The sequence below is a fragment of the bacterium genome (genome assembly GCA_040755755.1).
In the GTDB taxonomy this organism is placed as follows: domain Bacteria; phylum SZUA-182; class SZUA-182; order DTGQ01; family DTGQ01; genus DTGQ01.
On record JBFLZW010000024.1, the window covers coordinates 1 to 57,671 of the forward strand.

The 57,671-nt window shown below is 50.5% G+C and carries 50 protein-coding genes, 3 tRNA genes and 1 pseudogene (1 of these 54 running past the window's edge); 14 read left to right on the plus strand and 40 right to left on the minus strand.

Annotated elements, in window-relative coordinates:
• Positions 1-109 precede the first annotated feature (109 nt).
• The 3 genes from AB1611_08805 to AB1611_08815 form a co-directional block, all read right to left on the minus strand.
• Positions 110-892 (minus strand): hypothetical protein, encoded by a 783-nt coding sequence (locus AB1611_08805; GenBank protein MEW6379696.1) that lies wholly within the window; start codon positions 890-892, stop codon positions 110-112.
• Positions 893-1,425: 533 nt separating this feature from the next.
• Positions 1,426-1,680 carry a hypothetical protein gene (locus AB1611_08810; protein ID MEW6379697.1) on the minus strand — a complete coding sequence of 85 codons (255 nt, stop codon included), beginning with the start codon at positions 1,678-1,680 and terminating at the stop codon, positions 1,426-1,428.
• Positions 1,681-1,936: 256 nt separating this feature from the next.
• A complete protein-coding gene (locus tag AB1611_08815) occupies positions 1,937-2,179 on the minus strand; it encodes a hypothetical protein (protein ID MEW6379698.1) in 243 nt (80 codons plus the stop codon).
• Positions 2,180-2,598: 419 nt separating this feature from the next.
• Here AB1611_08815 and AB1611_08820 point away from each other — a divergent pair, with 419 nt between their 5' ends.
• The 5 genes from AB1611_08820 (at position 2,599) to AB1611_08840 (ending at position 7,765) form a co-directional block, all read left to right on the plus strand.
• Entirely contained in the window at positions 2,599-2,904 is a 306-nt protein-coding gene (locus tag AB1611_08820) for a phosphopantetheine-binding protein (GenBank protein ID MEW6379699.1), read from the plus strand.
• A 7-nt stretch (positions 2,905-2,911) separates the two neighbouring features.
• Entirely contained in the window at positions 2,912-4,126 is a 1,215-nt protein-coding gene (locus AB1611_08825) for a beta-ketoacyl-[acyl-carrier-protein] synthase family protein (GenBank protein MEW6379700.1), read from the plus strand.
• Entirely contained in the window at positions 4,123-5,196 is a 1,074-nt protein-coding gene (locus AB1611_08830) for a beta-ketoacyl synthase N-terminal-like domain-containing protein (protein ID MEW6379701.1), read from the plus strand. Before AB1611_08825 ends, AB1611_08830 begins: the two co-directional genes overlap by 4 nt.
• 116 nt (positions 5,197-5,312) lie before the next feature.
• The gene (locus AB1611_08835; protein ID MEW6379702.1) at positions 5,313-5,945 is read left to right on the plus strand and encodes a hypothetical protein; all 633 of its coding nucleotides are present in this window, start codon (positions 5,313-5,315) and stop codon (positions 5,943-5,945) included.
• 116 nt (positions 5,946-6,061) lie between these two features.
• Positions 6,062-7,765: a caspase family protein gene (locus tag AB1611_08840; protein MEW6379703.1), complete on the plus strand. Its 1,704-nt coding sequence runs from the start codon at positions 6,062-6,064 to the stop codon at positions 7,763-7,765.
• A gap of 76 nt (positions 7,766-7,841) precedes the next feature.
• Here the strand turns inward: AB1611_08840 and AB1611_08845 are convergent, their stop codons facing one another.
• The 5 genes from AB1611_08845 to AB1611_08865 all read right to left on the minus strand — a co-directional run bounded on the left by AB1611_08845 (position 7,842) and on the right by AB1611_08865 (position 15,428).
• Entirely contained in the window at positions 7,842-8,282 is a 441-nt protein-coding gene (locus AB1611_08845; protein ID MEW6379704.1) for a hypothetical protein, read from the minus strand.
• Positions 8,283-8,377: 95 nt separating this feature from the next.
• Positions 8,378-10,531, minus strand: a complete 2,154-nt coding sequence (locus tag AB1611_08850; protein ID MEW6379705.1) for a FlgO family outer membrane protein — start codon at positions 10,529-10,531, stop codon at positions 8,378-8,380.
• Between the two features lie 213 nt (positions 10,532-10,744).
• On the minus strand, positions 10,745-11,383 hold the full coding sequence (locus AB1611_08855; protein ID MEW6379706.1) for an LPP20 family lipoprotein: 639 nt from the start codon (positions 11,381-11,383) through the stop codon (positions 10,745-10,747).
• Between the two features lie 40 nt (positions 11,384-11,423).
• Positions 11,424-12,554, minus strand: a complete 1,131-nt coding sequence (locus AB1611_08860) for a carboxypeptidase M32 (GenBank protein ID MEW6379707.1) — start codon at positions 12,552-12,554, stop codon at positions 11,424-11,426.
• A 21-nt stretch (positions 12,555-12,575) separates the two neighbouring features.
• Positions 12,576-15,428 (minus strand): M1 family aminopeptidase, encoded by a 2,853-nt coding sequence (locus tag AB1611_08865; protein MEW6379708.1) that lies wholly within the window; start codon positions 15,426-15,428, stop codon positions 12,576-12,578.
• A 187-nt stretch (positions 15,429-15,615) separates the two neighbouring features.
• Here AB1611_08865 and AB1611_08870 point away from each other — a divergent pair, with 187 nt between their 5' ends.
• A complete protein-coding gene (locus AB1611_08870) occupies positions 15,616-16,218 on the plus strand; it encodes an acyloxyacyl hydrolase (protein ID MEW6379709.1) in 603 nt (200 codons plus the stop codon).
• Between the two features lie 52 nt (positions 16,219-16,270).
• On the opposite strand, the gene AB1611_08875 is transcribed toward AB1611_08870, so the two are convergent.
• The 3 genes from AB1611_08875 to AB1611_08885 form a co-directional block, all read right to left on the minus strand.
• Entirely contained in the window at positions 16,271-17,905 is a 1,635-nt protein-coding gene (locus tag AB1611_08875; GenBank protein ID MEW6379710.1) for a putative manganese-dependent inorganic diphosphatase, read from the minus strand.
• Positions 17,906-17,953: 48 nt separating this feature from the next.
• Positions 17,954-18,517: a TIGR04211 family SH3 domain-containing protein gene (locus AB1611_08880; GenBank protein ID MEW6379711.1), complete on the minus strand. Its 564-nt coding sequence runs from the start codon at positions 18,515-18,517 to the stop codon at positions 17,954-17,956.
• 270 nt (positions 18,518-18,787) lie between these two features.
• Positions 18,788-18,876 (minus strand) — tRNA-Leu (locus AB1611_08885).
• A gap of 273 nt (positions 18,877-19,149) precedes the next feature.
• Between AB1611_08885 and AB1611_08890 the strand changes: the two genes are divergently transcribed.
• On the plus strand, positions 19,150-19,677 hold the full coding sequence (locus AB1611_08890; protein ID MEW6379712.1) for a glycosyltransferase family 9 protein: 528 nt from the start codon (positions 19,150-19,152) through the stop codon (positions 19,675-19,677).
• Positions 19,678-19,681: 4 nt separating this feature from the next.
• Here the strand turns inward: AB1611_08890 and AB1611_08895 are convergent.
• Together AB1611_08895 and AB1611_08900 are read right to left on the minus strand one after the other, a co-directional pair.
• Positions 19,682-19,753 (minus strand) — tRNA-Cys (locus tag AB1611_08895).
• A gap of 16 nt (positions 19,754-19,769) precedes the next feature.
• Positions 19,770-19,841, minus strand: a tRNA-Gly gene (locus AB1611_08900).
• A gap of 154 nt (positions 19,842-19,995) precedes the next feature.
• Between AB1611_08900 and AB1611_08905 the strand changes: the two genes are divergently transcribed.
• Positions 19,996-20,499 carry a nitroreductase gene (locus tag AB1611_08905; protein ID MEW6379713.1) on the plus strand — a complete coding sequence of 168 codons (504 nt, stop codon included), beginning with the start codon at positions 19,996-19,998 and terminating at the stop codon, positions 20,497-20,499.
• Positions 20,500-20,642: 143 nt separating this feature from the next.
• Here AB1611_08905 and AB1611_08910 read toward each other — a convergent pair whose 3' ends face one another.
• The 3 genes from AB1611_08910 to bamA form a co-directional block, all read right to left on the minus strand.
• Entirely contained in the window at positions 20,643-21,059 is a 417-nt protein-coding gene (locus tag AB1611_08910; protein ID MEW6379714.1) for a TraR/DksA C4-type zinc finger protein, read from the minus strand.
• A gap of 243 nt (positions 21,060-21,302) precedes the next feature.
• Complete coding sequence (locus AB1611_08915; GenBank protein ID MEW6379715.1) at positions 21,303-25,175, minus strand: translocation/assembly module TamB domain-containing protein; 3,873 nt, start codon at positions 25,173-25,175, stop codon at positions 21,303-21,305.
• Positions 25,176-26,981 carry an outer membrane protein assembly factor BamA gene (bamA, locus tag AB1611_08920; GenBank protein ID MEW6379716.1) on the minus strand — a complete coding sequence of 602 codons (1,806 nt, stop codon included), beginning with the start codon at positions 26,979-26,981 and terminating at the stop codon, positions 25,176-25,178.
• 336 nt (positions 26,982-27,317) lie between these two features.
• Between bamA and AB1611_08925 the strand changes: the two genes are divergently transcribed.
• Complete coding sequence (locus AB1611_08925; GenBank protein ID MEW6379717.1) at positions 27,318-28,454, plus strand: GNAT family N-acetyltransferase; 1,137 nt, start codon at positions 27,318-27,320, stop codon at positions 28,452-28,454.
• A gap of 938 nt (positions 28,455-29,392) precedes the next feature.
• Positions 29,393-30,025, plus strand: a complete 633-nt coding sequence (locus AB1611_08930) for a hypothetical protein (protein MEW6379718.1) — start codon at positions 29,393-29,395, stop codon at positions 30,023-30,025.
• A gap of 146 nt (positions 30,026-30,171) precedes the next feature.
• Here AB1611_08930 and AB1611_08935 read toward each other — a convergent pair whose 3' ends face one another.
• The 14 genes from AB1611_08935 to AB1611_09000 form a co-directional block, all read right to left on the minus strand.
• The gene (locus AB1611_08935) at positions 30,172-31,371 is read right to left on the minus strand and encodes a glycosyltransferase family 2 protein (protein MEW6379719.1); all 1,200 of its coding nucleotides are present in this window, start codon (positions 31,369-31,371) and stop codon (positions 30,172-30,174) included.
• 27 nt (positions 31,372-31,398) lie between these two features.
• Positions 31,399-33,510 (minus strand): NAD-dependent epimerase/dehydratase family protein, encoded by a 2,112-nt coding sequence (locus AB1611_08940; protein MEW6379720.1) that lies wholly within the window; start codon positions 33,508-33,510, stop codon positions 31,399-31,401.
• Positions 33,511-33,725: 215 nt separating this feature from the next.
• The gene (locus AB1611_08945) at positions 33,726-35,123 is read right to left on the minus strand and encodes a hypothetical protein (GenBank protein MEW6379721.1); all 1,398 of its coding nucleotides are present in this window, start codon (positions 35,121-35,123) and stop codon (positions 33,726-33,728) included.
• Between the two features lie 159 nt (positions 35,124-35,282).
• Positions 35,283-36,476: a glycosyltransferase gene (locus AB1611_08950; protein MEW6379722.1), complete on the minus strand. Its 1,194-nt coding sequence runs from the start codon at positions 36,474-36,476 to the stop codon at positions 35,283-35,285.
• 106 nt (positions 36,477-36,582) lie between these two features.
• Positions 36,583-38,475 (minus strand): asparagine synthase (glutamine-hydrolyzing), encoded by a 1,893-nt coding sequence (gene asnB, locus AB1611_08955; protein MEW6379723.1) that lies wholly within the window; start codon positions 38,473-38,475, stop codon positions 36,583-36,585.
• A gap of 334 nt (positions 38,476-38,809) precedes the next feature.
• The gene (locus AB1611_08960; GenBank protein ID MEW6379724.1) at positions 38,810-38,956 is read right to left on the minus strand and encodes a hypothetical protein; all 147 of its coding nucleotides are present in this window, start codon (positions 38,954-38,956) and stop codon (positions 38,810-38,812) included.
• 54 nt (positions 38,957-39,010) lie between these two features.
• Complete coding sequence (locus tag AB1611_08965) at positions 39,011-40,204, minus strand: glycosyltransferase family 4 protein (GenBank protein ID MEW6379725.1); 1,194 nt, start codon at positions 40,202-40,204, stop codon at positions 39,011-39,013.
• Positions 40,180-40,929 (minus strand): SDR family oxidoreductase, encoded by a 750-nt coding sequence (locus tag AB1611_08970; protein ID MEW6379726.1) that lies wholly within the window; start codon positions 40,927-40,929, stop codon positions 40,180-40,182. The genes AB1611_08965 and AB1611_08970 overlap by 25 nt, the downstream gene beginning before the upstream one ends.
• A gap of 182 nt (positions 40,930-41,111) precedes the next feature.
• Positions 41,112-41,441 carry a nucleotidyltransferase domain-containing protein gene (locus tag AB1611_08975; GenBank protein ID MEW6379727.1) on the minus strand — a complete coding sequence of 110 codons (330 nt, stop codon included), beginning with the start codon at positions 41,439-41,441 and terminating at the stop codon, positions 41,112-41,114.
• Between the two features lie 138 nt (positions 41,442-41,579).
• Entirely contained in the window at positions 41,580-41,759 is a 180-nt protein-coding gene (locus AB1611_08980; GenBank protein ID MEW6379728.1) for a hypothetical protein, read from the minus strand.
• A complete protein-coding gene (locus tag AB1611_08985; protein ID MEW6379729.1) occupies positions 41,734-42,069 on the minus strand; it encodes an STAS-like domain-containing protein in 336 nt (111 codons plus the stop codon). Before AB1611_08985 ends, AB1611_08980 begins: the two co-directional genes overlap by 26 nt.
• Positions 42,070-42,080: 11 nt before the next feature.
• Positions 42,081-42,971 (minus strand): ATP-binding protein, encoded by an 891-nt coding sequence (locus tag AB1611_08990; GenBank protein MEW6379730.1) that lies wholly within the window; start codon positions 42,969-42,971, stop codon positions 42,081-42,083.
• Positions 42,972-43,214: 243 nt separating this feature from the next.
• A complete protein-coding gene (locus AB1611_08995) occupies positions 43,215-43,547 on the minus strand; it encodes a transglutaminase family protein (protein ID MEW6379731.1) in 333 nt (110 codons plus the stop codon).
• 151 nt (positions 43,548-43,698) lie between these two features.
• Positions 43,699-44,901 carry a glycosyltransferase gene (locus AB1611_09000; GenBank protein ID MEW6379732.1) on the minus strand — a complete coding sequence of 401 codons (1,203 nt, stop codon included), beginning with the start codon at positions 44,899-44,901 and terminating at the stop codon, positions 43,699-43,701.
• A gap of 228 nt (positions 44,902-45,129) precedes the next feature.
• Here AB1611_09000 and AB1611_09005 point away from each other — a divergent pair, with 228 nt between their 5' ends.
• Together AB1611_09005 and AB1611_09010 are read left to right on the plus strand one after the other, a co-directional pair.
• Positions 45,130-45,366, plus strand: a complete 237-nt coding sequence (locus tag AB1611_09005; GenBank protein MEW6379733.1) for a hypothetical protein — start codon at positions 45,130-45,132, stop codon at positions 45,364-45,366.
• Positions 45,367-45,371: 5 nt separating this feature from the next.
• A pseudogene (locus tag AB1611_09010) lies at positions 45,372-45,710 on the plus strand (type II toxin-antitoxin system PemK/MazF family toxin).
• Between the two features lie 367 nt (positions 45,711-46,077).
• Here AB1611_09010 and AB1611_09015 read toward each other — a convergent pair.
• The 3 genes from AB1611_09015 to AB1611_09025 form a co-directional block, all read right to left on the minus strand.
• Positions 46,078-47,643 carry a hypothetical protein gene (locus AB1611_09015; protein ID MEW6379734.1) on the minus strand — a complete coding sequence of 522 codons (1,566 nt, stop codon included), beginning with the start codon at positions 47,641-47,643 and terminating at the stop codon, positions 46,078-46,080.
• Between the two features lie 70 nt (positions 47,644-47,713).
• Positions 47,714-47,962 carry a type II toxin-antitoxin system RelE/ParE family toxin gene (locus tag AB1611_09020; protein ID MEW6379735.1) on the minus strand — a complete coding sequence of 83 codons (249 nt, stop codon included), beginning with the start codon at positions 47,960-47,962 and terminating at the stop codon, positions 47,714-47,716.
• Entirely contained in the window at positions 47,955-48,152 is a 198-nt protein-coding gene (locus AB1611_09025) for a hypothetical protein (protein MEW6379736.1), read from the minus strand. Before AB1611_09025 ends, AB1611_09020 begins: the two co-directional genes overlap by 8 nt.
• A 189-nt stretch (positions 48,153-48,341) precedes the next feature.
• Here AB1611_09025 and AB1611_09030 point away from each other — a divergent pair, with 189 nt between their 5' ends.
• Together AB1611_09030 and AB1611_09035 are read left to right on the plus strand one after the other, a co-directional pair.
• On the plus strand, positions 48,342-48,779 hold the full coding sequence (locus AB1611_09030; GenBank protein MEW6379737.1) for a nucleotidyltransferase domain-containing protein: 438 nt from the start codon (positions 48,342-48,344) through the stop codon (positions 48,777-48,779).
• The gene (locus AB1611_09035) at positions 48,712-48,909 is read left to right on the plus strand and encodes a hypothetical protein (GenBank protein MEW6379738.1); all 198 of its coding nucleotides are present in this window, start codon (positions 48,712-48,714) and stop codon (positions 48,907-48,909) included. Before AB1611_09030 ends, AB1611_09035 begins: the two co-directional genes overlap by 68 nt.
• 59 nt (positions 48,910-48,968) lie before the next feature.
• On the opposite strand, the gene AB1611_09040 is transcribed toward AB1611_09035, so the two are convergent.
• The 7 genes in view from AB1611_09040 to AB1611_09070 are tightly spaced (at most 58 nt apart) and all read right to left on the minus strand, a layout consistent with a single transcriptional unit that may run on beyond the window.
• The gene (locus AB1611_09040; protein MEW6379739.1) at positions 48,969-50,183 is read right to left on the minus strand and encodes a glycosyltransferase; all 1,215 of its coding nucleotides are present in this window, start codon (positions 50,181-50,183) and stop codon (positions 48,969-48,971) included.
• A gap of 22 nt (positions 50,184-50,205) precedes the next feature.
• Positions 50,206-51,402, minus strand: a complete 1,197-nt coding sequence (locus AB1611_09045) for an ATP-grasp domain-containing protein (GenBank protein ID MEW6379740.1) — start codon at positions 51,400-51,402, stop codon at positions 50,206-50,208.
• Between the two features lie 58 nt (positions 51,403-51,460).
• Positions 51,461-52,816: an alanine racemase gene (locus AB1611_09050; protein ID MEW6379741.1), complete on the minus strand. Its 1,356-nt coding sequence runs from the start codon at positions 52,814-52,816 to the stop codon at positions 51,461-51,463.
• Entirely contained in the window at positions 52,788-54,032 is a 1,245-nt protein-coding gene (locus tag AB1611_09055) for an O-antigen ligase family protein (GenBank protein ID MEW6379742.1), read from the minus strand. The genes AB1611_09050 and AB1611_09055 overlap by 29 nt, the downstream gene beginning before the upstream one ends.
• Entirely contained in the window at positions 54,032-55,183 is a 1,152-nt protein-coding gene (locus AB1611_09060) for a CapA family protein (protein MEW6379743.1), read from the minus strand. The genes AB1611_09055 and AB1611_09060 overlap by 1 nt, the downstream gene beginning before the upstream one ends.
• 25 nt (positions 55,184-55,208) lie before the next feature.
• Positions 55,209-57,059 (minus strand): asparagine synthase-related protein, encoded by a 1,851-nt coding sequence (locus tag AB1611_09065; protein ID MEW6379744.1) that lies wholly within the window; start codon positions 57,057-57,059, stop codon positions 55,209-55,211.
• 4 nt (positions 57,060-57,063) lie between these two features.
• On the minus strand, positions 57,064-57,671 hold the final stretch of the coding sequence (locus AB1611_09070) for a lipopolysaccharide biosynthesis protein (GenBank protein ID MEW6379745.1). 868 nt of this gene lie beyond the right edge of the window; only the last 608 of its 1,476 coding nucleotides appear in the window; its start codon lies off the right edge, out of view; it ends in the stop codon at positions 57,064-57,066.

Genomic DNA, 57,671 nt, shown 5'->3' on the forward strand with positions numbered 1-57,671 from the left:
TGCCTCCGGTATCATGGTCTTTAGTTTTTTTCTGCCCATATAATACCGGAAACTTCAGTCAGGGGTGGGGGAATTTTGCGTTGTCACAAACCCCTAAAATGGGGGAATTTTAGATTATCACAATCACTTGGCGTAATGCAACTAATCCTTCCTCATTGACGCCTAATAGGGCGTGCTCCAAGGCATAAGTTCGCGTGTAATCATAGCGGTTACAATATGGAGGAGAGGTTATAACTGCTGTATAGGTCTCGCTTTTTATGTTAGGCAGCAAATTTAAACAAGAACCTTTTAAAAGATAGATTTCTCCAGGTTTGATATCCTGGTTCATGGAAGAAAATAAATCTATCTGTCGATAACGTTTTGTAATATCATTTAAAAACTCATTAAGCTTGCTCAATATAGCTTCGTCGAATGATAGTATTTTGCCCTTATGAAATGCGTTGTTACCATTTCTTCGGCCCGATCTGTAATCCCATCTGAGATATTGCCCATCCTTTCTTGTGTAGCTGATTGATTCAAGAACACATAAAAGGGCGAGTAGTAGTAGTTCCTTGATTTTTGGATTTTCATTATCTATTTCATAAAGATATCTCTTGATCTTATACTCAGTTTCTTTTGGATAGGCCCCATTTGTTATGCCAAGGACCTCAAAATCTTTAGCTTTCCCATCCTTATTCCAAACAGTATCGGAAATCCAATGATTCAACCTAGCTGCTATTTCTTGCTTGTTATGGCTTCTGGCAATAATATTTGCTTCGATTATTTTTTGACCTACGGGTAGAAGTTCAATACCATCTGCATCATACCCTAAAATCGAACCTGCAAATAGTGCCGTACCTGAGCCAGCAAATGGATCAAGGATTTTGCCTTTACTGACGTGATATTTGCTCAATAGATATTCAACTAAATCAGCAGAGAATGCTTCCTTGTATTTATACCATCTATAATGTGTACGTATCTTGTTACCGTGGAAATGCCACTTTTGATAAAAATTATACTTTACTCAATAACATTTCCATCTTTGGGGGTGGCCAATAAGTAACTGGCCATGAATGTTTAGCTTGAAAACTAACAAGTTTTCTTGTTAGAGCTTCATCTATAATAATCTTTTTTAAAAAATACCTAGTAAGGGAATCATCCAACTCTTTTATTTTAGCCAGATAACCATCGCCTATGCATAGACTGTTAACTATATTAGCGTTCTGAGCAGTATGCATTTAATTCAACCCCTATTCCGATGCTTGAGAATCTTACTAATCAGGGACATGTCTCGATTCACTAAACTATTTGATATATTCGTAATCCTACCACTCCTTAGATTATCCTTTTAGATGCGGAGAAATTTAAGATATTTTTGGAAAAGAAAAGGGGATAGATAATTTTCACTCATGCTGGAAAAACATGTCCATTTCCAGTCATCCATGACTATTTCCATAGCGTACGTATGGCAACAATCACTCCCGTGTAAGCAATCATAAGACCGGCAACCCGCTTAATCACACTTGATCTTACCTGCTCAATTTTCAACTCGATTTCCTTGATATCCGCTTTTGTTGCCACCTCCTGATTTTTAGAATCGATCATTGATTCGATATCTTTTACGATAACCTGAGCTTTTTCCTTACCGTAGGTTTCAGCAAAGATATTGAATAATTCTACTCCATGTGGAATAGTGCTCATCGTGTGGCCGCCTTTGGTTTATTCTTTGAATATTTCGACTTGAGTTCATTTTCAATAATTTTCAGCCAATTTTTGCTTTATGCTTTTTCTCTCTTTGGCCGCTAATACCTTGAGTTCATTCCAGAGGTCATCATCCATGATGATCTGATGACTTTTTTCCATTTATGTTTCTCTTTTTTGTATGCTGTTTTAGTAACCAGAGATAATATAGACCTGTATTATAGACTTGTCAAGTTAGCGCCTTTCGGCGGACTTTTTAGTCTGGCTCAACACACTTCATGATGTAGTTATTACACCCGGGGCATCCAACCTCCATTCCAATCTCAACGGTAGCCTCATTAACCAGCAGCTCCATTCCACACATCGAACAGCGGTAGTTGTACTCTTTCGGGGGCAGTCCGAATAGCTCCTCCCCCGCTATTTGGGGAGGCAGTGGCATCTTTGGCCTTTTTTTTTTCTTTTTTTTTCCATACTTACCTTTCCTTATCTCCTCAAGCACACTATGGACAATCCCATACTTTAGACTTATCCGCTTAACTTAATATACTATAAACGGCTTAGAACTGAACTTTTCCAGAGGAGCCAGGAGTCAGGAGTCAGAATTCAGAAGAAGGTATGGGCCATCTTAAATAAGGAGTTCTTTTACCTTCTTCTGGCTCCTGGCTCCTGACTTCTGACTCCTGAGCAAAAAGTTCAATATTCACCCGTTCGCAGTATAGCATTGCCCTCAAGGGGGAGGAGAATAGTGGATGCTCCTAATATAAGATGGGGAACATCTGAACAGTTACAATTATTCTTGAAAAATATCAGGAGAGGTTGTATGATGCTACAACACAAAGAGGTACGTAACCTGTTAAGAAACAATTTACTATTACAACTCACCATTACAATTTACTCGTGGATCGGGGATAGGAATAGATGGAAGGAGATCAGGAAAAGACTCTGGCGGAAATACGGGCCCGAGTCAAAGGCCTGCTGGTTGATAATCTTGCCCTGCAAGATATTCAGGCGGAAGATATTCGGGATGATGAAATTCTGTTCGGGGAGGAAGGGCTTGGCCTTGATTCTCTGGATGCCGTTGAAATAGTTGTCCTGCTGCAAAGAAACTTTGGATTGGAAATGAAGGATATCGATCAGGGGAAAAAAATATTTTACTCGGTTGACACGTTAGCCCGATATATTTACGAAAACAGGAAAAGCAATACCTCAAAAGAGCAATCTTGACCTCGGTATGAAAAAGGCGGTAGTAAGCGGAATAGGAGTGATTTCTGCTGCTGGCAAAGACCTTCCTGAAACTCTGGATACCTTCGCCCAGGGAAAAAGGAATGCGGGTCCGGTGTCCCTGTTTCCTACGCTCCTCACCTATCCGGTCTTTGAAGTACGGGATATTCCCCCGCAATGGCATAAAGAAGGGATGCGTACGTTAAGCCTTGCCCTGTGCGCTGTGGCCCAGGCACTCGGCGATGCAGGACTGCCGGACGATCTTTCCTCTCTGAAGGTGGGAGTATGTTTGGGAACCACGGTCGCCAGCCAACTGAATGACCTCGAATTTTACCGCTCGTTCCGAAATAGCGGGCAGGCCCCGATGGGAGCGGTTGACCGCTTTCTCCGAGGGAATCTTGCGCAGGCCGCTGCCCATACGTTCAAAGCAGAGGGACCGGCCCTTACGGTGGTCAATGCCTGCTCATCCGGAGCTGACGCCATTGGGATATCGCTATCCTGGCTGAAGCAGGGAATATGCGATCTGGCCATAGCCGGGGGCGCTGACGAGTTGAACCATGTCCCCCTGTGCGGCTTCGGGTCCCTGGGAATTGTCAGCGAATCGTTGTGCGCTCCTTTTGACCGTAACCGATCAGGTTTGAACCTTGGCGAAGGGGCAGGAGTCCTTATTATCGAAGCGGAAGACATCTGCCGACAGAGAGGAAAAGCCCCCCTGGCGTATCTTGCAGGATATGGAATAGCTGCCGATGCCTATCACCTGACAGCTCCTCACCCGGAAGGAAAAGGGCTGGAAGCGGCTGTGCGGCAGGCAATGGCTTCGGCCAATATTACTCCCGATGATGTCTCATTTGTCAATGCTCATGGTACAGCCACCCCGGATAACGATAAGGTCGAGGGAACCGTTCTGGCCAGGATTTTTGGCCCGGATGTTAAAGTTCTTTCCACCAAAGGGTACACCGGCCATACTCTGGGCGCAGCCGGTGGCCTGGAAGCTGCCTTTACCGTCGCAGCCCTGCGGGAAGGATGGATACCGGCCAGCATTGGCTTTGTTCACCAGGACACGGAAATACCGCTGGCCCCGGTTGCCGTGAAAACACCGATCGAGAAGGGGTATGGGGTTTCCACCTCTCTGGCCTTTGGCGGAAACAATACAGCCCTCATTTTTTCTGCCGCCGGTTGCAGTGTTCGTTCCTCCTCGTTTCGCAAATGCCGGGATACAGCATGAATATTGCCGGGATAGGGACCATTTGTACCCGTGGACGGGGAATTGAAAGCTTTGCTCATGCCTTGCAGCAAGGGTGGAAGGCCCCGCAATTCATTAGCCTACAATCCTTACCGGATAAGTCCTTTCCTGTATACCCGCTCAACCAGGAGTCGCTCATGGACAAAGCGGTTCTGGGGAAAATGCGCCGGGCGGACAGATTCAGCAGGATGGCTGCTCTGGCTGCCTGGGATGCAGTCCAGGACAGCGGCATGGCACTCGATGGGGAACATACCATGGGTATTATTGTCGCCTCGGCCTTCGGACCGCATACCACAACCTTCCGCTTTCTGGATGACATCCTCGATTACGGTGAAGCGAATGTTTCTCCGACAGCGTTTTCCCATTCGGTCCACAATACGGCTGCATCGTATATCGCCTCTCTGCTGGACATTCGAGGGCCAACCATAACCGTGAGCCAGTTTGCTTTCCCGTTTCATCAGGCCATTCTTCTGGCCCAGGCCTGGCTCGATGAAAAGCGGTGTGATTATGTCCTTGTCGGCAGCGCGGATGAATCCGGCAGGGTTATGGAATATATTTGCAGTCAAAAACTCCGGATTGCTGATGACGGTCAAATCCAGCCCTTCCATTTTTCAGCCGCACCAAAGGCTGTGCCGGGAGAGGGGAGCGTGTTTTTCCTGATGACCAGCCGGGAAGATGGCCGCAAATATGGTGAATTGTCCGAAGTCGCTCTCTCCAGTCACCGAAATGAAGAGGAGGATAAACCTGACATCTGCATCCTCGAAGCGGACGGCATGGCCGGTGACGAAACTGGCTACCGTGATGCCGTTGTGCCCGGTGCCTTTGCAGCCGGATACTCACCGCTGTTTGGCAGCATGCTGACCGGCAGCGGCTTCCAGTGCGCTGCCGCCGCTCTGATGCTGAAAGAGCAGATCCGATATGCCTGTCCGGTTCAGGACAATCCCGGCAGGGTGAATATCTGTACCGTGACTGAGACGGCTGAAATACACAGTATTCACTGTATCAGATATCATTGTGGACAGAAAAAGGCTGTTATTAAATTACGGCGATAGCGATAGCGTTAGGAAATTACGGCGATAACGTTAACCATGCACCTTTAGAAACGACAGCTTGAGTATACCAGTCCCATACTAAAACCTGTAACTTTATATTTCTCAAGGAGGTTGTAATGCACAAGGTAACAAAGTATCTATCCAACGCCCTGATCGTTTTTTGTATTTGCTGCCTGGGATTTTTTTCCGGTTGTGCCGGCACCTCGGCAGGGAAAGCGGACCTTACCGAAGGCTCCCAGGCTGTATCCGCCAGTCCCGAAGGGAAACCCTATTTTACCAAGGTCAATATCTGGTACGAGTACAAGAACGAAAAGCTGAACCCGATTCCCTCTACCAATTATCATCAAGGAGAAATGCTGCCGGTTGGTACGAAAGTAACCATCAAGGAATGCAGCGATAAAAAAATCCTGTTTGCCGATGATAGCACCAATACGGTCTACACCCTGGTGTATATAGCAAAGCATGGCCAGATGACGCCGGAGGAATTCTTCGGCCATTATTTCTCCGAAGGAAATGTCATGGCTGAGGGTGGTGAATTTTCGAAATTTACTCCGGAGGAGCAAAGCAATATTAAAAGCGGTACACTGGCCGAAGGGATGAGCAAGGAGGCAGTGCTCATGGCTTATGGGTATCCGCCTAAAATCAAAACACCCGATATATCGAACGATGTATGGACTTTTTGGAAAAACCGCTTCGATACCACCGTGGTGACATTCCAGGATAATAAAATCGCGAACATCAAAGATTAACGTACCCTGCACAGTAAATACGCGGCCAGATCGCAAAGGGCAGGCACCAGACAGGGTGCCTGCCCCTTGCCAGTTATGAGCATGAGAAATCCGGACAATAGAGAGGTGTCTGAGCGATGAGGAAAACGGAGTCACCTGTAAGCGCACTATACTATGCTGTCCTGATTTGTTTCGTATCCACATGCTGCTGCTTCTATTCAGCGGCTCAGGCCAGAGATCGGGACCTTTCCATATCCCCCCGGGTTAATTCATCCTCTCAGCAGCAGGTTGCGAAGCAGGGTGAGTACTGGGCGCTCATTATCGGGATAAACAACTACGAAAACTGGGCTCTTTTGCAGACAGCTCTTGCTGATGCCACCGCGGTTCGTGAGGTTTTAATTAAAAACTACGGGTTCTCTGAGAAAAAAACTGTCTTTCTGAAGGACCGGGAGGCTACCCGGCAGAATATTTTACGGGAATTCAGAAAGATGGTGGAAGTAATGAAGGAGGACGATTCCCTTTTCATCTATTATGCAGGTCACGGGTATTTGGACAAGCTCCTGAATGTAGGGTACTGGGTACCCTGTGACGGCAAGGCAACCGATATCAGCACCTTCATTCCCAACTCCACTATCCATGACCTTGTCAAGGCAGCCAAATCCAAACATATCTATTTAGTATCCGATTCCTGCTTCTCCGGCTCGCTCTTTTTACGGGCTGAAACTCCCTCCCCGGCTACCATCGATGATCGATACATCAAAAAATATGGAGGGCTCAAGTCACGGCAGGTGTTATCATCAGGAAATATGGAGCCGGTATCGGATAGCGGCTATGATAACCACTCCATTTTTGCCTACTACTTCATCAAGACCCTGAAGGAAAACCCGGACCCCTATCTTACCCCGATGGGGATTTTTGAAAGGCTGAAGGTCCCCATGGCCAGAAACGCCAACCAGATTCCAATCTGCAAACCATTACAGGATGCCTATGATGAAGGCGGAGAATTCATTTTTGCAAACCTGGCCCTCAAAAACCATCCCGGTAAGCTTAGCCCTCTTCAACAGCCCCCCTCTTCGGATCTTGAGGTTGAATCGGAAAAAGAAAAGGTTCAGCAGGAAGCAGAGCAGCTCCAGCAGCAAAAGAAACAACTGGAGGAGTTGCGAAAAGCCCTGCTCGAACAAAAGGCCCTGATCAATGAGCAAAAAGGCGTGGCCGAAGAGAAGGCCAGGATTGAGCAGCAGCTCAAGGAAATTCAGCTCAAGCAGGGAGCTGTACCAGTCACCCCCGGACAGGTGAAACAGAAGACCGCATCGGTACAGCAGGAAACTATTTATCAGGTGCAAAAACCAATAGAGCCGGCAGCGGGGAAAACCTATTTTACCAGGGTCAATATCTGGTATGAGAAGCCGGACCAGATTCCTTCCACCAATTATCATCGAGGGGCTCGCCTGCCGGTTGGAACAAAAGTAACCATCAGGCAACAGAGCAATGGCAAAATCCGGTTTGCCGTTGATGGTGCCAGTACAGTCTATACCCTGGTATATATACCAAAACATGGCAGGATGACGATGGAGGAATTCTTTAGCCATTATTTCTCCGAAGAGAATGTCATGGCCGAGGGTGGTAAATTTTCTCAATTTACGCCGGAGGAGCAAGATAACATTAAACATGGCACCCTTGCCGAAGGGATGTGCAAGGAGGCAGTGCTCATGGCTTACGGGTATCCACCAAAACACAAAACACCTAATATATCCAATAACGTATGGATCTTTTGGGAAAACAATCACAATAAGATCGTGGTGACATTCCAGGATAATAAAATCGCGAACATCAAAGATTAAGGTACTTCGCTCAAGAAAAAAGGCGGGATTTTTATCCCGCCTTTTCTGTTGTGGCAAGTAATGATGTCCAGAATTTCTAAAAGACAGCGAATATACTTGCAGTAAATTCGCAGGGTTTTATTTTTTCAGTTGTGGTAATATAATCAGTATGGTAGTAGTAATTATAATAATAACTGGTTTCAACCTTTCTCTCAAACTCTATTTCAGCCTGATAGAAAGATAATTCAAACCCGAAGCCCACTTTTTTGGTTCTTAAAAATTCAACTCCGACAGCCGCGAACACTCCGGGTTTCGACCTATCGACGTAATCTCCGCTGGCTGCATGATAGCTCAATCCAGCGCGGACATACGGGGAAACACTGATCCGGGGGATCGCGTATCGTACGTCAAGCTTAAGAGGAAAGTTTACAAAACTGGCATCCCCCGCGATAACCATGATGGGGCCAATTCCACCCCCAACTCCGAGACCAAAGTCGAACTGGACATAAGGATGGAATGAAACAGCTTCACGTTTCATCCTCCTTAACCATAGTGATTGATACGGTATTAATAAGAACCTCTCCTGTCATTGTAATCTTTTCCAGATCAAAAATTCAAGGTACTCCATTCACCCTAATTTTCATGTATCCTGATCTCGGTAAAATCCTGCACCCAGGTCAGGGAGGAGAGATTTTGCATGCCGATGGACAAATCCCGCAGCCCTCGGGTATTTTCTTTTTCAAGGGAACAGAATGCCGCAGGATCTACCAGGGCGAACGGCTCGATAGAGGCTATGGCTTTAATCCTTTCGATGCCTGCCGGGCCTGAGACGGTTATGTTGACCCCCCCGAATTCGGGTGACGGGATGGAATACGTTCTGCCACCCCTGATAAAATTATCCTTCTGCAGTGGATTGGGGAAAATTACCGTCAGTTTGCCGCTTGTCCCGATATCCAGCAGCGAAAGATAGCAATCCCTGTCCGATTTGACATACAAGGTAAGAGAATCTCCTGTCTTATAATCACTGCGGTCGGTCCATAGATCAATGCTGAACTTGCGCTCCTCTTCCTCTGAAAAATACACTTTATCAAGCGTAAGGTCATAAGCGGGTGCGGTATCCTGATTCTGACTATGACCGCTTTTCGAATCAAGAGATTTGAGATCGGCACTATCGATGGAGTCCCTGGCGATAATGATCCTGGCTGTCGAGACGAGGGTCCCGTCATCCGTATCCACCAGTTTGGCATTGATTCGCAAGCCCTGGTCATAAAGCCAGTATACCCCTGAAAGGTAGTAGTCCGCTTTTAATGCCCTGGCTTTCTCCCGCAGGTCCCTGTCCCTGGCTTTGTCAGGGGAGCCTTCTTCGTCAATCACGACGAAACCATCCACTTTGGCCAGAGTTGTCCGCAGGTCAGATTCCAGAACCCTGCTGAGAATAAGCCTTTCTTCGCTCCTGGCCTCGGAAAAATCCAGGACTGCCACCTTGCTGCTGCTACTGCTGGCAGCAGCTCCGGCAGTAGTGGCATTCGTATATATTCTGGCTATGACTTCTTCCACCAGCTTGACTATCCCCTCAGACCAGGGATATGCTTCGGGTTCTCTGGCCATATCCGCAATGAGAAGATCATAGGTGAATGTCGCCTTTTTCCCGCTCCCCTGCCCGCCGTCTTCAAGGTTAACCACTGCGGATATGGTATTCACCCGGTTCTTCGATTGATCGACCCGGTATACCTTTGATCTGGCTATGCCATTGGCATCGGTGATCACCCCGGCATCCAGCTCTCCGGTGGAAGAATCAAAGGCGAATTTCACCGGCATTCCGGCTATGGGGTATTGGTTCTTCCGGTCGCCCTCCTGACCTTCAAAAAGCACTTTGACTGCCAGATCCCTGGCCAGAGGACTGCCTGCAAACCCTTTCTGGTTATTTCCATCGACCGGGAAAATCCGGATATTCGAGATAATGTTATCCAGCCTCCTTTTGCTATCGGCCAATGACTTTTCCCCATCCTGTATCCTTGCCTCAAGCTCCTGGCTCTTGAGGTCTGACTTATCTTTCCGGATTATCGAACGCTGCTTGAGCAGCACATGAAAGCTGTCCGCCATCGCATTTGCCTGCCGGTAGCTATCGAGGGCCTTGACCAGTTCCCTGTTATTTTCCTGCCCCAGGCCCGACGAATAGAGATTATGGATAGTCTCAAGACTGCTGATAATCTCGCCTTCCAACGCTCCTGCCGCCGTATCCCTCTCCAGGGTAGCCAGAGAATAATACCGCCTCTCCTGTTCACTATACCACCTTTCACTGATGGTCAGCCCGGCTATCTTAGTGTCTATCTTAACCTTTATCTTCGATTCGACCCGCGACTCCAGGGAGGTGGAGTGGTGCTGACCGTGGATTCCTTTCGCTTCCTGCTGGAGAGAGGTTTCCCCCTGGAAAGAGGTTTCTTCGCCTGAAATCTCCATCTCTATCTGCTTGAGGAGGTCCATGCGCGCATCTTCATCTGCGGATGTGCTATCCTTATCTGATACGCCGACACCAGTGAGGTAAAAGGCATATGGGTATCTGATATCTTTCCGGGATACAACCCAGGATGGGGCGGTTTCTTTTACCCTGCGGATTGCGGCTGAAGATGGAGGTGGAGATTTAGGCGTTGATGCAGATGCAGGTGTGTTTGTGACCTGCTTTCCGGCTGTATCCGGTAACTGGCGATGAGCGCAGCCGGTAAGACAGGGCAGGAAAAAGCTGGTTACAAGGAATAAGAAGACAAGGAATATTGGGGTATTTTTCATTCTGCCTGCTCTCTTTATCCGCCTCTCCCCTTTACGGGGAGAGGCGGATATTCATATCTGAAGTGAATGGCACTTACATAAGAATTCGTAATTTTCCCGCAGAGACGCTCTGCGGGAGATCGTTTTCCCCTGTGCGCTTTGTGTCCTCTCTATATTATAAGCTTGGCTTATGTAAGTGCCATTCTTTCTAAAGTGGCATCAGCAAGAACAGTTTTATTGCCCGGCTTTCTCTTCCCGCTTCTCCACCTCTTTTGACAGCTCGTCATGTAATTTCCCGGCATTCTCCCTGACATAATCTTTGACCTTGGAGTTCAATTCCTTCGCCTTGTCAAGGTTTTGTTCGAACTCGTTCAGGTCGAGCATTGCTAACGAGAAGATCAGGCCCTGGTTTTCGGGCGACTCCCAATGATCAATTATTTGCACACCGGACAGGGTCATCGAGGAAACAGTCTTGATTGCCTGTTCAACATGCTGCTCCTCACTTGTTTCGGAAAAATCACCCGCTGTGGTGGAGGCTGCATAATCCTTCATCAGTGAAGCTACGTAGGTCTCAAATGTCTTGGCCACTTCGTTCCTGGCACGGTTATCCGCTGTGGAGCGAAGGAGAGAATAATTTTTTATGCCCGATGCCGAACCAACACCATAAAAAACTTTCTTGCCTCCATCCTGAAAGGCACCACTGCCTTTGGTTACCCATGGAGGGGATTCCACCTTTTTAAATCCAATAGTAGTTTCTGCCGGTTTGGCGACAGGTTCTCCCGTCTCTACTTTTTTCCCTGCGCATCCGCTGAAAACAACCAGGCATACAAGGCTCATAAGGATTGTTTTGTGCATCTGTTGCCGATCAAACACTTTTTCAGCCTCCTTTTCTGCTCTCTTGGAGCGTTACCAGTTAGTCATTTTTGCAGTTATTACAGCTTATATTTGATACAGATCCCGGTACTTCGTACGGAGATAAGAAATATATGGCATATGGCGCGGCGTTGATTTTTTCGCCAGTTACTCTCTGTACCAATTCCCGAGAAGTGAACTTTGCTCCGTGAATATGAATATGCTTTCGCAACCATTCCAGGAGAGGCGAAAAATCGCCATGCATGATATATTCCGGAAGAGTCGGAATGTCTTTTATCAAACGGTCATAGAATTGCAGAGCTAATACATTTCCCAGCACATAGGTCGGAAAATACCCGAAAAACGCCGCTGACCAATGAACATCCTGGAGCACACCCAATGCATCGTTGGGTGGTGTGAGCCCTAAATAGGCTTTCATTTTCTCATTCCATAGCTCAGGTAAGTCTTTGACTTCAACTTCCAGGTCGAAACGGAGAAAAACATGAAGGTTGTAGGTGACTTCATCAGCTTCGGTTCTGATATAGCCTAGGCGTACGACATTGACAGCCTGGTAAGCCTGTTCTATAGTTGCCTCTACCAGTTGATCGGGATAAAAGGACTTTAAAATCGGAAGAAAATACGTCCAGAATGCCCGGCTTCTGCCAATCACATTTTCCCAGAGGCGCGATTGGGATTCATGAACTGCCGTCGAGGCTCCTTTCGATAATGGCGTTCGAGCGAGCGCCTCCGCAATCCCCTGTTCGTACAATGCGTGACCACATTCATGGACAGAGCTAAGGAAGGCTGAAGTAAATGAATTTTGGTCCAGCCATGTCGTAATTCTGACATCTTGGGGTGAGAATGCCACTGAAAAAGGATGGGCGGAAATATCCTGCCGTCCCCGGTTAAAGTCATAGCCAATCCTCTTGAGCACCGCTGTTCCAAATTTCCATTGAGCATCGACATCGAAAGCTCCTTGAAATAGAATACCTTGAACCGCATCCTGCTGTCGAGAAATCTGCTTTATCAGCGGAACCAGTTCTGTTTTGAGAGCTTCAAAAATACCAGCCACGTCCGCGGTTTTCATTTCAGGTTCATACAGGTCCAATAACGGATCATAGATGTTCTCGGTATATCCCAGGCACTCGGCTTCCTCTGACGGGTAAGGACAACCAACAGGAATGAGGAGCATTGACAAGGAATTGAACCCGGGTTAGAAGAAACCGCCGATCTGGAGCCAGGTGACAACGGGCTCTTCTCTTTCCGGGTCATGGTCGAGAGGAAAAGCCACATCAACCCGCAGGTCCAGGGGGATTAAATTCGCCAGCGAGGTTTTTACGATCAGGGCTGTCCCTATGTCATGCCGGTAGTGGGCATCGCGGAACCTTTGACCATTATCCCAGACTTTCCCTCCGTCATAATAGCAGGCAGCATCGACGCCCTCGAACCAGAAATACTTTTTGATCGAGATATCCTTCCGAAAGCGCTTGTGAATCGGCCATTTCAATTCCGCATTCCAGACAGCGATACTCGATCCCAAATAATCGAGATCGTAATTATATCCACGGAGCATCGCAGGCCCGGCCAGTGAAAATCTCTTCTTCAGAGGCGCTTCACCCTGAATGTCCCCCACAAATGACCGGAGCATCAAGCTCGACAGGTGGTGAACATGGATGAAGTATTGCCCATCGATCTGATATTGCTCAAAATCGTAATCTCCACCCAACTCCTCTGAGCATATCTCGGCTCCCCCCTCCAGATGCAGCCCCGACAGGGGAGTTTGCCGGGCGTCCCGGATGTAGTGTAAGCTTATGCTTCCTGCCGATCCCCTCCAGCGGATCGATTTTTTTTCAAGGTTCTCTTTTTCTTCAAGGTCTTTATCTTCATCCTCGGAAAGATAGTAGGCTTCCTGAAAATTGTACAGCAAGTCGAAATAGTTTGCAGGCATGCGGACCTGCTGATGGGACTCGTACAGGGTTAAGCCGAATCCGGCAGATCCCCCCCGGACGCCCTGCACATCGAAAGCCGCGGCCCTGGCCGCCAGATTCGGCAGGAACAGCCGGTCCCTGGTAAAAAGCGCCTGGAAGCCTAATTTGCGGGGTTCCTGCTTGTAAAAGCCGCTGATCAGCAACTGCCAGTCAGTGAGATATCCTGCGGTCAGGGTCAATCCGATAATTTGTTTATCGGTCGGATTGGAAGTCGATAAAGGAATCGCGGTAATCAGATAACTGTCGGAATCGGGAAAATCGAAGATTGGACTGAACCTGACGGGAAGCCGGTAATGGTTATTCGAGCGATCGATATCCGGCAGGATATGCCGTGGATCGAGGCTGGCCTCGGCAATTTTCCCCTCGGTTGTGAGGGTAATGCTTTCTTCCTCCTGCCTGCCATCAAACTGCACGGTTTCCTTCCTGCCATCCTGAAAGACAACCTGTAATTCTCCCGGCATGACAGCTTCCTGGAGACGCCGGATATGCACCGTGGATATGATCTCGCCGGTCCGGCCCTGGCGGGTGGAAATATGATCAATGGCATAATCCAGTTTTTTCGTGTCGTAGATCCATTGGTCAAAAAACCAGGTGAGGTCCTTTTTGGCCACCTCCTGACAGAGAGACAGCAACTCCCGGGTGGTCACTATTCTGGCAAAATATCTCTGGACGAGGGCCTGCAAAAAAGCCCTATAATCTTCATCACCCATCAGGTAATGGAGCATGCGGTGGATCATGGCTCCTTTGTCATAGTGCATGGCACTGAGGGAGGCAAGGTCATCGGTCGCTTTGGCAGATTCGGTAATGGGACGATCGTACCCTCTGACAGCCTCTTCCCGGTACGGCAGTTCGACAAAATATTCGCTGTAGTCCATATTCGGCATCCACCGGGGCCAGGAGAGCAGGTTTTTCCCCTTCCCGTATTTCTTCTCGAAATACCGGATACTGGTATAGTTGGCCAATCCTTCGCCGATCCAGTTATGCTTGTCGAAATTGTAGGTCAGGCCGACGCCAAACCACAGATGACTCACTTCATGGACCACGACAGCCTCCATGATCCGGTTCAGCAGGCCGGGTAACTTGTGTAATTCCCGGGGAATAAAAATGCTGTTGCCTGAAGTGTAGGCTGCCGGAGCTCCCATGTAGAGATCGACAAGCGATAGATGATCGAAGGTCAGGGGCAGTTGAACATCCTGATGGATATACCGTATGGCTTCGGCTGCATACTGAAGGCAGGATTGCATGGTCTTTGCATCCTGGGGCAAATAGTAAGCCCTTATCTTTACTCCTTCGGATTCTTTTTCCGCAGTGCGATAATGACGGCTGGATGCCAGGGCCAGCAGGGGGGTGGGGCCGCAGTTTCCCGAATAGGTGGTGGTCCCGTCAGGATGGCTTTCGATCTTTTCCCAGACTGCCGAGGAAACAGGAACTTCCTGCGAAGGAAGAGTAAGGGAAAGATGGAAATAAGCCGCAGGTGCTTCTTCGATGCCGGTAATCCACTTCCCGTCCCTTCTGGATAGGAGAAAGGGATACCAAAACCCCTGTAAATAAAGCGTCTGCCGGTAATGACCTTCACCGAACCTTTCAGGGACCCTGCCGTGAAAGTCAATCTCGAGCGTATACTTTTCTCCGGGGGCCAGCGATCTGGGCAGGGAGACATGCAGCAGGGTCTTTTCCTGAGCACATCCGAGCGGCAGATCGTGATCTGCCCGGTAGTCATACTGCATCGGATTACCCTGCTCGTCCCGGACTCCGAGAATTTCCATCCATCCGGGATTGAATCCTTCGGGATAGATAGTATCGTACGTACTTCCATCCACTTTCGGGTCTTTTCGGGCCAGGGTATTGGGAACCAGTTGGAAAAGCATCTCGGATAAGGGAAGGTCTGAAGTATTGTAACAGGTAACCGTTACTTTTCCGGCAAGAAAATAGGTCTGGGTGTTCAACTGAACATCGATCTCGTAGCGGGGAAGATTGTCCGGTGGGGGATATTGGGCAAACTCCGGTTCCGGCAATCCGCTGAAGAATATCAGCAGAAGGGCAGTAATCAAGAGAACGTAGCCTGCTTTTTGTTTCATTGCCGTCTGCAACTCGCTTCGGTGAAATTATTATCTTGACTTGGGTTCCAAATAATGTATAACTCGATTCCACAAGGGAAGCTGTACCGTGGATAACAATACCTTATTTTCTCTGGTATTGCAAAAGAAAGTTTCAGGAAGGAATTTTTTGCCGATAAAGAGGGATAAACAATCGGAGGAGAATATCATGACTCCAGGTACCTGTAAAACCTTCATTATCAGATTCCTGGGATGCAGTATCCTGCTTTCAATTATCATCTCAGGCCCAGGAGAAACCCATGCCGGGCGGAACAGCCGGGATTTTGTTCCCTCCCGGTATGGATTTGCTTTGATCCTTGGGAATACCTACAACCCGGAGAACGATATCAGATTTTCCCTGATTTCCGGCTTTGCCTTATACGATTATGACCGAATCTGGCATCACCCGGCGCCTGCTCCGTTGCGCTTTAAGGTAGAGGGCAGCCTTGGAGCAACCACCAGCCCCCGGACCCGTGCCGTAGCTTCCTGCGGCATAATGGCCTTGTATTACCTGGATAAGTTTGCCACTCAGCGCTTGCGGCCTTATGGAGAGGCAGGGATCGGGATTATCTATACCGATTTTCGAGTCAAGGGGCAGGGTTTGCGCATTAACTTTAACCCGCAGGCGGGCTTTGGCACTGAATTTTTGACCGGATCAGGATCACCCTTTTTCACGACCCTTCGTCTTCACCATATCTCGAACGGCGATTTGTATAAAGATAATCGGGGTGTTAATGCCGTTGTTCTCGTATTGGGATATTTTTTTCATTAGGAGCATGTACCTGCGGTCTGACTGCCGGGGGTAAAAGATGGGGGCAAGCGGCCTATTTTAAAATCTCCAGGACATGGGGAACAAGCTGTTTCTTTCTGGAGAGCATGCCTTTGGCGTACAGCAGGTTCGGCTCAACCTTGTCATAGCCGAGGCGCTCGGCCAGATACTCTTTCCCCGCATACAGGAGATAACTTCCGCCTTTGACCACATCGCTGATCATCAGCATCGAAAACAGATACTCATGATTAGCGGTCAGGGCCTGGAGCTGCTTCAGCAGGTCCTCCTTGAGGTCGTTCAGCAGGGAGCGACCGACGATTTCCACCTGCCCGATCCCGAATTTGCCAAGCTCCGAGTCGTATACTTTGAAATCATTATTGATGATTTCCTGAACCGAAAGCGCGCTGACCGACGATCCGGCGGCAAAGAGATCGTTTCCAAACCGCAGAGTATCCAGACCGGCGATTTCCCCCAGCCAGGAAGCCATTTCCTGATCATGCGGGGTGGTGGTCGGAGATTTGAAGAGCATGGTATCGGAGAGAATGCCGGACAGCAGCAAACCTGCCATCTCAGGGGCTGGTTTCTTCTGCAGGGAGTGGAAAAACTGGGCAATAATGGTACAGGTGCTCCCCAGGGGCTCGTTGATGAAGCGGATCGGGCGGATGGTATGCAGATCTCCTAACCGATGGTGATCGACAATTTCGACCAGATCAGCCTCTTCGATACCGTCGATAGCCTGGCTTTTCTCATTGTGATCCACAAGTATCACTTTTTTCCGGCAGCCCTTGAGCAGATCGGTCCGGGTGATAATACCCTGGAGGTTCCTCTCATCGTCCAGGACAACCAGACCCCGCTCTTCCGTCTGAACGATCCGTTCCCTGATTTCATAGAACCTGTCTTCCGGCTTGAGTGACCCTCCCAGAGGATCGGCCACTTTGCCCACCGGCGTGGCCAGCCTGGCCAGCAGGGCGGTAGAAGCCGTATCAGAGGGAGAGAGGAGAACATAAACACCTTTCTCTCTGGCCAGGGCAAGAATGTCCTCTCTGACCGCCGCTCCTCCGCAAACAACCAGGGCGTATACTCCCAGCTCAACGGCCAGCTTCTGGATGTTGGAGCGGTCGCCGACGATTACGATCGGCAAAGCGGTTTCCGCGGATTGAAGGATGTAGCGGCTAAAGGCCTCCTCTTCCATCGCTCCGACCAGTATCCGGGCGGCAATGGTTTCCTGCGAACTCTCCCCTGCCAGCAGCTTGGCCTTGATTCCTTTGAGCAGAGAATTTACAGACACGGGCAGGGAATTGGGGAAATTTTCCTGCTGGAGAATATGCCGGGCTATACGGGAAAAAGTCAAAATCCCCTGAACCTTCCGGCTGTCAGCCGAAACGGGGATAAAGTGAAGATCACGTTCCTTGAAAATTTCAACCGCCTTCCGCAGCGGCTCTCCCGGCGAAAGGCAAACCACATCCCTGGTCATAAGGTCCTTGGCCCTGATGTAGAGATCGCCAATATAGGCGGGAGGATCGATATTAAACTTATCGAGAACAAATTGAGTTTGCGGATTGATATTCCCGCACCTGGCCGGAACAAGTCCTTCCTCTCCCTGTACCTGCCGCTTGAAACAGGCATACGCCAGACAGGAACAGATGGAATCCGTATCCGGATTTTTATGACCAATAATTATAGTTGACATACCTGTCGTTTGTCTCCCTAACCTACATAGTGATCAATCACATGGTGATCAATCAAACGAATAGCGGTACTTGGCTCTCCCCTTCCGATAGAAGCTTCCGGTAATCAGGCCGATAATCCAGCCAACGGATAAAATACCTGCCCCAACCCCTATCCAGAGAAGATCCTGGCGGTCTTTCAGACGGAGATTTTCCTGCTTGAGGCGCCTGAGCTCCTGCGCGCTATTCTCGAAAAGCTGGGCATATTTCTTTAATGACTTGTTTTCCTCGCTCAATTGAGCAATCACCAGGGACTGCTCTTTCGTCTTGCTGGCCAGGGCAGTAACCTGCTCCGTGAGGGGCCTCCCTTCGTTCAGCAGAGAGCTCATGATCCAGCCCTCTTCATCAGCCGCGGTCCGGATATGGTACCATGTTCCCTCCTGACCCAGGACGGTCACGGGATCTCCGGTCCTGACTCTGGCAATGACTTTATATTCACTGCCTGGCCCGTTATTGACTTTCACCCATGTTGTCTCCGTAACGTACATGGTCTTGGCCATTCCGTTCCCCCCGGCCAGGAAACCAATCACCAGGGCCAGAATAAAGACAAATGACAGAAAGTGACTTTTCGGCATTCCTCATACCTCCTTATGAGAACTTAAGCAAGCTTTGCAGACTCTGTATCATGGCAAAAATATCCTGTTTCGTCAAGGAGATAATGATACGATCTTTCCCATAGTCAGGACCGGATTAAAGGCATTCTCATACTTACCGGGATATAGTGCATGTTCTGATTCTGAAGAATGGCTTGATTTTTACGAGCAGGTTTTGCGGGAATCACCTTGTTGGCCGCTTGAAGGCGCAGCCTTTCTCGGTATTTCATCGTGCATGAGGAACTACAAAAATGGTGCCGAGGGCCGGACTCGAACCGGCACGGGGGCAAGCCTCCGAGGGATTTTAAGTCCCTTGCGTCTACCAATTCCGCCACCCCGGCTCCAAGCGCATGTTCTCTCAAAGAGAACAAAATTTAACACTATTTGGCAAATATGTCAATGTATTTGTTGACTGCTCTTCACGACTTCCCTCTCTCTAAAAGAAGAGTCTGCCCCATAAAGAACTTATTGATTTTTGAAAAGGTAGTCATTTTAAGCTGGACGTACGGTCAAGAATTTACTATTATTATAATTACACTGTATATGATTCCACCTTAGATATATTTTGGCCCTCAGGGCCGGCAGATACGGCCTTTATCGGCGCAGGGAACATCATGGAAAATTGCAGCAATGGTAAACCAAAACTCATCCTTAATCCAAGAATTGGGCAGGGAGAAAATTTTTGGCCTGCATCTCGGGTAGCGGATTTATTCTGGAAGTGCCAGGAGGATTATAGTTTTGAAACATGGATCATTGCCGGTTTCACTGATCAGGATTATGTAAAAGAGATTACGGACCGAATGAAGGGAGAAAAACCCCGTACGATCAGCCTCCTGGAGTTAGATAAATTAGGGGAGATGTTAAGGTCCTGCAACCTGTTCATCGGACCGGACGGCGGGACGAGCAGATTGGCTGCTTCCCTGGGCGTGCCGTGTATCATACTTTTCGGACCGACAAAGCCTGCCGCCTGGGCAGCACCTTCCGGGACACGGAACGAAATCATCTGGAAAGGGGTTGCCTGCTCTCCCTGTTCTCTTGAATACCGGCGTACCTGCCGGAGCAGGCAATGCTTTACCGCTATTTCAATAAGAGAAGTTATCGGTAAGATAGAAAAGATATCTGTTTATATTACGGAGCAATAAGTAAAGGCGGCACCCGGATTTGAACCGGGGGATAAAGGTTTTGCAGACCTCTGCCTTACCACTTGGCTATGCCGCCATGTCGAAAAAAAAAGAGCGGGAAACGGGATTTGAACCCGCGACCACCGCCTTGGCAAGGCGATGCTCTACCGCTGAGCTATTCCCGCTTTTTATTTGTGTATGAGTTAATTTATAGCAAATTTGAGCCTGCTTGTCAATGTAAATTTGCCAATAAGCCACGGTAAATTTGTTCTCATTTTTAAAGTTGATGCGTAGCGCGTTCTGGGGGTCAACGACCGTTTTCGTGAGGTAATTATTGCCATGGACTTGCTTGATGGAATACACAGCCGAAGAAGCATCCGCAGCTATACCGGCCAGCCGGTTGACCGGGCGCTTTTGCTTGAGATCATTAAAGCCGGGACCTGGGCTCCATCCGGCCTCAACAATCAACCCTGGCGCTTTGTGATTGTTCAGGATCAGGGCTGGCGCTGCCGGTTGGCTCAGCTTACCCGCTACAGCAGGATTATCGAGGCAGCCTCAGCCTGCATCGCTGTTTTTATCGACCGGAAGGCAATGTATCATGAAGTCAAGGATTATCAGGCCATAGGCGCATGTCTGCAAAATATGCTGCTTTCGGCCCATGCCCTGGGACTGGGAGCTGTCTGGCTCGGAGAAATACTGAAGAGCAGCTCCGAGGTGAGAACACTGCTGGCCTTACCCGATAATTTGGAACTTATGGCAGTTGTGGCCGTTGGCTATCCGGATGATCAAAATCAGGAGTCCGAGCGTCTGGAGCTGGAGGATGTCTTACTGAAGGAGCTATAAAGTATTCACCCCGGCTTTCCGATTTGCGTTGTTTGCGGAGCTTCAGCCAAGAGTGATGTCTGAATTCTGACTCCTGACTCCTCTTCACTGATCACTGACCACTGGCCACTGACCACTAACCACTTTCTTCCCTGCTCAGGCCCTCATGCCCTCTCTTCCACCGAGAAAGCTCTTTGGGCTGCCTCTTTATTTTTGTCCTCTTTCTTCTTTTGACAGCTCACGCAGTACAAGGCAAACGGCAAGGCTTCCAGTCTCTTTTCAGGAATCGGCTGGCCGCACTTCTGGCAGGCTCCGTAATTCCCCTCGGCCAGGCGGTCGATGGCATTTTCGATATTTTTGAGCTTTTCGTTGTAATTGCTGATCAGTGTACAGTCTATTTCTTTATTTTGGTTTAAAAAAGAGAGATCCAGCTCATCAACGGCAGAATCAATGATGGTTTTAATGTCATGGATATCTGTGTTGGCCAGATGCGAGATCTCCTTAATGCCCTTGTTTCTCTCGTTAATCAATATTTGCAGAAGTCTTTGTTCCCGTTCAGTCAGCTTTCTCTTAATTTGCATAAGCTTACGTTCCTTAGATAAATGTTAAAGGTTAAATATCCCTCTTCTGAAGGATTCCGCTCCACGTGCCGTTCTCTCCCCAATTTCCTGTTCCCCAATTTCCTGTTTTTGTCTTCCGAGCCCTTTTCAATCGGCAGATATGGGATAAAACCTTTATTTTCATGTACGTTTTTTGTTTCCAGGCTTACTGTCTCTCTAAGAGAATCGGCATGGAGCGGAGCAGACATCGAATATTTTTCACCATTAAAAATCCTTCTTCCAGATCAGATCCACGCTGGAATTCTGGTCATTGCGAATCTCGGCCTCCAGGGTGAGATTGCTGTACAGGTAATATTCCACAACGACCTGCTCGGCTCCTTTCTCCTGGCCGAACTCCTTGCCGAAAGAGACGAAGACATTCCTGGTCAGATATTTTCCCACTTCAAGAGTGCTGATCCCCTCCTTTGAGGCCCGGATCTGCACGGTATCGACCGGCAATTTCTCGCCGAATATTCCCAGCACCTGGGTGGCCACTACCCTTCCCAGCAGGGCAAAGGCCTCACCCTGCAAGCTGGCGGCCTCCCTTTGATTCAGGTTTTCGAGCTGCTGGCCGAAAACCAGGAGCGAAATTATTTGATCCTGCGACAATGTCGGGTCATCACTCTGCAATCTGACGACCGGAGCTTTGCGGGTTCCTGAAATCAGGATGTAGATATTCGTCTCCCCCACCCGGTAAACGGTTTCCATATCGATCAGGGGATTGATTTCCGGCAGTCCCTGAAACTGAATGTTCGCCCTGCGGATAGTAAATTCCTTGCCGTAAAATTCATAGGTTCCCCGTATGCTTTCGATACTCCCCGCAATGGCCGGATCCTGGCCGAAGGTCTTATGGATGCCAAGTTCTCCCTTGAGCTCGATATTGGTTTGTTCACCGCTGACCCAAAAATTCCGGGGGATGCTCACGGTTACGGACATGGATACATTGGGTTTGAAAAAAGCCGCTTTTTTTTCCACCAGCTTCATCTCATCCTCTTTCCCCCGTATCACCTGAATTTCTGAAGAGCTTTTTTTACCGAAGGCAAAATCACTCAGCCTGGCCTTCCCCTCCGGGATAGACATTCTGCCCGCCACGGCAATGCGGGACAAGTTTCCCTGAGCTGAAAGCTCCCCATTGAAAACAAAATAAGTGGTGCGGGAGTAGAGTATTTTCCACTTATCCGCTCTGATCCTGGCCGTAATGCTCCTGACCGTAAATCCGGATAACTCCACAGCGGCGGAAAGTCTTCCTGCACCGGACTTTCCAGCAAGGTCCACATCCTCGAAGGTAATACGCTGGCTGTTTCCCCTGATCAGGGCGCTCCTGACCTGAAAGACCTGAAGGAGCGGCTTGATTCGAAATGAGGTCCTGACAAATCCCACACTTCCTTCAAACCGGGGGTCCCGGAGACTGCCGGTCATCGATCCTGTCCCGGAGACGGCTCCCTTCACCTCGGCGAGGGCAGGCAGGAATGAAGGAATCACCGAGAGGTCAACCTCCTGAAGCCGTATCCTCAGCTCCAATCCTGATCTGGACCAGCGGTCAGGGACTGAGCGGAAAGAAAGGTCCACCGGCACCATGCCTTCAAGGTGCAGGATCTCTTTTTCCGCCTGAGCCAGGCTGGCGGTGATATTCAGTTTTTTTTGGCTGTAGGTGAATTCCTGGTGCAGCCGGTTAAAGGAGAAGGTGGACCATCGCCCTTTGATGACCTCGAGTTTCCCGCTCATTTCGGGCGAGATTCTCGTTCCCGCAAGGTTCACCTCTCCCTCCAGGGTACCGGAAAGAGATCCGAGTGAAGAAGCGGTCCTTCCCGTCCATTTCCCGATCTCCTGCACGGGGAAGCCGGATACCTGAATCTGCATTTTCTGTTGACCGGTCCGTCTGATTTCTCCCTGGGCAGCGAAATACCTCTGCCCCGATCCCAGCCGGAGAGAGAGAATGCGCACATTTTTATCGGCATCCAGTTCCACCCGGATCGGCTCGATGTTTCGCCAGATCGATTCTTCCAGGGGGAATGAAGCCTCATCCACTCTGACCGATACCTGGAAGGGCTGAAGGATATCCGCAACCCCCCGGGCCTGGTAGACCCGGTTGACTTGCCGGGTTCCCCTGACCTGCCAGGTGATCTTTGGCCCCTCTTTCCTGGCCTGGATGCTCAGAGAATCCTGAAATTTTTGCTGCTCGTGCCAGAGGGAGGCCGCCTGGATCCGGGCATCGAAATTCAGGGCCTGAAATGAACGCCCTCCCCCTGCCCTGCCCTTGAGCGCAATATTCGAAGCATGATAGCCCCGATAGGTTATATCGCGGCCAGTAAATTCCCCCGCAAGCTCAGGCTGTTGCCAGCTCCCGGTGATTTTCCCGTGGCCGCTGACCACACCTGCGGAAAGGTCAGCCAGCCGGTCAATTCCCGCCCGTGAGAAATCCAGCTCCGACAGGTTCCAGATCAGATGCAGCTTCTGCCGGGAGGCTGTGCCGCGCAGGGTGAGGGCTAAACCATCGGCGGTGATTTTTCCCTGGCTCAGGTGCACGGTCCCGGCTGCAAAATCCCCCTGAAGCGTAAGATTGTCCACAAACCTGTTTTCAATCCAGGAGGGGAAAAGACGCACCGATCCGGCAGCCTGAAAATTTTTGGGAAATCCCGTTCCCACGCTTCCCTGGAGCATTGCATCCCCGGCCAGCCGTGATTCCCGGACCAGGCGGGCGGGCAGCCCCTGTATCCGCGCAAGGTTCACCTGCTGGAAAGAAATATCCGCCCGGTACAGAAAAGGAGGCCGCAGGTCTGCCTCCCCCTCCAGTCTGACCCTGCCCGCAGGGCCATTCACTTCCAGGTTCGCCAGCCGTAACTTTCGCCCATCCAACTGGGCTGAAAACCCTGCTGCCGTAACGGATTGCCCAAACAGGGTAAAGGGAGAAATATCAGCTTCAATTTCCGCTGAAATCTCATCCGGCCGGATGCCCTCTCCCCTGATTCGGGCATGCAGATCGAGATACCGGGAAAAGGCGGACCGTTTTTTTTCGGGCAGCCACCAGGATACCGGAAATCTCCGGATGCCGGTGCGCAGACGGTAGCGGGGAAATCCGGGATCGGAAAGGTCCAGGTTGCCGCCGGACTGCCACTGCCCTTTTTGCCTGTCCGCCTCAAAGGAGAGGAGAAAGGAATAATCGAGATCGCTCAAAGTTCCCCGGACTCTGCCCTCCCCTTCCAGGTCGGAAAGACGCAGGAGGGCGGGGGGAAATTGGCCCGGCACGCCGCCTCTGGCCAAGATAGCCTCCAATTCCGGAAGAGATATCCTGGAGAGCCTGCCCCGCAGATCGAAAAAGGGCACATCCCGCTGACCTGCTGCCAGATTCACCCTGCCCTGCAGCCAGATCTGTGCCGGAGCGCTCATAACCTCCAGGCCGCTGATGTCAAGGACTCCCTGCCGGGAGGAAACATCACCCCGGACCTTGTTGACCGCCAGTTGCCAGGGACTGACCCGAAAGGAAAGATTCCGGACCCTGGCGTCCCAGTCCCCTGCTCCAGGCCGGAGATACAGGCCAAGGGAAAGGTCTGCCTGAATGCCCTGGCCGGATATCTCGATCGGCGATTTCTTCTGAAAGTAATCCCGGAAAGTCACATATCCATCCTGGATAAGGAGCCGCTGGATCCGAAAATCCAGGAGAGGAAATCCCGCGCCGGTCGGCGATGGAGGAGAGGGGCGGCCCGGCAGGGGAAGCACGCGGATACCTCCCTCTTCGGTACGGATTATGGTCAGGTGCAGCCTTGAGAGCGCTACCCGGGGAAAGGTCATCTGCCGGGTCAGAAGAGCGAGCGGAGAGAAGCGGACTTTCATTTCTCCCAGACTCAGGTGCTCACCTTTCGGGTCTCGCAGCTCCACCTCCTCCAGAACCAGGCCGGTAACAAGGTTTCCTCCGATTCTCCTCACGGATAAGGCCAGCCCAAACTTCTCCCGGGCATTTCGGGCCAGAACCCCGCTCAGCCAGTTCCGGAACGAGGCGGTTTGGGTCACCAGGGCCAGAATAACCAGCACGCTCCCAAGCACCAGCGCACAGGAGCCTAACAGGATAGCCAGACTTCGAATGACCGATTTAGCGCTCATTTAAAAAGCCTGACCAATACTGAGGTGAAAGCGGTAGCGGACAGGTATCTCTTTTTGCGGATTGAGAATATAACCATAATCCAGCCGCAGAGGGCCAATGATGGTCTTGTATCGAATTCCCGCACCCGTAGAATAGTGCAAATCGTTAAAGTCAAACTGCATCGAATTAGGAAAAACATTGCCGAAATCCACAAATGTCACTCCCCACAGCTTGCCGAACAGGGGAAACCGAAGCTCCATACCTCCCTCAACCAGGGAATTTCCGCCAACCGGCTCCTGGTTCTCGGAAAGAGGGCCCAGCTTCTGGTAATCATATCCGCGGACACTCATGGTTCCACCGGAAAAAAACCGCTTCATGATCGGCACTCCCCGCTGGTTCAGGCCGTAGGGCTGAATTGTTCCCATGAGCAGCCGTCCTGCAAGTATCGGCCCGGCCAGGAGACGATAGTAGCGCTTATACTCCGCGGTTCCCTTCACATAGGATACCTCGGAGCCGATGCCTTGCAGGGATGGTTCGATAAAAAAAGAAGCCTGTTCCCCGCTGGTCGGATCCAGAGGAGAGTCGGTGGTATTCCATTTGAAGCCGGTTTGAAAATAGGAAAGGAAGTATACCCTCTCCTGATCCTTTTTGGCCTCCTCCGACAGACCGCTGATGGCAGACGAATCCAGGCGGTGAGCCAGAAAGACCGACAATGCGGAACCGATGCCCCGCTCAACCCGTAACTCGTTCGAGATATTGCTGACGTCAAAAGAAGTAAACATTTCTTTCCGCCTGAACAGAGTCCACCGGGAGGTGGATGCGGAGTCGGGAAAGTACGGCTGCCTGAAAGTCAGGGCCTCCTCTTCGGCCAGAGAAGACAGGCTCAGGGATAGCCCAAGCTCCCGCAAGCCCCCGAAAATATTGCGGTAGGTCCCCGATATTCTGAGGCGCAGCCGATCTTCCGTTCCATACCCAAGTCCGACCTCCACGGTCCGGGGCTTTCGCTCCTGAAGGAGGATATGAACATCTATCGGCCCGGTTCCCTCCTGAAGATTCACCGGGTTCACCAGGACAGAGCGAAAGAAGCCAAGGCCGTTAATTCTCGACTGGGTTTGAAAAACCCTGTTCATGGAAAAGGGCTCCCCTTCGGCAAAGGTCACCTCGCGCATGATATTGGGAAGTGAGATATTTTTATATCCCGTGACCTGTATCCTGCCAAACCGGCTCAAGGGCCCCAGCTCAACCGGCAGACGAATGACCGCACTGTTATCCTTCTCATAGATCAGGACCCTGCCCGACAACCGGGCTCTTGGGTAACCGGAATTGGCCAGATATTCCAGGATATTGGTCTTGGACTGCTCATAATCCCTGACCCGGAATATTTTTCCCCGCTGAAGGGATATAATCCGCCGAAACCTCTCTTCCCATTCGGATGTCTGCCCATCCCGAATTTCAAAGGTGACTTCCTGAATGGTCACTGCAGGCCCCTCGCTGACATACAGGGTTATTGTTAAAGCCCCATCTTCTTCTTCCGTTATCTCCGGACTGATCCTGACCTGATAATACCCCTCCTGGTGGTAAAGCTGCTGAACCTGTTCCAGGTCGCTGTCCAGTTTTTCGGCGGTATATTCCTTGCCTTCCTGCCAGAACTTCCAGAACGGAGGGGGCCGAAGGCCCGTCATTTGCTGGCGGACCTTACTCCCGGAGACTCTCTTTACTCCCACCAGCCGGATCTTTCGCACCAGACTCCGCCTGTTCTGACTGCTCCCCTGAGCACGGGCCGGAGCACTCAAGCCTAACCAGAGGGCGGCCCCAATCAGTATCATAGCCAGGTTCACCAACGGGAAAACCGGCATTCGTTTTCCAAAATCCGAGGGGAATTCATCCATAGCTGTCGAATTATAATACGGTTAATCAATAAAATCACCAATAATTCCATAAAATCTTCAATACCCCCTCCAGGTAAGAGCTAAAAAGAGAATCGGTCGATAGTAATGAGAATTCAGGAGTCAGAAGTCAGGAGTCAGGAGTCAGGAGAGAGTGATCAGTGGCCAGTGGTCAGTGAAGAGAAGGCAGGGGTCAGAATAAAGGCTTTCTTTTCTCCTGAATTCTGACTCCTGACTCCTGCAAAAATTTATCCACCCGTTCGGAGTGTAGAAGAGATGGTTTCTGTTGAGCTTGTCCAGACTGAACAGGCATTTCAGGATTTACGGCCCGCGTGGGATACAATCCTGGAAAGATGTGCTTCTTCCAGTATTTTTTTAACCTGGGAATGGCTGTTTACCTGGTGGGTCCACTATCAGCAGAACAGAAAGCTGTTTTTGATATTGTTTCGGGAGAAGGGGGAGCTGCAGGGCATAGCTCCTCTGTTTCACGAGGAGGAAGTACGAGGTGGCATACGGATGCGGACCCTGAGATTCCTCGGAAGCGATGGACCAGCCTGCTCAGAATTTCTCGACCTGATTATTGCTCCGGGATATGATACCGAGGTGTACCAGCGGTTCGGTGAGTTTCTCAAGGAGCGCTCACCCCTCTGGGACCGGATTGTTCTGAATCCCCTCTCATGGGGCAATTCGGAGATATATCGGCTGTACCGGATGTTGAATCGATCCTATTCAGCCGAATTGGAAGAGGCTTTCAGGTGTCCTTATATCAGGCTTCCTTCTGATTGGGACCAGTTTCTGGTCCGGCTCAGCCGCAATTTTCGACAACAAATTCGCACTTCACTGCGAAAATTCGAACAACAGACTGAAATGAGATACCTTTCAAATGCCCAGGATATCTTTCCTGTTCCCCTGCTGGTCAATACCCTGCGCACACTGAACGGGCAGCGGATGGAGCGCAAGGGGATCGACTCCACCCTGAAAATCTCCTCCTTTCATCGATTTCTGCTGGACGTTGCCGAGCACCTGCACCGGAGGGGCTGGCTATCCTGTTCACTCATTCAAAGAGATCAACAGATTGCAGCTATCATTTTCAATTTCCGGTACGGAAAAAAGGTCTGGTATTACCAGGCAGGATTCCTTCCGGAATACGCACATTTTCGCCCCGGAACACTGCTTTTTGCCCAGACTATCAGGGAGGCCATCGAAGCGGGATTTTTGGAATATGATTTCCTGCGGGGGGAGGAAGAATATAAATACCGCTGGGGTTCGCTCAATCGGCCGGTGACTACTTTCCGGCTCTATAATCGAAAACTCTTCCCCCAAATGATTTATTACTTTCGAAAGGCGAAAATCCGGCTCTCCGGGCCATTAAAAAGAATATACCACTCGATACAGACTCACCATGATAGCTGAGATCCGCTCTTTTCCCGTAACTGCTCAGGCACAAATGGGTAAAGGCACAGAGGCACAAAGTTACCTTGCCTGTTTGCTGCTTAATTGCTCAGCATTTATTTTTATCTTCTTTGTCCCTGGTACCATTGTCTCTCTATGCCTTTGTGCCTGATTTATCAGTTTGTCTCAAATTGAGATAACCACAGCAGGCAAGATTGCTGTGCCTCATCAGGCTGAACTTTTTCTTCCAATTCGCCTGCCACCATCCTTGGCCCGGCAGAATCATTCTCACCAGCGATGCTCCGTAAAAATGTATTTCCGGTCCGTACGATCCCGTCAATCTGCAAGCTCCTTCAGGCATACTGCTTTATTTATCAGCCAGTAATAAAATTTTAAGGAAATTTCTTTTCAAGAAAACGTATCAATACAAATTCTCTTTTCCCGTTTGTCTCACAAAGCAACATCTTTGACTCAGTTATTTGTCTCTAAATTGAGAAATTCAAGAATCCGTCACTCTATGGATAGGCTTTTTTCCAAGAATTGTCCTGAGTAAAGTCTTTGGCATTTTCCTAGAGATTGACTATATTACTAATAAATGAATAACTAACCTATTGAGTTACAAGGATAATCATGAGGTATCAATTACACATGCCGATCTAATTGGCATGATAATTGCTTTAATTATAACTCGAAAGTCATGACTAAATGTAGGTGTATAAGTAATAGAGAGGGAGGATGGATACCTTGCTTTTGCCTTATGAACCATTCTCACCTTTTGAGGTCCAGGCAGCAGTTGTCTCCACAGCTTCCTGCAAGTAAGTTAGGTTATTAAAATTCTTCATTTTATTATTCGGATTTTTAATTACCTTATGTATTTCCCTGTCCGGCCGCAGGGCAAGAAAACCTTATATTTTCAAATAAGAAAACGAACAAAGGTTAATGAAAAGGAGGAAATATCAATGTGTAAGAAGGAAAATGTTTATTTGCCGTTCACAATAGTTTTTCTGGTCGGATTTGTTATGAGTGCTCTCAGTACCATAGTTTGGGCTCAAGTTGCTCCGGCAGTTGTTACTACGCCGGTCACCACTACGGCTCCTACGATTGTTACTACCACGCCCACCACTCAAAACTGGGCAGCCATGCCTCCGTATAACACTCTGTGGCCTCTGTGGTCGCCGGCACTATCTCCCGTCAATCCGGCAACCGGCCAGCCGACCCCCCTGGTAACCAGCCTTACACCTTCTACGGTACTGCCGGTTCAACCCGGTCTGACCTGGCATTTCGCTCTGGGGCATCCCTGGCTGCTCTATAATACTCCTATGGGTATGGCGTATTATGATCCTTTTACCGGAATCGATCTTTGGCCGCCGGATATTCTCATGAATTCGATCACCGGCCTTCCCATAACCATTACTTTGCCACCTACCTACTCTATTCTGCCACCTACTCCAGCATGGTGGATATTGCAGGAAGTCCCGGCTGCCAACTGGGAATACGTGACGGTTTATCCCAGTTTTTCCCTCTCGGCTATATCCACTCCGCCTGCGCCCCCGTTAAGCTCATTATTGACGCCCAGTGCGATTTTACTGTAGGCAGTAAGGAGAAAGGATTCTATTAATTACCTGTTGACCTCATCACTTCATCCCTTATTCCCTTCACCCAAGGGGTGTTTTACCAGATGATCGTGAGGGAAAGTCTTTCAGCGAAGGAGAGACTTTCCCTCAGATCTTTTTCAACCTCACCTGTCTGCGTTATTTACCTTCCCCATCCTGTCAGGAGTCCAGAGAACATCATGGTTTCGGGTACAGCACCGGAGCCATCCGCACAGCATGGCATGGTTGACGAGTACGAAATGATAAGGGACCCTGCACACCAGGGATAGTTTCCCCTCCCATCCCCCCAGCCAGGAGCCGATCAAGGCGAGACTGTAGAAGGCCAATTGGAGAACAAGGAAGAAAAAATACCCCTTTCCGCTTCCCAGTGCCGCCAGGTTCGAGATTAAAAGAGTGATCATAAGGAACGGAACCAAAAGCCGTAAAAGCTTATGAGAGACAAGCTGCCAGGCAAATACGGGATAACGGAAAGGATTCAGCAGGTTCCGGTTCCGGAACAGGGTTCGCACGGTTCTATTGGTGATGCGGATCTGCCGCCGGACCTCTCCTCCCATCTTGAGGGATGCGCACTCACGGACCAGGGCTGACTCCTCCATCACCCCCCGGTATCCCTGCCGGACAACCTGCAAGGGGATAGCCAGATCGTTCAGATCGCCCGCGAGCAGGGGAAGATATAATTCTTTTCGAATGGCGAAAATTGCTCCATCGGCTCCGACACAGGAGCCCAAAGCCGATTCCTTCCGCTTGAGATACCGCTCAAAGCGGTGGTACAGTCCGCTCGTTTTCCCAACAGAATTTCCGCACGGGCTGACGATGTATTCGGTCCGTCCGGTCACAAAGCCGATCCGCTCGTCCCGAAAGCTCAAAACCAGATTCTGCAGGGACTTTCGGTCGAAAAAGGCATTGGCGTCCGTGAAGACAAGTATCCCGCCTGCTGTCAGAGGGACCACCTGATTCAACAGAGCGCTTTTCCCCTGCCGCTCCTTTTGCCAAAACAGCCTTACTCCCCGATCCTGGTAGAGAGCCGCCCGCTCGTTTGTCCGGTCAGTCGAACCGTCGGAAGCCACCCATATTTCCAGCTTTTCCCGTGGATAATCCAGCTCCAGGGTATTGAGGATTTTCTCTTCTATTGCCTCCTCCTCATTAAAGGCGGAAATGACGATGCTCACCGCAGGCCAGGTATTCTGATTCCCGTCGAGAGCCTTCTTCGGTAATCGCCCGCGCGAAAAAAGAAACAGGAGCAGGGGGTATCCGAAATACGGGTACAGAATCAAAAAAAGAGATGCCTTCCATATAACCGGACCGAAAAAAGTTGACAGGGCCACTGGTTCTCTCTCCTCGATGTGTTTCTTTTAACTGGCCCAGACATTTTTTGACCAGCTCAAAGTATTTTCCAGCCCCTCGCGGGCCGGGATGCGGGAGCACCACCCCAGATCCTGCCTGGCCCTGGAGATATCAAAGCGGCAGCTTTTACTGGAAGCTGCCAGCCGGTAGCGGGTCAAAAAAGGGTCCTTATGCATGATTCTGCTTACAAACTCCAGGCCAAAGGTCAGACTGTAAACCAGAGGATAGGGCAGATACACTACATGTCCATGAACACCCTTCTTGTGGAGATACCGCTGGATATAGACATGCTTTGAAACCTGCTCCTCGTCCACGATGTTATAAACCTTACCGGCAGCATTCTCCTTTTCCAGGGAAAGTACAATGGCATCCAGAAGGTTGTCGATATAAACCAGGGGAAGCTCAAACCCTTTGCGGCCAATGGCCAGGATAACATTTTTCGGCAGGGCATAGCCGATCATGGGTGTCAGGACCGGCCCACCGGGGCCATAAATAGTACCGGGCCGCAGGATGACTATTGGCAGGCGAGTTTCCCGGATGAACTGCTGGACGATTTTTTCCGCTTCCAGTTTCGTGTAGGTATAAGCTCCACGGTTTTGCGGATCAGCTTCGAGGGCGTCATCTTCCCTGATCGGACGGCATGTCGGAAGCCGCGTATAACCATAGACACTGAGGGAGCTGATATAAATCACTTTCCGGACCGCCTCTTCCTGAGCAAGGCGAAGCACATTCCGGGTACCTTTGACCGTAGTCTCCATGGCTGCATCAACCGCCCCTCCTGTGGTGTCAGCCGCTGCATGGACAATCATCTCCACCCCCCGGATAGCTGTACGCAGGGAGTCTTCATCCCGGATGTCGCCGAAAAAAACCTCAAGGCCAAGATTGCGCAATTCCCCAAGGGGAGAGAGCTTTCTGACCAGTGCCCTCACCGGATATCCTTCCCGGACCAGCCTCCGGGCCAGATGGGTTCCCAGAAAGCCGGAGGCCCCGGTAATCAGCACCCTGGGAAGTTGTGGTGACTTTAGGGAAACAGCGCTCTTTTGGGGGAGAATGGGCGAAAAGTCCAGTTTCCTGGTACCAATCTGATCCCAGACCTGATCTATTGCTTTGGCTACCTGCAGGCATTGATCTTTGCTGACCGGCGGAGGGCTTCCCCGCTGGATACTCTCATAGAACCGGTGGATGAGCGTGCGCATGCCGTGATAGGATTTTAACTTGCCGCGCAGGAATTGAACAGTATTGGCCACAGTCCTTTTCGAAAGCTGCCAGCTCTGCCCGAAATTAGCCAGGGGCTTGGTGATGGCTTTAGGCAGTTTCCGGTTGGGCTGAGTATAAAAGGTCATGGTATCGAAATTCACCTGCACGAACATCTCACTGCCGAACAAATTCAGGTAATGCAGGAAGGGTTTCGCGTTGAAGGAGATGGCCAGAGTGCCCAGTGCCCGTGCCCCATTGCAGAGAATTCGCAATTCGTCGGGCTGCTCCTGCGGCAGGGTTCCCAATGACCTGGACATGGCCTTCATTTCCCTGGGCGCACCGGTATATTCCAGGAGAAGGGCCAGCGGATGAGTGATAATATCGTGAAACACTCCGCCGGGGAGATTGTGGATCCAGGGAATTTCATTGGCCTTCGGATAGCTGCGGACTGCCGGGATATCAGTATTCCAGCCATAGTAGCTTTCTACGTAAATAATGCTGCCGAGGTCTCCCCGTTCCGCCATCTTCTGGACCTCGACCATGCAGGGGTCAAAGCAGTGATTGTGATCCACACAGAGTGAAACACCCTGCTTCTCAGCCGCTTTGAACATGGTCCGGGCTTCCTGATAATTCAAACCCACAGGTTTTTCAACCAGGATATTGCATCCCGCTTGTATGCACTCCAGCACCACCGGCAGATGGCTGGCAGGAGGGGTCAATATATGGACAACCTGGGGTTTATGATAGAGGAACAGTTCTGACAGACTGACATAACAGGCAGGTATCTGGAATTGGGCGGCCCGCTTTTGGGCCTGTTCTCGATTTGCATCTACCAGGCCGACAATTCTCGCTCCCGGATAATCGAGAGCAAATTGGATATGTTTGGTTGAAATCTCTCCGCAACCCACGATGGCAATATCCATACGGATCTCCCTCATTGTCGTTAAGAACCGTTAGTAAGCGCTTAAAATGCATGAAAGGAGCGCTTATAGCGCTCCTTTCATGCTAAAAGTTGCTCTCAACGATACCTTATCGACATAACCGCTCCCGCTCAGCTATCCGTTACCTTCAAGAAGCAGCTCATTAATAAGAGTGTAGTCGGGAAATCGTGGAAAAGCCGATTAAGTTGTCGTATTGATCAGTTCATGTACTGATAAACGATGGAATCAAACCGTCTGGTTAACCATACGGAAGAAGGTGAAACCGGGGTTGCATCGGACTCCAGGGCTGAAGATTGCACCCCTGCAGTGGACTCTTCCGGCTCGACGATGGTGATAACCGGCGCGGCCTGCGGCTCAGAAGCTGTTTCCATGTTGTTTGAGCCGAGAAGATAGGGTTTGCTCCGCTCGCCGAGGTTATTGGTTACCCACAGGTAGAAGGGACCGGTGCCCAGACCCCGTAAGTCGGTCCGGAATTTTGCGCCCTCATCCCCCATCCAGATTATCTTCTGAGTAACCCTGGTGGCTGCCCAGTAATCCGGCTGATCACCGATTTCCACCAGCGAGGCAGGGCCGATGCGCCGGTCGGGACTCATGGCAAAACCGTCAAACCAGATGCTCTGATCGATCGGCAATTGGTCTTGAGTCCAGTTCTGGCAATTGATCGTCCCCAGTTCCAGGGGGCCAAAACGCAGGCTCCCGTCTGATTCACGATAGCTGTTCATCCAGGGAGAGGTCAGGAGGTTATTATTTTCATCATAAATTTCGCACTCCTTCCCGTCCAGCCAGAACTTCAGCTCAAGGCCGCCGCCAACCTTTCTGACCATCAGCTCGATGCAATACCACTGGTCAAGTTCCATCCGCTTCCCCAGGTGGACAAACAGGCGCTCACCTCCCTGGATATCATACATGCTGGGGCCCATCCCCTCCGGAATTTCATCCCACATGCAGGCATTCATATTAAAGAGATTGTGAACATAAAATTGCTTGAAACTGTTGTTGGTCCATTTGAAGATTGGTCCGCTGTAACGGACATAGTAGCGATAAAAATACTGGTCAGAATCCGGCGCAGACCACCAGGTCATCGGGTGATAAATTCCCTTGCCCGGCTCTTCCTTCGGATACATCCAATCCTGCCAGGAATACTGAAGGCGGTTGCGGTAGCTCTGATTGCCGAGAACAGATATGCCAGCATCGAAGATCGCATCCGCATCCCGCTGCTCCGCTGTCTCAGCCCAGCATTCCCAGTTATCACGCAGCCAGCAGTTGCCATTCCTGATCCAGCCATTGGTATCTTCAAAACTGCCCTGCTCTTCCGCCCAGTGAATCCAGTGGCTGGTTTCCTGCTCGAGCAGTCCTGTCCCGTGCAGGTCTGCAATTTCGCCACTTTGCAGGGCAGTGGCCTCCTTGCTTCCCGCATAGGCAGTCTCCGCGTTTGACGAATGACTGAAGGAGATATGCGAGACTTGCGGCTCTCCTGAAACTGATAGCGGGGTCAGGAGTCCTGCTATCAAAAGGAAGGTAAGCTGGAAAACATGGATCAGGGTTCTTCCTTTGGAAGCGGCAGGCGAAAAGGTAAAGCGTACTTCTCGGGACATGATAAAAAAACCTCCTGAATGTTAAAAAGAAACTCTGGATGAAATAGATATGCTTTTTCTTATGGAGTATAAATTGGAAATGGAAGAAGCAAAACGAAAGCACATCTTACGTAAAATAAGCCCCGATAATACGCTATTTATCCTATGCTGTCAAGAGGGTCAGATCATTTTTCCTCCTCTAATTTTCCTGGCAATTCTCATTATGTGAACCTGTGCTTTTCTCTGTGTCTCTGTGGTTTCTTTTGTATTTATATAGAGTTGCTCATATCGCTCCACCATCAGCCCCAGATGATAGCGCTCCACGACTGTTTTCCGGCCACATTCACCAAACCGGCGGGCCATCGGCGGATCATCCAGAAGGGCCTGGATAGAGGAAGCGAAAGACCCCGTATCGTGCGGCGGAACCAGAAAACCTGTCCGCCCTGACTGAACGATTTCCTGATTCCCGCCCACACGGGAGGCCACAACCGGCTTTGCGCAGCTCATGGCCTCGAGCAGGGAGATCGAGGTTCCCTCGCTCCAGGAAGGGAGCACAAAAATATCCATTACCGAAAGCAGATCCCGGATGTCGAACCGCTCCCCCAGCAGCCGGCAGGTTGCGGAAAGCCCGCTCTTATGGATTATCTCTTCAAGATTTTTCCGTTCCGGCCCTTCACCCACGATCAGCAGTCTCAGCCTGGGATTTACGGCCGCAACCTGCCGGAAAGCATGCAGCAGGGCCGGATAGTTCTTCACCTGACTCAGGCGTCCGACACTGCCGATGATTGTCTGGTCCTGCCCTATCCCCAGTTCCTGCAAAAGCCCTTCCGGTTTTGGCTGGGGAGAAAAATACCCGGTATCGATCCCGTTTTCAATAACCATCACTTTCTCATCCGGCCAGCGGAAAGCCTTATGCAAATAACCCTTCAACACCGGTGAGACAGCCACAATTCTCCTGGTCTGCCGGGCGTAGAACCGCTCCAGCTCGATCATCCATCGCGGGTCAGGAAAGGGTCGTCCGTGCTCGGTATGGATCTGAGGGATTCGCAGACAGCGGCTGACCAGGGCTGCCACAGGCCCGCAGCCGCTATGACTGTGGATAATATCCGCTTTTTCCCTTTGAACGATGCGAAGCAGGGAATAGGGATAGATCAGGGACGCGCCTTTGATCATCGGATCAGCCAGGATGATTTTGGCTCCCTCCTGCTCAGCTCGATCAGCCAGAGGGCCGCGGGAAGAGAGGCAGACGACCACTACCCTGAAAACCCGGCTATTGATCTTTCCTATCAGGCGGGTGATGACAGTTTCGGCTCCACCGGTCTCCAGACTCAGGACCAGGTGGAGTACGGTGATTGGATTGGGGTTGGATGACAAGGGATTCCCCTTTGAAAAAATAAAAGAAACCACAGAGACACGGAGGCACAGAGCAAAGCAAAGGGTAAATTCTCTGGGTCTGGTTTATTTGTTTTTGAGCTTCCGGCTACAGGTATTCCGCCTGCCAGACCTGGAAGAGCAGGAGGGCAAAGATCAGTTTATCGTGGGTTTCTTTTCGGGAGAAGTGCTCATCCAGGATTTTCCGGACTGCGCCGGGGTCAAAAAAACCTGATTCCCGAAGGCGTTCCCGGCTCAGCATCTCGCAGACATACGGCTTGAGATCAGAGCGGAGCCAGTGGGCTATAGGGCCGACAAATCCCTGTTTTTTATGCCGCAGCACGGCCGGGGGCAGAAGACTGGCCCCGCATTTTTTCAGCAGGTACTTTTTCTGGAAAAACTTCAGCTTCATTTCAGATGGTATGCGAAAGCAGAATTCAAGCAGCTTATGATCCAGAAACGGGACCCGGACTTCCAGCGAATGGGCCATGCTGATGCGGTCAGTAAGGGCCAGAATATCATCTGGCAGGTAGGTATGGATATCCTGGTAAAAAACCCGGTTCAACGGGGAAATATCCCTGGGCCGATGAAAAAATGCCTTCAGGTGTGCCTCGATACGGGAGGGATCGATCTGGCGACGGATATCGGGATGATATAACTGATGGCGCTGGGAGGCGGCCAGAAGCGAGATAAATTGCAGATACCGTGACGAAGCTGGCAGGCCGGATCCTCTGATGAATCTTTTCAGGCGGTTGATGGCAGGATTGCCATTGGCCTGCTCAGGAATCCCCATAGCCAGGGGATGAATTACCCGCTGGCGCATCCAGCGGGGGATATGATCGTACCAGTCCCCCAGTTGAAATCCGAGGTATCTTTCATATCCCCCAAACAGCTCATCGCCGCCCAAGCCCGACAGAGCGACAGTCACCTGGCTCTTGGCCAGCTCGGACACATAGTAGGAAGGAATGGCTGAATCATCGGCCAGAGGCTCATCAAGGGCCTGCACAATCCGGTGGAGAACATCAACGGCCTGGGGCTGGACTTCCTGCTCGTAGTGGCAGGCTTCATAGTGCCGGGCGACCATACGGGCATAAGGGCGCTCGTCGTCAAAGCCGCCTGTTGATCCGCCAAAGCCGATGGTGAAGGTCCGCACCGCTGAGGGAAGATTCCTGGCCATGAGGGCCACCACGCATCCTGAATCCACACCACCGCTTAAGAAAGCACCCAGAGGCACCTCACTCATCAGGTGAATCCGGACCGACTCTTCCATCAGCTCCATTACCCCTTCCAGAAAGTATGATTCCGGTTTGCCGTAATCCGGCGCGATAACCAGATTCCAGTAGGACCGAATGTGCACTCCTCCGGGAGTGACGGTCATGAGATGCCCGGGACACAGCTTATGGATTCCGCTGAAAATAGTCAGCGGAGCTGGAATATAGGACAGGGTAAAATAGGCATCCAGGGCATCAAGATCCACCCTGCGCTGAACCCCTTTGATCTTCAGCAGGGACTTCAGCTCAGAACCAAACAGGATTCCTGCCGCGGTCCGGGTATAGAAGAGCGGTTTGATGCCCAGCCGGTCGCGGGCCAGCAGCAGCTTCCGGTTGCGGATATCCCAGAGGGCAAAGCCAAACATGCCCCGCAAAAAAGCAGGCATCTTTTCGCCATATTCTTCATACAGGTGGACCAGGACTTCCGTATCACTGCCGGTCGAAAACCGGTGCCCTTTTTGTTCCAGGCTCTGCCTGAGATGCCGGTAATTATAAATCTCGCCATTATAGACCACCCTGATGGTCCCATCCTCGTTGGCTATCGGCTGCTGGCCGCCACTTCGGTCGATAATGCTCAGCCGCCTTGAGCCGAATCCGAGATTTTTGTCCAGATAAAAGCCTTCAGCATCCGGACCCCGATGGGCAATGGCATCGCCCATCAGCTTCAAATCCGGAAATTCAACTCCAAGCTCCGGCTGAGAGAAATTATAGATACCAAATATTCCGCACATAGGAATTCAACCCGCCTCGAAAAAAATGTGTATGGATCACCAATACCTTGTCTTATTGCCTATCCTTTTCCAATTGACAGTCACTCTTAATATAGAGCATATTCGGGTAGGGTATATTTAGTAGACTTTTCTGTGAGGGTGGAGGAATTGTCATAAGAAATAATAAAACTCATAGAGTCCCTTAACCACTCCTCTTCAGTGAGGGAATGGGGAAAAGCCTCGTTGTATTGTACGCAGTGAATTTATGATTAAGGAACGTGTTGCCGTGAAAAGACGCGAAAAAATTCCAATCAGAATTTATCTGGAACCTGAACAGGAAAAGATCATCAATCACTTATCGAGGACCAGTGGCAGGTCCAAAGCCGCCATTGTCCGATTGTGTATCTCTCAATTCATAGACAATCTTCTCCCGGAAAAAGATCCGGCTCTGGATATTATAGGCCCCGGAGACGCACAAAAAGGAGATATTTCTCAAAACCACGATGATTATTTAACCTCTTTCAAAAAGTAAGCTCCTGACTCCTGACTCCTGACTTCACTCCCCAAGAAGTCCCTCATACAAATCCAGGGTCTTTCGGCCAACGGCCTCCCAGCTATACTGCTCTAATGCCCTCCGATGCAGTTGCCTGCCCAGGTCATTCACCAGGCCGGGGTTTTGAATGAGCCGCAGCATTGTATCAGCCAGGTCCTGCGGGTTATCTTCCTCTATATAGAGGCCGCTTTCCCCCAGGTATTCCGGAAGCCCCACCTTCCGGGTGGCAATTACCGGCACGGCATTGGCCATGGCCGCAGTCACGGCAGCCCCGGCCTCACTGGTCGTATAGGGTATAACCATACACAGGGCTGTCTGCAATTCTGCAAACAAGGATTCATCACTCCGGTAGTCGAGCCATTTGAACTTATTGCTGATCCCAAGTTCATGGATGAGTTTTTGGCCTTTTTCCTGGCCGTAGCCTTCATTCAACCCATAGATCATGAGCGGCGGTGTTACCCCCTGCGCCCTCAGAATGAGCAGTGCCTTGAGAAAGGCATCGAAGCCCTTGCCAGAAGTCAGATGATGGCCACCGCAAAATGCGATCTGATGCCGGGCAGGAGGTAATGCGCCCGGTTCCATCAGCCTGGATATACCGGCAGGTATATGAGTGCCATGAGGTATGATGTGAACCCTTTCCGAAGTGACACCCAACGCTTCGAGTGCCTTTCCGGCAGCCGCATTCTGGACGACTATGGCATCGGCCTTATGGTAAATCCTGTTTAATTTTATCGTGGAAAATGCTTTTGACCCGACCTTGAGCTGCTTTTGTATGCTGTCGATCTCATGGATACTGATCACCCGCCTGGCCTGAGTTGGATATGACAGAAAAGAGAGCAGCGGAAGAAAGCCGAATGACCCCTGGGTCTGCTGATAATGAAGGATGGCCGGTGATTTTGCCTTTGCAAGGTATCCGAAGCCCTTGAAGGCATCTGCGGCCAGTTCTCCAATGGCCCGAAGGTAGCTGATAGCCAGGGGAGCAGGTTTCCAGTAAAAATCGGGGAATCTTACCTTGTGACAGGGTGAGAAAAACAGCTCAGGATGAAAGGGATCATCACGAAAACACAGGCAGTTGGCTGAAATAACCTCGATCTCCACACCCAGCCCCGTCAGTGCCTGAGCAAGATTATGGGCAAACCTGCCGCAGCTTTTCTCCTTATACCAGCATGAAATTAAGCCAAGCCTGATGGTATCCATCGAGCAAATACCCTCCGGATTATCTTTCTGAGGGACAGGGAGCGGATCTCCTCTGCATGAGGATTCATTACCAGCTCAAGAAGCTGATCCGCCACCCCTTCGGGGGAGGTCACATCGGCCCCCTTCAGTATATCGGCAGGAAACACCTTTAACAGCTCAGTATCCACATAACCTGGACAGAGGCAGGAAACCTCGATATTGTGGGGAGCCAACTCCCGCTGCAGGGATTCGGAAAATCCGATAACCCCGAACTTCGAGGCACAATAGGCGGCCAGGTTGGGAAAGCCGAACCTTCCTGCCTGAGAGGCCACATTGATGATCTGTCCCGCCCCCTGCCGGATCATAACCGGCACAACCTCCCTGGTGCAGAGAAAGACCCCGGTTAAATTGGTTCCCATGACCTTTTCCCAATCGGTCAGGGAAGTCTGGGCCACAGAGCCATATACACATACTCCCGCATTATTGATCAATACATCTATGCGGCCAAACCGGCCGACGACCCTGGTCACCAGTGCCCTGACACTGCCCTCGCTCTGCACGTTCGCGGTAACGGCCAGACAGAAGCCCTGACGGCTTTTGATCCCCTGGCTGACCTCGTGCAGGGCCGCTCCATCGCGGGAGGCCAGAATAACCCTGGCTCCCCTGTCAGCCAAAAGGCAGGCCGCAGCCCGGCCAATACCCCGGCTGGCTCCGGTTATGATGATCACTTTACCGTTGAGGAGCATGGGGATAATCTTCCCTGCGGTCGAGGGAGTGAAGGTTAGTTTGCATATTTGCGAAATGTTGAAGAAGATACTTTGGTGGGTGAGGTGAGCTGCTAACAACTGCCAGGCGGTAGGCGGTACTATGAGGCAGATAGCCTAATTATTCATGAATCTTTTCCAGGTTTTCCAGTCCAAATGCGACCTCACCCGTCAGTTCGTTCACATTCATACAGTATTTTTCCTTCCTTCAAGATTCTCTTCCTGAAATATCCATAAATATCTGCAAAGTCAAGTACGCTCACTGGTCTATGGGCTTCCATAAGGCATTCAGCTACGGCACGGAAGTATTCCTCATCAGGGATCCCCTCAAAGCATATATCTATGTCGGAATCAGCTCTGTAATCACCTCTTGCCAGGGCCCCATACAAAATAATCCTCATAGCCCCATGACGAAGCAAGATCGATTCTATTTGTTCTATATCCCGTAAGATATCAGCAGGAAATTCTTTTTCTGTTAATAGTAATTTCTCCATAGAGGAAACCTCCCATCCTACTACTTATGCTTCTCCCCCCTTCCAGCAACTTACTTTTTAACCGAATGTTTTTATTAATGAGTTGATCGGCATAAGCCGAATATTTAGACTTAAACGAGAACATTGGTATCGAAAAAGTTACCGCTCATAGAGCTCTTCCCGTTTCGAATAGAGAATATCTCCCAGATGGTATCCTTTTTCTATATCTGCAATAAACTCCTCTTCTGATTTATCTCTTTGAGGATATTGCAGTACCAGCATCCCATGTTTATCTTCGATTTCAATTTCCTTATTAATTACTTTTTGTGTTTTTCTCAACCTTTTCAGTCTCCTCCACGGTCTCTTTTTGGCGAAGCCTCGAATTAATAATATCATTTAATAAGGCGAGATCGTATTTAAGGATGTTCTTAAATCTCAATTTCCTTTTAAGGTCTTCTTTTGTATGCTGAAGAGCAAGTTTCCCAAACGCCTCATCGATAAAAGAAACTGAAGCAACTAGGATGTTTTCAAAGTCAATATCAAAAATATTCTCTTCATCCCATTTTTCCCTTAAGACCTTATTCAACTTCTCCCCATCGTCTCTTGATACCGTTCTTTTTTCACATAGTTGTGTTATATGAATCTTCATATTAATATTCCTTAAAATAAGTCGTCTTCTTCTGAAGATAAAAAATAAAATCCTTCTTTATCAGCATTTATTTCTAACTCAATAAGTGTGCCTTGAAGAGGATGCTGCATAGTTTGTTTTTCTTTCCTGCGTTTTTTTTGACCAGTATAGTTCCAAACAGCCTTACCATCTCCTGATAAGATATACATTTTCCCTTCATTAACCTCTATGAATCGGTTGATATGACTTAAGCCATATCCTGCCTGTTTTCCTACGCGGCTCGTAACTCCTTCTTGGGTAGCGAGCTTTATACTTTCGTAACAATTATTCAAGCTTCCATATTGAGGAATTTTTCTTAAAGATGCCAAAATTCCTATTCCAAAGTCTGCAATACAAAGTCTTATTTTCTTTTCTTGTGGATAAGATTGAGCACAAACGTAACAGCCTTCTTTAGACTCACTATGGTCAAACACATTAGTCATCAATTCGTTTAGTGCCAGTTTAAGAGAACATTTAACCCCTTCGGACATGTGAATGAAGTTGCCAAAAACTTCTAATATTTGGTCTATTAACGAATAGTCTAAACTATATATCCTTTTAAGTTGTACATTAGGACTTTCTATTCTGTGATTTATGCTTTTAATTTGGAAAAAATTATTAAAACCGATTCCTGCCAAAAACTCTTTTGTGATTCGCTTCTTGGGTTCTTGATACCTTGCTTCTTTCCCCAAGGATAAACATTCTGAAAGTGTTCCAGCTAATAGAACTATTCCAAAAGGGGTAAGAAATTCTGTTTTTGATAGATCAAAAATGACTCCTTCTTTTTGTGACATTCTTGCCTGATAACATAATCCGAGTAAAGCATTTGAAAATGCGATAGTTTGTAATTTTGGATATTCCAAAAAAGTATATTTGTTATTCATAGAAGGTCATTTGTGACGAAGTGAGCTCGATTCTACCGGTATAATTTGGATATCCGGGAGATTATCCCATAGAGAGTCCTTTGTTTTATGCTCTTGCAAAGCTTCTACCACCATAGGCAAAGGGTCGGGCCATATTTCGGGAAGATCAGCTTCTCCTTTGAGATGCACAGAGAATGCCAATTGTTCACGAGGAGGTGAGAATTGAGCGTTCACTCCCTCTTTATTTCCGCGTGCATCTATTCTCTACCATCCGAAATCGGGTAAATACAAAGCATCACGGCTGAGTCTCTGATAGCAGAAACCAGCAGGTAGAGAATTTGCCCTCAATAATGCTGCAAGAAGATGGCTTTTCGCATAGCATATACCGCATCCAGCCTCTAATACCTCTGAAGATCTCCAGGTAACGGTGGAAATGTCATAATCAGCAATATGCTTGATATCATCTCTTACCCATTCAAAACAAGCCTTAGCTATAGCTTGTTTATTCTCTTTTCCATGAGATAGTATGTGAGCTTGTTCGATTATTTGAGGATGTCTCCAGTTAATTATATCTGTAGATTTAAGGTATTCTTCCACTATTCATAACTTTCTATTTTTATTCACCCATTCATTGCCGGACGTTGCACCTGATCGCTTATTGATTTATCCATTACGGGCACTGTGTTATTATTATATTCCATCCCCTCATTTCCTTGCAACGAGGAGTAACATTTTTCCCACCTCCCCCCTACCCTTCCACCGCTTCCCGGTAAACATCCTCCATGATCCGGGAGATTCTGGCCCAGGAGTATTTTTCTTCAACCAGTTTGCGGGCGTTTTCTCCCAGCCGCACCTGCAATCCCGGATTGCGGAGCACTTCTACCACCCGATGGGCCATATCGTCAGGAGTATCCGCGACCAGAATCTCCTGGCCGTCCCTGGCTTCGATTCCCTCGCAGCCGATGGAGGTTGACACCACAGCCTTGGCCATGGCCATAGCGGATAAAATCTTGAGGCGCGTTCCGCTGCCGATCCGGATGGGAACTGCCATCAGCCCTGCCCTGGCCAGCAGGGGTCGTACATCGCTGACAAATCCCAGCATTCTGGCCCCGGTTTCATCGGCCAGATTCAGGAGCCGCCGGGACGGGTTTTGTCCGATTATCAGGCATTGCACTCCCTCCTCCAGAGCCTGAATTTTGGGCCAGACACTTTCCAGGAAGTACTCTACCCCGTCGGCATTCTGAAAAACATGCATTCCTCCCAGGAGCACAACCGTCTTTTCGGGTGAGATGGATGGTTGGGGCTGAAAATATTCTATGTCCACTCCATTTGGCGCTACCCGGACCGGGACACGGAGCGGAGAGGCTTTCTCCAGCCATTGTCTATCCACATCGGAAACCACCACATGAAGACGGGTTTTCATCTCCATCTTGTAGAGAAAGTGCTGCCATTTTAGAGCCTGCCGGGAGAAAAACCACCTTTTCGCGAAATTTGGCTCCACCTCAGCCCGGCGCTCCATAAGCAGCCATTCCAGATCATGATGAACAGCAATCGCCGGAGGGTCACTTGTGCCTTTGGCATAAACAATCAGGTTAGGCATGTCACAGTGAACGAGATGAATCCGGTCTCTGTGCAAAATCCTCTCCAAAGCTTTCCAGGCTGGCGGATGGAGATACTTGCGGACCACGAAGGGATCAGGGGAAAAAAGGCTGCGCATCAGGGAAAGCCCCAGATTCAGCCGGGAAACATCTTCGGGGAGAACAAACGGGTAAACCCCGGCACAAAACCTGCCAAGCACCTCTGCCGACTTCCAGTCATCAGGCTTTTTCACAAAGCCGATCAGATGGATGCGGTGCTTTTCGGCCAGATGCTTCAGCAGGTAGTACGTCCTCTGCGAATGCCCATCCACCGGAGGATAGGGAATAATGGTCGAAAGGAATACGATATTCATCGGGGCGGAATTTATGATTTTATGATGAGGCATAACGATATTGCCTTGTCGGTGATATTGACATGAGGTTGATAATTGATGGTTGAAAGGATGATAATTGATAATTGTAATTAGGATACAATATGGCTATAATAATTTATGGATATAAATCGGTAACAAACGGTAGTATATGTATGAGTAAAATGATAATACTGAAAAATGAATGACTAAGAAAGCAGAGGGTGACCTGTGACCATAAAAGAACATCTCGTAAATGAACTCGATAGGCTTGATGACAAGCAATTACTCGAAGTTGAAGAATTTATTTTATTCTTGAAGTTCCGTTCTCGGCTTGTGCCCTCTCAAGTCTATGATGATAAGCAAATTGCTCAACTCTACGGAGAATTTGCTGAAGAAGACCGCCTGCTTGCAGAAGAATCTATGCAAGACTATCTAACTGACCTATTAAGGGAAGATCAGCAGTGACCACAGTGAAGCGCGGAGAAATATGGCTTGCTGATTTGAATCCGACTCGTGGATCAGAGCAAGCAGGAATTCGTCCTGTGCTCATCTTTCAGAATGACTTGTTGAATAGGTATACTGTCACGGTTCTAACAATTCCCTTGACCACAAATTTATGACGGGCGTCACTTCCTTCCTGTGTAATGATTTCCCGGGAGGAGGGAGGACTTACAACTGATTCAGTTGCTCTTTGCCATCAGTTGCGCGTTTTGGATAAAACGCGGCTACACCATAAGATCGGGACCGTAAAGCAGCAAACTCTAACTATGGTTGAAAGCAAGATGCTGTTCACCATGGGTATACTATGAAAGAATGGATTAAGCGACCAACGGAACCTGAGAAAGTTTTTGATATTACATCAGATCCTATTTATCTGCTCTCTACCGGACACTTTTGAGGTAACAACCGCGAATGAACGCGAATGAACGCGAACTGAACAAAGAGGACTCGATAATGAAGGCAAATCAGAAGAATTTATTAGCGTCTATTCGTGTGCATTCGCGGTTGATTACAGGAATTGAAAAAAGTGTCCGGTAGCGAATTTATCTGATGGAAGGATATGAATCCGACGCTCCAGCGGACTTATCTGCCAATCTTGATCACTACCTTTATGGAGAAGATCATCCAAAAGGGAATTGATGGCGGTTACTACACTCCTGAAGTAATGGCAAGCATTTACCCGAATATCCAGAGCCACCGCACTCTTTTATGCCGGTCTTTGGTGGTTTCAACTCCCAGCAGCCCGCCCAGAATAGCCCAATACGATCCTTTCCCCTTTGCCGATTTAGCGGAGTACAGGGGATTCAGCTCAAAAATGGAGAATTTATCCGTTCTGACCCTTCTGATCAGCCTCCAGAGAAACCTGAATTCCCAGCTATCCTCACCTGTTCGCTCATACGAGATCATTGCCCATGAGGAGCCGGTCTTCCGGGTATATTCTCCCTGATTTCGGTAGGAGAACAAAGGCCAGAGCAGGGTCAAGCGGAAAGCATCTTCTCTCTCGTTGCGGTCGTAGCTGTAGAGAGGAAAGATCGCATGCTGTCTTCGCCCTGGTCGCTGATGATACCTGATAAGGCTGACTTCCGGCGGATAAAGCCACAGTAAAGCTATATCCTTGTCCCGTCCTCTTTGCGCCCGGCCATAGAATGGCCACAGGTAGTATTCCCTGTCCACCCCTTTCTTCCGGCTGAAGTAGTAGGGCGGCAGCAGAGCCACAGAACCCATCGTAAGCTGCTCATCCGGGTTGTATCGGTGATAGTAAAACGGAAACAGCCAGGTGCGCCCTTCATCGCCATCCCGAATATTGCTGAAGAAGGGAAAGATGATATCCTGCCGGGACAATCCGCGGCTGCGGTCCCGAGTGTCCATGAATATGAAGGGGGCAAGGACGAACCGCCTGATATACCAGTTTCCCCTGCTGTGGACCCCATAGAAGGGAATAATATGGGTTAAGGTGTACTCTCTGTAGTGGACAGACGAATACAGGGGAAAAATCATGATCAGCCCGTAATCTTCAGCGCAGATTCGACAGAAGAATGGCAGTATCCTGATAGAGAAGGTTTTCGGCGACGTTTTCTCTCCCCTCCGGTACTTTCCCCGGGAAGAAAAACAATCCGTAAGGTCTGACTGGCTTTGGATATCTTCCGTTTGGTAATAAACAGAATACAGGGACGAAAAGGTCACCTCTCCACTCGGATACCTTGAAGAGCCGGGCAGGACTGCCTCGATCCCCATGTCCTCTCTCTCATCGGCAAGGGAAACCGTTATCAAGGTGCTCAGGTAACAGGCATGATACTTTCTCCTCATCGAGAAAGGTGTAACCAGCCGCAGGTATTTGCCCGATGGTTCACGGTTAGAGCCAGGGTGAAAAACCAGCCAGCGGGGGAAAGCTCCCGCTGCCTGATAGGGGTGCAAGTCTTTTCCATTCCGGGAAGTCGGAAAAACAACGCCGTGCTGCCGGTTTTCAGACTTTCCATACCACCCATTCTCCTGCAGATCACTTTCCGGGGAAAAGAGCAGAGAACGCACATGGGAGCGGGTTTTCTCATTATCTTTCTTATGATCTCTCTCATAAGGGAAATACAGCCGCAGGGTATCGGTTTTAGCCGGGTCTTGAGCCTCCCGGTAGAGGATGAGAGGCCATGCAGATATCGGCGGCCATGAATTCTCCTGGGCTTTTGCAGGCTGCACAGGACAGAGAGAGCATACCGATGATGACATGAGCGCAATAGACACCAACATATTGGATAACAACACCTTCATGATATTTCTCAGGGAAAATCAGTCGAGGAGGTCTTGAAATCCACTCACGTCATTCGTCTATGTCCCTTCTATGGCCAATCCTTAAAACCACTATATCTTCACCCTCAATGTCAAATATAACCCTATAGTCTCCTACCCTAAGCCTGAACGTTCCTATTTTGGGATTGATTAACTTACGAGCAAATTTAAAAGGCTCAGCAGCACATTCTTTGAGTTTCCTGGCAATTCGCTCTTGAATGTCTATCTCAATGCCCTTCAAGTCCTTCAAAGCTCTCTGGGTAAGATATATCTTATACATCAAATAAATCCTCGATCCGCTTTACCCGACCCTGTCGATAATCTTCCCTTGCCTCTTCAATTGATTGCAAGTAGCTCTTACTCGAAAGTGCCAGGATGTCTTCAATATATTCTTCCATCGTCTCTTTAATTGTAGTTGATATCAAGTCTCTGAGCTCTTGAATAGTTAAGTCTTTTATCTTTGTTTCCATGAATAGGGGCACCTCATAATTTCCTTATTTCCTGCTTATTGAATCTTACTTTGATATTTTAGCCTAATCGGGTTTATCTTACAACAAGCAAATCCCATAAGTTCAGGGCAATTCGTAAAGTTAACAGCTGTAACAGGACCAGAGTATAGTCTATAATGGTTATGACCAATAATGCTTAGGGAGAAAAAAATGACCAATACCGAATACGGGCCGGTTCCGGAAGCTCTGCGGGGAGACGTCAACCGGGCTGTCAGTATCCTGAAAAACGGAGGGTGTTCCGAGATATTCATTTTCGGTTCTGCGGTATCAGGAAAGATCAGACCTGAATCAGACATCGACCTGGCTGTCCGGGGATGTTCCCAGGGCCTTTTTTTTCACCTATTGGGCAAACTTCTTCTGGAGTTGGATCAGCCCGCTGATCAACCTGGATACTCAAGATGCTTTCACTCAGTACCTGCAAAAGGAAGAAGAGCTTTTCCGGATCGGTTGAGAAGATCATTGCTCAAATACGTTATAAAACCGAAAGTGGTAACCTGCCTGATAACTCAAGGAGGAAGTAATGACTCAAACAGAAATCCTGGAAGAGCTCAAGAAGCTCACACCCCCAGAGCGTCTCACTATTATTGAAGCCGCCTTACATCTGATCCGTGAAGATCTTCTGTACGCAGAGCCCCCCCGACCCAGCCAGAGAGGAAACGACAATTGTCCGCAGCGGCTGAAGCGTTACTGCCGGACTATTCAGCAGATAAGGAATTAACTATTTTCACGAATCTCGACCATGAGGATTTTCATGGATATGAGGAGAAATCCGGCTCATTAATTTGGATCCGGCTTTTTCCCCAGGCACTCCCCGTATACCTCCTGTATCTTTTTAATCCATCCATCCACGGCAAAGCGTGCCCGAATCTTTTTCCGGGCTGCACTTCCAAGCTTTCCGGCCAGAAGCGGATCGGTCAGCACCCGCGCAAGACTTTCAGCCATCCCGGCCATATCCCCCGGATTGACCAGCAGGCCATCTATGCCCTGCTCCAGCAGGGCACCCACTCCACCCACCCGCATTGAAACTACCGGCAGGCCAAAGGCCATAGCCTCAAGGAGGGCCAGAGGCGTCCCTTCCGTGCGGGAGGTAATGGCCAGCACATCGAGAGCCTGGTAAATGCTGCCCATGTCGGCCTGAAATCCGAGAAAACAGACCTGCCGGGCAATGCCCAGCTCTCCGGCCTGCCTCTCAAGATATGGCCTCAGCGGTCCCTCCCCCACTATCCAGCACACAAGCTTAGGCAGGCGGGGAATAAGCAGACTCACAACGGTCAATAAATCAGCCGGATTTTTTTCCGGGCTCAGGCGGCCCACAAAGCCAATCACCAGAGCATCCGGATCACAGCCAAACTGCCTCCTGGTGTGCTGCCGCCCGGCAGCCACCACCCTGCCTGCTGCCAGAGGAGAAGCCCGATCTTCCTCCCCTAGCGGAATCCTGACCGCATTTTGCAATACCCTGATTTTGCCGGGCTTGATGCCCCTCTGCCTGATGAGGCGATCCTTGATCTCTTCCGAGACTGCGATGATGGCATCAAAAAAGGGCAGTATCCGGCGCTGAATTCCCTCATATCCCTGCACCTTGCGGTCGGTGGCTGTCCATCCATGCAGGGTGGTGATTACCGGAATCCTGGCTGCCCGTGCACACAGCAGCCCCACGATATCGGAGCGGTAGCCGTGAGTGTGAAGAAGGTGAATCCGCTCCGCCTTCAGGTAGCGGAAAAGCTGAGCCAGATTAGCCCAGTCAAAGGTAAAGCGCATGGGAAAGACGATATGCGGATACCTGTGGTCCCTCACCTGCCGCAAAAAAACATTGTCCGGCCTTCTGACCCAGATGAATATGCCCAGGGATGAGGTAAAATGGCTTTCCTCCTCCCCTCCCCTTCCTATCGACTCCTGGATTGACAGGACCACCCGTTCAGCACCGCCCAGGGTGGCGGGAGCGATCAGTTGCAGAACCCTGATCTGCCCCTCCCCGCTGTCCTTCTTCTCCACCCTTCCTCCTCGAATTTCCCCCCTACTCCCAGACCCCTTGCAGGGAGTCATGAGGCCGAAGGGTAAGGGAGCGCTGTTTGACTATCCGTCTCAGGCTGTCTGCAAAAAACACCAGCGGAGGCAGGGGGTCGGTCAGGCACAGGTCATCGAAATGGCTGTCAGCTTTCCCGATCCGGCCATAGGTTTTCAAGGCATTGATCTTCTGTCCAGGCTGCCGGAAAGCCTCCCAGAAGGCCCGCAATTCCCCCCAGAACCAGCGGGACTGAATGCCCGTGGGGTGATCAAGGACCGGGTCCGTATCCCCATAGGCTGCTATCTGGTACATCAGGCAGGGAAAATCCACACCGGAAATCACCGCCAGGTGGGTAGCACTCCAAAAGCGCGGATTAACGTCCAGAAGATACGGCACTCCGGACCCCTCGTGCACGGCAAAGTCTGCCTGACAGACACCATGCCATTCCAGGGCTTCGAGGAGCCTCTGCAGGCAGGTTTCGGCATCCTTGTGCCGGTCACTGACCCGCAGGGTAGCCACTCCTCCCCGCAAGGGGTAATTTCTCACCTGCCGGTAGGTGAACCGTGCCCGCATCTTTCCCCGGCAAAACAGCATGGCAACACAGTAGATCGATCCCGGTATATGCTCCTGTACCAGGAAGCGGTCCCGCGAAAGCCCATAGGGAAGATCAGCCTGCGTCCACCGTCTCAACAGTTCCCCGGAGGATGCAACCTGAGTTATTCCCCAGGCACCTCCGCCCTGCCGCGGCTTCAGCCAGAGCGGATATGTGATTTCCTTCAGCCAGGGGTAATGAGAAGGCTGGCCGGTGAGAAAAGCGGTGCGGGGGGCAGGTATTCCCAGTTTACTGGCCAGTTCATACAGTCGCTGCTTATCGTGAACCATGAGGATCTTTTCATATTCGGGAATGACCAGATGAAAATGGGGTTTGAACCTGGCCTGATGCCGGGCGATCAGGAAAGTCTCCTCGTAAATCGGCAGCAGAAAGCGGCATCCTTCCCTCCGGCCATTCTCGATCAGAGAGGCAATACACTCCTCCGGCTTGCGAAACGGCGAAGGATAACGAAAATGCCCCCTGGAATACCGGGAGGAAAAACACATGGCCCAGGGGATGAAATCAGCCGTACAGACAGGGATACCCCGGCAGCCAAGACTCCTCAGGGCTGCATAAGCGATCCGGTTTTGGGCATTGGTGATCAGAACGCGCATTGTAAAAAAAGTGGTCAGTGGTCAGTAAAGACAGTAGCAGGTGATCAGTGCCGATAACTTACAAAACATCCATACCGATCATATACTCATGGGTTTCCCGGTGCCGCAGGACGCTGGTCGTGCCATCATGCACGGCCACCACTGCAGCCCGCGGGAAGGAGAAGTTGGTTGAAAACTGGGTAAAATAGGCACCCGCATCCATAATTGCCAGAATATCCCCGGCCTGGAGGAAGGGAAGATGAATGCTCCGAAAGACCCAGTCCCCGGGTGAGCACAACCGGCCAACCACAAAATATTCCTGCCGGACCGGGTCGTTCAGTTTATTGGCCACAAAAGCGGTATGATATTCATGGTCCAGGGGGTAAGTGGTCGTAAACCTTCCGCCGTCGGTAATGGCAAATACCCTGCCCTTCTTCCCCCGCTGCTTGATTCCGTTGACCATCAGAAGCAGCACCTGGGCATCACTGGTAATGATCCTTCCCGGCTCCAGGCAAAGGACCGGGGGATCGAGCCCAAAGCGCTCACAACCCTTGACGAGCTCTGCCAGAATTTGCCTGGCCATATCCTCGATCGGCTGGCACTCTCCGTCCTGCGGCGGTCTCAAAGGGCGGTTCCATAAGCGGTAGCGCAGGGCTTCCCAATGGGAGAGCCCCTTGACTGTCGGCACCCCGAAGCCTCCTCCAAGATCGATGGATCGGATCACGATACCATGACTTTGCCTGATTTTTGCGGCAAACCGCAGCAGGTCGAGGCAGGCCCGGATATGTCCCCCCGCTCCTGTGGCCCGGGTGGTGATATGACACATCAGGCCGGTGCAGGCCAGGTGCGGGGAGCGGCTGATAAAATCTATGGCCTGATCAGCCTGGCCGTCCTCGATTCCCAGGCCGAATTGGGAATTCCAGCCAACCCGAGGGCAAATCCGGATTCCGATTTCACACCCCGAGCCAAGCTCTTTGGCCACAGCTTCAATCTGTTTCAGTTCCTCAAGGGAGTCCGCGTTGATCCTCACGCCGAACCGAAGAGCCAGCTTTATGCTTTCCGGGGATTTGTTCAGCCCGTTGTAGATAATACGGCCGGGATCAACTCCCATTCGCAGGGCCAGCCACAATTCATAGGGAGAAATGACCTCGGCCCCCAGCCCTTCTTCCCCCTCCCCTCCCCGGTGCAGGAGTTTCAGCACCCCGGGGATGCCATTCGATTTGTATGAATAGCAGATGTGCACCCCCGGCTCATATCCGGCGAAGGCCTCTTTGAAGCGCCTGATGTTGCTCTTGAGCCTTTTCTCATGAACGACGTGAAGGGGAGTGCCGAATTCCCCGGCCAGATCCAGACAGTTTACGCCGTCAATCAGAAGCACGCCCTGCCGGTTCGTCAGCCCCCAGTCCTCAACCCGCGGCCCTTTCGATGGGTTCATCTCTGTGCTCTCCTTCCCGGTTCCCCGCCTGGCGGCGGAGAATGCCTGAAACAGCCAGAAAGAGGTAGGGGAAGACCGAATAGGCCTGCGAGAGAAAGAAGCCGCAGACCAGGAAGCCGGTCAATCCCAGGGAAAACATCTCGGAAAGATGCTGGATGTCAATATCAGAGGCTGCCAGGGCACGGCACTTGGTTTCCCGGAAATTCCGCAGGCTCAAGGAGATCAGGAACAGGAAAACCAGAAAGCCTCCGATACCTGTCTCTGTTCCGACCTGGAGAAAGCTGTTGTGGGCTACCTTCCAGGACCGGTCATATACGTTGCCGAGCCTGCCGAATTTTCCCCGGTCCAGGGCCCGTCCATAGGCGGTGGAAAAACAGTCCACTCCCACTCCCAGCCAGGGATGTTCAGCGAACATCTTCAATCCTCTCCCCCAGATCACTTCTCTCATGGAGCCGCGGTCTTCGCGGGAGAAAATAGTCTGGATGCGCTTCCAGTACTGGCTGCTGGCCAGACCGGCCAGGGTAAGGGTCAGAAGAAGGATAATCACTCCCCTGGCCCATTTTTGCCCGCTCCGTTTGTCCTTCGAGGGATTGCCGACCATAAAGGCCAGGATAATGGCCACCAGGCCAAGGAACCCTCCCCGCGACTGGGTGAGCAGAAAGGCGGACAGCACAATGGCGCCGGCCCCGGCCAGAACCGCCTTCTGAACGCTCCCTCCCTCGAGAAAAAAGTACAGGAGGAAGGGAAAGGATATGACCAGGACCATAGCCAGATCATTGGGATCATACATGGTGCCGACACTGATCCGCTCGGTCTGGGCCCTCAGTTGTATGCTGGCCAGAGAGATCATGACCGCGCTCAGGACAATCACCCAGGCAAGCTTGCGGATATCCCTGGGCGTGATCAGAATCCGGCAGAGGATCAGGAAATAGATGACCAGCTTGAAAAAGTCCTCCTTCAAAAATTCCAGACTCTGCCGCGGATAGACGCCAAACAGGCCGGATGCGGCCATGAGAAAAACAAGGACCAGAAAGGCTAAAACTTCCGGCGTCTTGAAAATATTCCGGTTGACCTTCTTTTTAATGTTCAATACATAGAGCACAAGAGTAAGGAGGGCCGCGATCTTCCCCGGATGCAGATGAAACAGAAGATCGGGGAAGATATCCTGAGGCCGGCCGATCATAACCAGGGTCCAGAGGTAGAAAGAGAGCATCATCAGGGCTTTTGGGATCCCCGGAAAAATCCAGACCGCACCAGGCAGGGTAAAAGACCCAGCAGCCAGCGCCGGTTTTCCCCTGTCCTGGCCAGGAAACTCAGCCGCCGAAACACTCCCGCCAACCCCTCTTCCCAGTAAATGACCTTCAGGAAGGCCCATTGGATACCTAATGTATGCCAGCAGGCATTCGCCCAGAACCGGTCCAGAAGGTCGAACCGGCCAAGGGGCAGGGAAATCGCCCGAAGATAGTGCAGGAATTCCTGCCGGTCTTCGCCGGTGAAGGGCACAGGCTGATGGCAACGATTGATCCGTACCGGCAAAACTTCAGCCTCCCGGACGTTGTGCCGGCCGCAACGAAGACGCAGGATAAAGCTTCGATCCATGTGAGGGCGCTCAGCGGCATAGCTGTTCCCCCAGACCGGGAAAACGAAGCTTCCCAGGCTGTAGGCGATCAGCCCCTGACGGTAGCGCTCTATCCCCTGCGGCACATGCGGATGATGCGCAAGGACCAGGTCCGCCCCGGCATCGATGAGCTGCCGTGAAAGCCGGACCCGCCAGGGAGCGGGGTAAGCCACAAATTCAAGGTCTGCATGCAGGGAGATAACCACGATATCGACCTGCTGACGCAGGGAATCGATATCCTCAAGGAGGTATTTTTTCCTGATCGGGGCCACTCCGGGACGATTGGGCTGTGCAGATTGTCCGGTATCATCGGCATAGGCCAGGAAGCCGATCCGCTTTCTCCGCACGGTCAGGATGGCCGGTTTTCTGGCTTCGGCCAGATTCCCCCCGCACCCTGCGGTCATAATTCCCTGACCTTTCAGAAAGCTCAGGGTATCCCGGCAGGCCGGGGCACCAAAATCCATGATATGGTTATTGGCTGTACTGAGCACGCGAAATCCTGTCCGTCCCAGGCCCTCGCCGTAGGAAGCGGGGGCCTTGAAGTCGAGATGGTTCGCCTTGAGGGGCGTTTTTTCATCATGCAGGACCATCTCCAGATTGCCAAAAACCAGATCCGCACTGCGCAGGATCGGACCACAGGGGGCAAAAGGGAAATCTGTTCCAAACCGCTGGATGGAATCCCGCACCCCCATCCCCAGGCAAATATCCCCTACAGCCACAAGACTGATTGAATCAGAATCCCTTCCCACAGGTGATTATAACAGAACCAACTCTCTAATCCACAAACGTACGAAAGAAATATTCCACGGTAACAATGGCTTCGACCAGATGGAAATAATTCCTTCCTGAATCGAGGCAGTTGACAAGGTTTTCAATCCCCTGCCGGGAGACCGTGCCCCGGTTCATGGTCCGGCTGTCCCGGAGGATGTCCATGAAGAATCGCCGGAAAGCAGGGTCCTTGCGAAACCGTCGGTCAGGATTTATGTCCGGATTGCCCCATTCCATTTGTCCTCTGGTCAGGCGATTGAGATAATAACCAGACTCTTTGACCAGGTCCCGCAAGCATGACATGCTACTTTGAAAGCGGTCCAGGGGCAAACCCGTCTTGCTCCAGGGGATTTTAGCCAGGCTGGGGAAGTAGCGCAGAAAAATCTGCCGGTACAGATGGCTCTGATAGCGGTATCGGGAAGGAAGGCGCAGGCAGAAATCGAACACGTCATAGTCCATGTACGGAAAGGCGCTTTCAATGTAATTACGGGCTACCCAGGAATTACCGATAGTATATCTTCTGGCCCGGTTAACAAAGCAAAAGTATTGCAGCCAGTTCTCAACAGGCTCACGGCCTCGCTCCTCGCTCATCCTGCGGATATTTTCATCCGTAACCTGCATAAGAGAGCGGGCAAATTCGGGCGTAAAAAACTGCCGGGCAAGTTCCGGCTGAAGGCCGGAATAAATCGTACGGATGAGCCTGCACCGCTCTTCGGAAGGGGGTTTGGGGCCGAGAATCGAAAATGTCGAGCCCAGTTGGGCATCAAAGCAGTAGCCATCGAGAAGGATGTTCGCCTTTCCTTCCCTGGCTGCACGCTTGGCCATCTCCAGAAGCCAGCTCTGGTGGCAGGAAAAATGGCTGTCATTCAGGATAAGAACCTCCGGGATCAGGGTGGTGACATCCTGGGAAAGGAGGTCAACAAAGTGCCATTCCCCGCTCAGGAAGCCGCAAACCCGCTGAGCAACCTGAGTTTCCAGATACCGCGGATTGCTTCCGGCATGGAAGAAATTGACTCTTCTTTTATTCTGTGAGGATATGGTTCCCAGGAGGCGGGAATCGAGCCCTCCGCTCAAGGGAATACCAACCTGAAAACCAGGTTTCCATTGGTTTTCGACCGCTTTCCTGATCAGTGAATAGCCCTCCTCGATCAGTGCATCCAGCCCCGGATCCTTCTCCTGATTCTGGTACGGATAGTTCCAATAGCGCTCCCGGATGCAGCCGGTTTCACTCACCTCCATAACTGTGGCATAGGGAAGGAGATTGATATCCGAAAGAAAGGTCTTGTCTTCAGTGATAAACTGGAAATTATAAAAGTCACACAATGCACTCTGGTTGATCCTCCTTGCGCCATCCATCACCGGTACAAGAGCCTTCAATTCCGAAGCAAAGGTAAACTGTTCCGCTGTATCCTTGCAGTAGAGCGGCAGGAGACCATAGCGGTCATTGGCCAGCAGAAGGGAGTGGTTAATCGTATCGTAGATTACCACGGTAAACACTCCCTTCAATAACCGGGCAAATCCCCTGCCCCGGTCAAGGAAAAGGTTCATGATCAACTCGGCCTCGGAATTCCGGGTAAATAGGTACCCCCGCTCTTTCAGCTCCTGGACCAGGGAGTGGTATTCATAAATCTGTCCGTCAAAGAAAAGGATATAGCGGTTATCCGGGCTGGTAACCGGCTGGGGAGAGGGGTCCAGAGTGCCCAGAGTCAGACGGCCTGCCGCAAAGCGGCCGAGACTGTGCGAATCACTGATCCGGCTGAATGCGCGCTGCATATGGCTCCTCATCCTGGCCAGCAATTCTTCCGATTTTTCCGGAGTAAAGGATTTTTTCCGATAAAAACCGTATAGTCCCGGCATAAGCTCAATCTCTCCTTATAAATTCCCACATCTCTTCAAGCAGGGACCGGTTGGCCATCCACAGGAAAGCCAGATAGCCGAAGGCTCCGAAAAAGCAGGTCAAAAAGAACCGGAACCAGGGCCCCAGAGCCGATAAAAACCACAGCCGCAAGCCGAAAATCAGCAGCACCATGAGCAGGCTTCCCTCGATCACAGGAACGAGATTCAGCCAGTACTCTCTCAGCGAAATCCGGATGATGCGGATAGAATTCCAGGTTAAGACCAGAAACAAAAAGGGGTAGACAATCAGCCAGGCCAGGGAGATTCCCTGAATGCCATATCCTGCTCCAAGCCAGAATGCTGGCGGGAGAATCAGAGCACACAGAAGCGAGTTGAACAGGGCAATGCCGGGCCTGCCCAGGGCATTCGTCAGCGGCGCACCGAGCACAGCCAGAGAACGCAGCACGGACATAAGGCAGAGAACCTTCAAAGGACCGATCGCTGCGGCCCATTTTCTGGTCAAAACCAGCAGAATGAGGTCTTCGGCCACCAGGAAAAGCCCCAGAAAGAGGGGAAAGACAATCAGAGCCACCAGACGACTGGTTTTCAAATAATAGTGCCGGACTTTTTCCT

Bases quoted from the DNA above. Each gene is read 5' to 3' on its own strand.
- AB1611_09065 (MEW6379744.1), bottom strand. From the start codon at position 57,059: ATGCCGGGACTATACGGTTTTTATCGGAAAAAATCCTTTACTCCGGAA.
- AB1611_08830 (MEW6379701.1), top strand. From the start codon at position 4,123: ATGAATATTGCCGGGATAGGGACCATTTGTACCCGTGGACGGGGAATT.
- AB1611_08890 (MEW6379712.1), top strand. From the start codon at position 19,150: ATGGAAAATTGCAGCAATGGTAAACCAAAACTCATCCTTAATCCAAGA.
- AB1611_08820 (MEW6379699.1), top strand. From the start codon at position 2,599: ATGGAAGGAGATCAGGAAAAGACTCTGGCGGAAATACGGGCCCGAGTC.
- AB1611_08940 (MEW6379720.1), bottom strand. From the start codon at position 33,510: ATGGATATTGCCATCGTGGGTTGCGGAGAGATTTCAACCAAACATATC.
- asnB (MEW6379723.1), bottom strand. From the start codon at position 38,475: ATGTGCGGAATATTTGGTATCTATAATTTCTCTCAGCCGGAGCTTGGA.
- AB1611_09015 (MEW6379734.1), bottom strand. From the start codon at position 47,643: ATGTTGGTGTCTATTGCGCTCATGTCATCATCGGTATGCTCTCTCTGT.
- AB1611_08860 (MEW6379707.1), bottom strand. From the start codon at position 12,554: ATGCTCCTCATTCCTGTTGGTTGTCCTTACCCGTCAGAGGAAGCCGAG.
- AB1611_08990 (MEW6379730.1), bottom strand. From the start codon at position 42,971: ATGAATAACAAATATACTTTTTTGGAATATCCAAAATTACAAACTATC.
- AB1611_08845 (MEW6379704.1), bottom strand. From the start codon at position 8,282: ATGAAACGTGAAGCTGTTTCATTCCATCCTTATGTCCAGTTCGACTTT.
- AB1611_08965 (MEW6379725.1), bottom strand. From the start codon at position 40,204: ATGGATACCATCAGGCTTGGCTTAATTTCATGCTGGTATAAGGAGAAA.
- AB1611_09045 (MEW6379740.1), bottom strand. From the start codon at position 51,402: ATGCGCGTTCTGATCACCAATGCCCAAAACCGGATCGCTTATGCAGCC.
- AB1611_08905 (MEW6379713.1), top strand. From the start codon at position 19,996: ATGGACTTGCTTGATGGAATACACAGCCGAAGAAGCATCCGCAGCTAT.
- AB1611_08865 (MEW6379708.1), bottom strand. From the start codon at position 15,428: ATGAAACAAAAAGCAGGCTACGTTCTCTTGATTACTGCCCTTCTGCTG.
- AB1611_09025 (MEW6379736.1), bottom strand. From the start codon at position 48,152: ATGGAAACAAAGATAAAAGACTTAACTATTCAAGAGCTCAGAGACTTG.
- AB1611_09055 (MEW6379742.1), bottom strand. From the start codon at position 54,032: ATGATGCTCTCTTTCTACCTCTGGACCCTGGTTATGATCGGCCGGCCT.
- AB1611_08875 (MEW6379710.1), bottom strand. From the start codon at position 17,905: ATGTCAACTATAATTATTGGTCATAAAAATCCGGATACGGATTCCATC.
- AB1611_08840 (MEW6379703.1), top strand. From the start codon at position 6,062: ATGAGGAAAACGGAGTCACCTGTAAGCGCACTATACTATGCTGTCCTG.
- AB1611_09000 (MEW6379732.1), bottom strand. From the start codon at position 44,901: ATGAATATCGTATTCCTTTCGACCATTATTCCCTATCCTCCGGTGGAT.
- AB1611_08945 (MEW6379721.1), bottom strand. From the start codon at position 35,123: ATGTCCCGAGAAGTACGCTTTACCTTTTCGCCTGCCGCTTCCAAAGGA.
- AB1611_08970 (MEW6379726.1), bottom strand. From the start codon at position 40,929: ATGCTCCTCAACGGTAAAGTGATCATCATAACCGGAGCCAGCCGGGGT.
- AB1611_08870 (MEW6379709.1), top strand. From the start codon at position 15,616: ATGACTCCAGGTACCTGTAAAACCTTCATTATCAGATTCCTGGGATGC.
- AB1611_08910 (MEW6379714.1), bottom strand. From the start codon at position 21,059: ATGCAAATTAAGAGAAAGCTGACTGAACGGGAACAAAGACTTCTGCAA.
- AB1611_08810 (MEW6379697.1), bottom strand. From the start codon at position 1,680: ATGAGCACTATTCCACATGGAGTAGAATTATTCAATATCTTTGCTGAA.
- AB1611_08975 (MEW6379727.1), bottom strand. From the start codon at position 41,441: ATGGAGAAATTACTATTAACAGAAAAAGAATTTCCTGCTGATATCTTA.
- AB1611_08985 (MEW6379729.1), bottom strand. From the start codon at position 42,069: ATGAAGATTCATATAACACAACTATGTGAAAAAAGAACGGTATCAAGA.
- AB1611_09020 (MEW6379735.1), bottom strand. From the start codon at position 47,962: ATGTATAAGATATATCTTACCCAGAGAGCTTTGAAGGACTTGAAGGGC.
- AB1611_09030 (MEW6379737.1), top strand. From the start codon at position 48,342: ATGACCAATACCGAATACGGGCCGGTTCCGGAAGCTCTGCGGGGAGAC.
- AB1611_08880 (MEW6379711.1), bottom strand. From the start codon at position 18,517: ATGCCGAAAAGTCACTTTCTGTCATTTGTCTTTATTCTGGCCCTGGTG.
- AB1611_08835 (MEW6379702.1), top strand. From the start codon at position 5,313: ATGCACAAGGTAACAAAGTATCTATCCAACGCCCTGATCGTTTTTTGT.
- AB1611_08930 (MEW6379718.1), top strand. From the start codon at position 29,393: ATGTGTAAGAAGGAAAATGTTTATTTGCCGTTCACAATAGTTTTTCTG.
- AB1611_08825 (MEW6379700.1), top strand. From the start codon at position 2,912: ATGAAAAAGGCGGTAGTAAGCGGAATAGGAGTGATTTCTGCTGCTGGC.
- AB1611_08850 (MEW6379705.1), bottom strand. From the start codon at position 10,531: ATGAAAAATACCCCAATATTCCTTGTCTTCTTATTCCTTGTAACCAGC.
- AB1611_09035 (MEW6379738.1), top strand. From the start codon at position 48,712: ATGACTCAAACAGAAATCCTGGAAGAGCTCAAGAAGCTCACACCCCCA.
- AB1611_08925 (MEW6379717.1), top strand. From the start codon at position 27,318: ATGGTTTCTGTTGAGCTTGTCCAGACTGAACAGGCATTTCAGGATTTA.
- AB1611_09050 (MEW6379741.1), bottom strand. From the start codon at position 52,816: ATGAACCCATCGAAAGGGCCGCGGGTTGAGGACTGGGGGCTGACGAAC.
- AB1611_08915 (MEW6379715.1), bottom strand. From the start codon at position 25,175: ATGAGCGCTAAATCGGTCATTCGAAGTCTGGCTATCCTGTTAGGCTCC.
- bamA (MEW6379716.1), bottom strand. From the start codon at position 26,981: ATGATACTGATTGGGGCCGCCCTCTGGTTAGGCTTGAGTGCTCCGGCC.